Below are 52,154 nucleotides of genomic sequence, written 5' to 3' on the forward strand. Positions count from 1 at the left end.
CCCGCCGCCATGTCCGTGCTCGAGGCCGGCGCGAATCGAGGCCCGCACGCTGGGATCCGCGCCGCGCGCCAGCAGGAGCCGCGTGAACTGCGCCTCGTCCGGCTGCCCCTTGCCGTAGTTCACCCAGAAGTTCCGCTGCGACACGACGGTCGAGAACAGCGCCGTGTAGCCGCCGAAGCCGTCGCCGTCGATCGCCGCGCGTGCGTCCGGATCCATGCCGCGATCGAGCAGCCACCCGGCGACCTCGACCTCGTCGAAGTACGCCGCGACGTGCAGGAGCGTCACGCCCTGCAGCGGCGTCCCCTGCGCCACGTGCGGCTTGCCGGCGCACGCAGGCGCCAGCGGATAGACGTCGGCCTTGTCGAACGTACGCGTGAGGAGATCCGGATCGCGGGCGAGATGCGCGGCGAGCAGGTCGATCCGGCCGCGATGGAGCGCCATGATCGGCGTATCCGGCAGCTCGAAGCCGTGCTCCACGTACATCTCCAGGATGCGATGCTTCGCGGGCGGATTGCGGCTGTCGGTGCCGAGGAGGTGCTCCATCGTGTTGTAGTCGACGCGGCCGTCCGGCTTCACTACCCGCGCGCCGAGCATGAGCAGCGCGGCGGTGCCTTCCACACTCAACGTATACGCCGGCCCCGCCAGCGTCCACCGGTCGAGCGACGGCCTCCCCGCCAGCTCGTAGATCATGCGCACGGTGTCGGCCTTGCCGGCAAGCGCCGCGCGTCCCGCCGCGTGCTCGAGATCCCGGGCGCCAAGGCGGTGAAGCAGGCGGACGATCCGATCGCGCCCGAGATTCGCGGCGTAGCTCATGGGAGGGCCCCAGTTGGTGTCCTTCCCGATCAGCACGTCTTCATGGATCAACGACGCGTCCCGTTCGAGGAGCGCACGGACCGCGTCCACGTCGTCGCGCCAGATGGCATCGGCGAGCTGCACGGCATGAACGAGCCTCGTCCAGCTCGACGCCTGATACGCGCGCGCCAGCACCAGCTGCGCGTCGGCCAGCCTGGCGGACGCGGGATCGACGCCGGAGGGATGGTGCTCGCGGAATTCCGCGATCGCCGCCGGATCGCCGGCGTGCGCGGCTTTCAGGAGATCCTTGGCCTGATGATGGAGCTGATCGGAATCCGGGCGGATCGGCAGGCGGCGGGCGGGCATACGAGCCTCCTTCAACAGCCCGGGGTCCGCTGGCGTCGGGCAAGGAGGTTCGGCGATCGTGTCCGAACGTCGTTCACTGACTCAGGTGGACTCGGTCCTGCCCGCGGACGGGGGGCGCCCTGGAACGCCTACGGGAAGGTAGCACAGAACGGTGCGCGGTGCGCGGTGCGCAGTGCGTCAGTGCGTCAGTGCGCAGTGCGTCAGTGCGGCAATCGGGCAGGTTCGGACAGGTGTGAACGGACCACGATGCCAGAGCCCGAGCGACGAGCCGCTCGTCATGGCCGCGGGGCTCCTGGCGCCAGGTAGCGCTCCCGCACGATCCGGAGATGGTGTTCCACGTGCCCGGCGGCGAGCCAGGCGAGCGCGCGGACGGTGAACGGGTTGCCGCTGGCGATGCCGCGGCCGTCCCACGCAGCCTCCGGCAGGTCATCGAACAGGGACACCGTCGCCGCGCGCACCGAATCCAGCTCGTCGACCAGGCTCCGCCACGTTCGCGCGTCGAAGCGCCCCGCCGCGATCGAGACGTTCTGATCGAAGCTGGGCATCTCGCCGTCGAGACCGCGCGCGAACCACATCGCGCGGGCGGCGAAGACGCGTTCCGTATCCGACAGGTGCCCGACCACTTCACGAAGCGTCCACTTGCCGGCGTCGTACCGGAACCCGGACTGCTCCGGCGCGACGCCGCCGAACAGCTCGCGCATCTCGCCGCGCTGCCGCGTCAGCGTCTGCCGGATGTCCCCCTCGGGCACCACGTCGATGTAGCGGAAGTAGTACTCCGCCGCTTCCGATCGTTGCGGGCGCGCCGTCGTCATCGCGACCATCCGGCTAGTGCTGCGACGTCCCCTTCTTCGGCGGCTTCACGTGCGTGTCGAGCCAGTTCACCATCTCCCAGATCACGTGCCGCCGGCTCTCCCTGGCGATGTAGCCGTGCGATTCGAGCGGGAGCTGGACGTAGCGGACGTTTCCGCCGTTGCCCTTGAGCGCCGCGAACATCCGCTCGGACTGCACCGGGAACGTCCCCTGGTTGTTGTCGTGGGTGCCGTGGATCAGCAGGATCGGCTCCTTGATCTTGTCGGCGAAATGGAACGGCGACATCTGATCGTAGACCTCGGGCGCCTGCCAGTACGTGCGCGGCTCGGCCTGGAACCCGAACGGGGTGAGCGTCCGGTTGTAGGCGCCGCTGCGGGCGATGCCGGCGCGGAACAGATCCGAGTGCGCCAGCAGGTTGCCGGTCATGAACGCGCCGTAGGAGTGCCCGCCGACGCCCATGCGGTCGCGATCGCCGACGCCGAGCTCCTCGAGCTTGTCGATGGCGGCCTTGGCGCTGGCGACGAGCTGCGGCACGTAGCCGTCATTCGGCTCGACGCCGTTCTTCCCCACGATCGGCATCGTTGGATTGTCGAGCACGCCGTAACCGGCGGCGAGCAACAACAGATGGTCCGCGCGGCTGGGACGACGGAACTGATACGGCGATCCGGCGACCTGCGACGCCGCGTCCTCTGACATGAACTCCTGCGGGTACGCCCACAAGAAGAACGGCAGCTTCCCGTCGCGGGCGCGATCGTATCCCGGCGGCAGGTACAGCGTGCCGGAGAGCTTCACCCCGTCCGGACGGGTATAGGTGAGCAGCTCCGCCTTGACCGTCGAGAAGAACGGCGCCGGATCGGGAAGATTCGTCAGGCGGCTCGCCTGCTTCGACGCGATGTCGACGACGTAGTAGTCCGGACGCTCGCTTGCCGATTCCCGCCGGACGATCGCTTTCGCCGCCGACGCATCGAGGAGCGCGACCACCGCTTCGTAATTCGGCGGCGCGGACTGCCAGAGCCGCTCCGTCCTGCCCGTCGCGATCTCCATCCGATCGAGGTACGGGCGATCGCCGTCTTTCTCCTTCGACGCGCCCGGACCGGTGAGGTAGTAGAACCGGCCGTCCGGGCTCGTGATGGGCAGCTGGCGATCGCTTGCGAGATCGTAGCGATACATCAGGCTGCCGGGGGCGTTGATGCGATCCTCGATGTTGTAGTCCCAGAGCGGCCGCGGCGGGCCGCCGTCCGGCAGCGACGGATCGATCACCCAGGTGCGGGCGCGAGTCTTCTGCGAGCTGAAATCGCTGACCAGCGCGACCTGCGGGCTGAGCCACTGGAGGCCGCCGTAGCGCATCTCGGTGTCGAGGAAGGGCTGTGGCTCTCCCGTGAACGGCGCCGGCAGCATCGACACGCGATCGCGCTTCGCCACCAAACGGCGCGGATCTCCGTCGTCCAGCGCCTGGACCATGATCAGGGTCGCCGGTTGATCGGCGCGCCAGGTAATGGTGCGGACGCCGGGCGTGGTGGAGTCGCGCATGCTCGGCTGCGCTTCGACGAGCGGCCGGTCGTAGACGGTCTTCATCAACTCGCCGAAGGTGGTCCACACCTCGGTCCTGACCGGGAAGCTGCCCTGGCCGACCTGATACGAGTAGGGGCGATGCGTCACGCGGGTGAGCAGGTACTTGCCGTCCGGCGACGCCGAGGGCAGCGCGTGCACGCCGGGCTTGCCGATCGGGGTCATCTTGCCGTCCAGCCCGATGCTCACGAGCTGCGAGGTCATGTAGTAGTCGAACAGCGTCTCGTCGTGACGGTCCTTCAAGAGATACGTGTTGGTGCGCGCCGGGACGGCGCGGCCGTAGGATTCCTGCACGATGGGTCCGGCCGGCGCGTCGGATCGCTTCGGCTCGGCGCCGCGCCCTTCGGGAAACAGCAGACAGACGGCCGGCGCGCGTCCGGCCGTCCACGCGCATCCGCCGGCGACGTAGTTCACCCGCGGCGGCGTCAGGCGCTTCGCCGTTCCCGCGTCGACATCGGCGACCCACAGTGCTTCCCCCTCGCGGGTGGTGGCGCTGAACAGGAAGTGCCTGCCGTCTCTGGTCCAGCCGCCGGACGGTTCGAGGCGTCCCGGGATCTGGCCGCCGGGCGCGGTGACGGCGCGGCTCGCGCCGGTGGCGGCGTCGAAGATGTGCAGCGTCATCCGGTCCGGCGTCATGACGAAGTAAGCCAGCCGTTTCGCGTCACGACTCCACTGCGGCGGGGTGAGGCGGGCGCCGTTCGGCACGGGGATCGTGATCTCCGCGCCTCCGTCCACCGGCTTCAGTGACGCGGTCCGCACGCCTTCGAAGTCGATGCGGTGCTGCGGCTGCGAGTAGAAGCGGCGGCCGGCGAGATACATGGTCGGCTCGGCCAGCTCCGCGATGGTCGTCTCGGGCACGTCCGACGTCGTGATCAGCAGCCACTTGCGATCGCTGCTCACGGTCACCACCGGCGGCGCGGGTGAATCGAGAATCTTCGTGATGGCGTCTGGCGGCGTGCGATAGCCGTCCTGCGCGGAGCCCGGCAGTGTGATGAGGGTCGCAGCGATCAGCCCGATGGCGGCGCGGCCGGCGAAGCGAAGCAGGATCATGGGCGTGCTCCTCGGATTAGTTGCGCTAGCATACGCCGACTCGCGGCCGGACGAGCGGCCGCGTGGTGGATGAGTCGGCGGCGCCGCTCTCATTCGACGCGCACGGGAGACCAGCGGACCCCGCGAAGCTTGAGCGGCTGCAGCGCGGCGTACACGCGCGGACGCACGATCAGGCGCCGGCGTGCGAGCCACCGCTTGCCGTGCACCGGCTCTGCCCACGCGCCGGTGCCGAACAGCTCGAACGTCCATGCCGCATCAGGCATCGTGTCGACGGCGGAGCGCGGGTAGGCGGGAATGAACGGATCTTCGGTCGTATTGAACCAGCCGTCGCGGCCGCAACGCGCGCACGGGCGCTCGGCGCCGGCGCGCCCGCGAATCATCCCCCGTGCACTCGCCAGCATCGGCGGCAGCGTCGCCTGAACGACGACCTGGCGCCACGGGATCGGCGCACCGGACGGATCGAGCACCGGGCGCAGCGACATGCCGCGCAACCCTGCCGACGCGATCGCTCCCGCGATCGACTCGTGCAGCAGCAGCTCGTCGGCAATGCCGGCCGCCAGAAAAGACTTCGGCAGCTCGGTCCTGCGCACGCGGAAAGGAGACGTCTGCACGAGCCCGGCGCCGCAGTGGGGGCAGGCGCCGCTGTCGTCGTACGACGTTCCGTCTCGAGGATGTCCGCGTTCGGTTCCGGGCCCGCCGGCCCGCAGAAGCAGAAGCGGCGCCGCCGCCAGTTCTTTCGGCGTCGCGTCCATGTATCGCTGGATCGACGGCGCCTCGAGGCCGTGCGCCGCCGCCGCAAACCTGAGCCGGCGCGCGACCTCCTCGTTGGGCAGTTCGATCCGGTGCAGCAACGCCGACGACGACTGCCCCGCCGCGAGCTTCGCGTACACGTCGAACATTCCCGCGTCGCGGAACATCAGGCGAACGCGCTCGCGCTGGGACGGGACATCGGGCAGGAGGGCGACGATACGTTCCGGCATCAGGCTGAAAGGCGCTGCCTACGACGCGAGGCAGCGGTTCGGCACGTTGTCCAGGGGAGGCCGCGGCCGACCTGCGGCAACAGGCCGAATTGCGCGCAGGCGATTGACGGCGGGCTGTCCCTTGATCGCCGCGCGCGCGTCGAACCCTCGATCCAGGATCGCGCGGATGGCGTCGGCATCGTGGGCCTCGAACGGGCAGCGGATGTCGAATTCGATGCCCCGCATGGCTGCTCCGCCGATGTTACGGCCGCCCGAACTCGACGGCACGCACCTTCAACGCCCCGTCTTCCCTGGTCACCACGACCGTGACGGCTTCACTGTACACGTCGCCGGCGATACTGACGTAGACCCAGCCCGCATCCGCCGGCTGTTTGTCCGGCCAGCTGTCCATCGTGAGGCCGGCTTCGACGGAGCCAATCGCCCCGAACTCGGCGGGCACCATCGACTCGAATGCCGTCCGCATCGCCTCGAGCGTCACGCCGCGCCGGTAGTCACGCGACGTCATCTCATACGCGGCGGCATAGTCGCGGTCCGTCAGCGCCCTCGCGAACCGCAGGGCAACCATCGTGAAATCGTTGTCGGAATCAGCGGCCGCCATCATGATGCCAGGGTCCGGCGCAACGAGGTCGTGTTCACGCGCCGCCGCGCCCCCGGCCGCCGCCGCGGCCGGCGGGCGCCGGCAGCAACGACACCAGCTTGTCGTCGCGAAGCGGAACCGACTGACTCACGGTGTCGAAGACCATCGCCTGCGGGTTCGCCGTGGTGTACGGCTGCCACGCGAGCCCCGGCTGGCTCGGATTTCCCGTCCGCGCGAAGTTGACCCATGCCTGCGCGACCTTGTCCTGCAGCGCCAGCGCGACGGCGCCGCCGCCGGTGGCGGTACGGATCTGCGGCACGGCGAGCGCGTGGAAACAGAACGCGAGCTCCGAGCAATGGAACGCGGTAATGCCGCCGTTGATCGGGTATTCCCACGCGAACAGATAGTTGTAGACCGGCACCTTCGTGCGTTCCAGCTTGCGCGCCAGCAGGTTCTTCGCGCCGGGACGCGAGCCGCCGGCGTAATAGAGAACGTCCTGAACCTTCTTGCGCGGGAACGCCTGCCTGAACTCGGCGACGATGGCGTCCTTCTTGTCGCCATATGCGGCCGCCAGCTGCTCGTCGATCTCCTTCGGCGACCACTCGTTCTTGCGTCCGTCGCCGCGCGTCAGCGTGCCCTGCATCTCGCTGAACACCGAGCCCACGATGAGCGGGATGTCGTCGGCCCAGTCGCAGAACTCGCGCATGACGTACTGATCGTCGGCGATCACTTCCCAGTTGAGCGACGGCCTGCCGACCTCCTGCGCGGCCGAGCGCAAGGCGGCGGCTCCCGCGGCGATGAGCTGAGAATATGGAACGGTCTTCAGCTTGTCGATCTGCTCCCCCGTGAGATTCAGGTGCTTCAGCGTGTGCGCCGCAATCGCCTGCTGCGCCTTGATGCTCGCCGCCGGATCGGTCGTCCGATACGTGTTGTTCCCGCCGCTCTGCGCCGCGACCTTGTGGAACAGACCGCGCGCGTCGGGGGTGTGGAGCATGCGGACCACTTTCCCGCCGCCGCCGGATTGCCCGAAAATCATCACGTTGCCCGGATCGCCGCCAAAGCTCGCGACGTTGTCGCGCACCCACTCCAGTGCCGCCACCAGGTCCGCCGTGCCGGTGTAGCGGGAATTCGCATATTGAGGACCGTACGCCGACAGGTCGAGCGTGCCGAGAATGTTCAGGCGGTGATTGACGCTGACGACCACCACGTCGCCGAACTCGCTGAGGCTGCGGCCGTCGTACGCGTACGACTCCATCGAGGCGCCGTTGGTGAACCCGCCGCCGTGCATCCACACCATCACCGGCTTCTTCACCGCCGGCGTCAGGCTCTGCGTCCACACGTTCAGGTACTGGCAGTGCTCGTTGGCGATGAAGTAGCGATGCGGAAAGACCAGCTCGTCGGCGCTGACGCTGGTCTGCTCCGGGCTGGGGCACACCGGCCCCCACACCTGTGCGTTCTTGATCCCGCTCCACGGCTGAACGGGCCTGGGCGGCCCGAAACGCTCCGCTTCCGCATAGCGGATGCCGAGAAACGACGCCGTCTTCCCTTCCCTGAGACCGCGCAGCGTACCGCCTTTGATCCGGACGGTCGGCGGATTCAGGTTCGGACCTGTCATCGGCGAGGCCGCCGGCGCGGCGGACCCCGCGGCCTTCGGCTTCTCCTGGCCGAGCACGTCGCCGGTGACCCCCGCAACGACGCCGCCAATGACCGCCGTCGTGGTCCCCAGCATCTGCCGTCGGCTCAAGCGGCTCGGGCGCCTCGTGGATGATTCGCTGCTCATGCTGTCCCTCCTGGCTCCATCGGCTGCGGATGCGAACGCCATCCTATACCCTGACGGGCGGCACGTCAGCCGCCGCAGCACGGCGCAACGGCGCGACACGCGCGTAGGTGATGGTGCGCCATAACCATTCGAGCGGGCCGAGACGGAAGCGGGCGAGCCACGCGCGGCTCGCGAGCGCCTCCACGCCGAACAGCAATGCAGTGGCGGCGACGTACAAGTAGGGACGCACCGTGAGCGCCGCGCCGTAGCCGGACGCGAGCGCGTCGAGCACGATTGCCTGCAGCAGGTAATTGGTGAGCGCCAGCCGCCCGGCGTCGCGGAACCATGCGAGGCGCGCCGTCCAGGCCGGACGTGCGTGCACCAGCAGGATCACGCCGCCGATGTAGGTGAAACAGAGCCACTGATCCTGGATGAGACCGAATCCGTAGGCGATCGGCCAGTCCGCGCCGGGAATACCCGTCGACGGCAGACGGCGCAGTACCAGCCACGATACCGCCCACGATCCCGCGCCGAAGATCATCCAGCCGGCTATCAGCCGGACGTGACGACCTGGTTCATCGAGGACGCGGTGCCGGACCGCGAGCAGTCCCAGCGTGAACAGGGCCAGGTTGACCGTCGGCAGCAGATCCCGCCAGCCGAGGGCGAATCCGTTCACGAACAACGCCCATCGCGCGGCGAGCAGCGTCAGGTAGCGATCCTGCGCCGCCGCCGCGGCGGCTGCCTGCATGAGCGCGGCGGTGTGCGCCGGCGCGGCCGCCAATCCGAAAGCGTGCAGCGCCGTCAGTTCGGCGGCCAGCGGTCGGGCGCAGGCGAAGATCGCCGCCGCGACGAGCAGCGCCGGCGTCGGCCACCGGCGGAGGACCAGCAGCGCGACACCCCAGCAGGCGTACTCGAGGAGGATGCCGAATCCGAACCCCACCTCGGCAATCACGCCGAAGAGGGCCAGCGCCGCCATCCGGCGCAGGAAGATCGGCCACACCCGCCGGCCCCGCGCGTCCAGGCGCCGCAGCAGAATCCCGAACCCGGCGCCGAACAGAAACGCGAACGTGCCCCAGGCCTTCTGTTCCAGCAGCACCCAGACGCCCCACGCGATCAGGTCTTCGACGCCGCCGGCGTCCTGCCGCATCCGCTGGTGGAAGTGCACCAGGATCATCGCGCAGAGCGCCAGGCCCCGCAGACAGTCGAGCGAGTGCAGCCGATCGTCCTCCGGCAGGTGCGTCATGGTGGCGGCGTGCGCAGCCTCATGTTACCCGGCGGGGCAGCAGGCGTAATATGGCGCTACAGGGAGGGACCCCGCGGAACACGACAGAAGGAGGACCTCATGCATCCAGGCCGCGCGTTCATGGCTGGAATCGTCGGAGCGTTGGCGATGAGTCTCGTGATGGCTGGCGTCCGGGCGGCCGGCATTCCGCTGCACATCGAGTCGCAGCTGGCGGCCGTGCTCGGAACGAACCTGTGGATCGTGGGCCTGGCGGCGCACCTCCTGATCGGCGGCGCGCTCGGCATCGGCTACGGCCTGGCGTTCGAGCTGGTCCTGCAGCAGTCTGGTGTCGGCCCCGGCGTGATCCTCGGCGCCTACAACACGATCATCGCCGGATTCGTGTGGGCGGCACTCGGCGGGCCCGGACACTTCTGGAGCGCCGTCGGCCCGCAGGGGATCGTCGCGCTGTTCATCGCCCACATGACGTTCGGCGCCGTCGTCGGCGCGGCGTTCAAGGCTGAGGAGCGGCTGCTCGCGTAGACGAGGCGTGCGACGCCGGCGCGCCGGACGCGCCGGCGTTCGTCATCGGCGGGTCTCGCCGGCCGCCGGTACGGCGTACGTCAGTTCCGCAAAGCCGCTGCCCACCTGCCGCGCCGAGAGCAGTCGAAGCGGCGGATTCGTCAATCGCCGCGGGAACAGCGGCTTGCCGCGGCCCAGGGTGACGGACGCGATCTGGACCACGATCTCCGTGAGCAGTCCGGCATCGTGGAACTGCCCCGCCAGGTCGCCGCCTCCCACGACCCAGATGTTCTTCGTGCCGGCGGCCTCGCGCATCTGCGCATGCACGGGACGAACGTCCCCTCGCACCATGCGAACGTCGGCGTGCTCGATCCGGGGCAGCGACCGGCTCGTGAACACCCACGCGGGCTGCGCATACGGCCACGGCGAGCCCATTTCCGCCGCCACCTCGTCGGCATGGCGAAGCATCCACTCGTAGGTGGCCGAACCCATGGCCAGCGCGCCGACGTCGGCGATGAACGACGGATAGCTCGTGTCGGCAGGATCGCCGAGCGGAAACAGCCAGTCCAGTGAGTCGTCTTCCGTCGCGATGAACCCGTCGAGCGTGGCGGCGGTGTAGTACTGCGTCTTCATGAGTGTCTGCCGGCGCGCATGAGATGAGCGGTGTTGATCGGCACCCGTGAAGTCTACACGGCGTCGACTCCCGCGCCGGGCTCAAAACCGCCACACGGCGCGAAGCCCGGCTCCCAGTTCGCGGTACTTGTTGCCGATCCTCGCTGGACCGCCGTACACGACGCGCACTTCGGGCGCGACGCTCAAGCGGGGCGTCACCGCGACCGAGCCGTCGAGACCGAGGAGCAGCCCGCCCCGCCACCGATGAACGGACGAATTCTGGTGATCGCGGGCCACCCGCGACGGATCCACGCCGTCAGGAATGCTGAGAAGGGTGTAGGCGGACGTCTGATCGTAGCGCCGCGCCGTCGCGCCGGCGCTGGCGCCCACCGCGACGCGCGGAGTGATGTCGCCGCCGGCCCGGAACGCGACTGACGCACCGACGCCGGGGGCGTAGCCGAGCGAACGTCTGGCGACGGGCGCCAGCCGTTCGATCTCCTCCCGGGTGGCCGCCGGGCCCGTCGCGTATGAGATGAACCGTCCCTCGTAGCTGCGCTCGATTCGCCGTGCCGCCCTGGTAACGTCGCCCTGAATCGCATAGCGGTTCGACAACCGCAGCGTGGCCGCAGCGCCCGCGGCGACGGTACTTCCCGTCGTTCCGCCTTCGATGAAGACGCGATCCAGACGCACGACAGGTCCGATCTCGAGCCGCGGCGTCTGGCCGGCGGCGCTGGTGACCCCCGCGAGCACGATCAGTCCGGCGAGCAAGGTCGTTTGCATGGTGCCTCCGCTCGGCAAGGCGCAGACGGCGGCAGGAGCGGCTCATCTCGTGCGGGGACGCGGCGCGCGGTCACCGCGCTCGCGAAATCCGGGCGGCAAACAGCGTGAGCGGGACCGATCGACTGTCGGCGCCGGAGCGCGCGGCCAGGGTCAACGCGCTGACGCCGTTCTGAATCGCGCCGGACGGCAGGATGATCTCGCATCCCCGCGGCAGCGGAGTGCAGAGGCCCAGCGGCTGGTCGTCGAGCGCGACCTCGATGCCGCGAATCCCCGGCGCGATCTCGAGCACCAGGCGATGGTCGCGGCCAGGCGCCAGCGGCAGGAACAGCGTCGCCGCATTCTCCGCCCGGCGGACCGGTCCCGCCGGGGTGCGAATCGCGTCGCTCCAGCCGGCGCCAAAGTACGCCTCCGATTCGAAGTTCGCGTTGAGCACCGCCGCTGCCCGACCCGGCGGAAAGAGCGCCCGCATCGGATTGAGCGCGCAGACGCGAATGGCCGATGGCGCGCCTGCTGCGCGAACGCGCGCCCGTACGGCCGGGAGCCGCCGGTCGAGCGCGAGCCGAAACAGCGGCCGGCGATCGCCGGTTCGGGCCACTCTCGTCGTCAGGACGTCACCCTCGGAGCGGTGCGTCACCTCGGTCGTGATCGTCCCGTCGCCGAGCAGGACGGCCGACCGCGCTCGCACGTCGCGGGAACCCGGTGTGACTGTTTCAATGACGATCGAGCCTGGGGCGTGCAGCGTCGCGACCCAGCTTCCGGTGGCGAACACCGGGGTGAGGTCGACCCATGCATCCGGTTTCAGCTCGGCACACGGCGACTCCGCGGTGAGCTCGTATATCGCCCCTTCGTAATCCACCCGTCGCGGCTCGTCCGAACCGAACTCCAGGGCACGGAGGAGCGTTCCATCCGGCGCAAACGCGGCGACGACTGCCCCGGATTCGACGCGGGCGATCGTTCGCTCCGCGAGATCGATCCGCGCTCCGCCCCGCGCGGCCGCGGCGACGAGCGGACCCGCAAGCGGCGGGAGCGGTGCACGCAGCGATTGCGCATCCACGGTCAACGACACCTCGTCGTCCTCACGGCGCCACGCATCCCCCGCGGAATGGACGACCGCCGCGAATGCTTCGAACGCCCGGTCCCGTCCCTGAGGACGCGCCCGTGAATGTCCGATGGCCGACATGTCGACGGGTGACGGGGCGTAGGCGACCGCGCCGACGACGACGCTGCGGCGCGGCAGCGATCGGAGCCACTCGGCGAGCGGCGGCCCTTCGATCGCCGCGCGCGTGAAGGTCAGTCCCTCGGCCGCCAGGAACGTCGCGCCGGTGGCGAGCGCGAACACGCGGCGCCCTTCACGGGCGGCGTTGCGCGCGCTGTCGGCGGAGAAGTCCACCCGCACGATGCCGCGGTCCGGGCCCGCTTCGCCGGTGAGGTGGTAATAACGCCATGCCATGTCCGACCAATAGTCCTCGGCGACGACCGCCGCCCTTTCTGGCAGCTGCCGGAGCACGGTGCGCAGGAACCGGCCGTCAGCGGTGTGCTGGCTTTGATCCGCCGCGTCGTAATTCGCCGCGAGATTCGCCAGCGGCATCAGCGCCGCCAGGCCGAGCACGGCGGCGGCAGCAACGGAGCCGGCGCGGCGAATCGAGCGGACGTATCCCGCGGCCGCGTTCGCACCAACCGCCGCGAATGGCCAGAGCAGGACCATCACCGGCGTGATGAATCCTTTGAGATCGCCGGAAATGTTCACGACCATGGCCAGCATGCCGGCGGCTGCGCCAAGGACGAGCGCGGCGTTGGCGCTGCGCACGATGCCGATCGCGCCGATCGCGAAACCGATCGTGCCGGCGGCGCCGAACTCGCGCGCGATGAGCGCTGACACCGCCGGCAGGTGCTCGGTCAGCAGGACCGCAGGCCCGAACGCGAACCGCTGATCGGCAAAGCGCTCGGCAGTGACGACGCCGAGCAGGTCGCTCGCCGAGGTGGCTCGAACCTCGACGTACGGCGCTTCCTGCCGCGTGCGCGCGACGATCAGCCCGTATTGACCGGCACCGAGCGCCAGCAGCACCGCGCACGCGCCGACGGTGCGAATCGACCAGATCCGGTAGCCGCGCGTGAGCGCGTAGGCGGCGAACGCCGGCACGACCCCGACGATGGTGAGGTGGTTGCCGAGTCCGAACGCGAACGCGCCAAAGGCGGCGACCAGCCAGCCTGACCTGCCGCGCGCCCCCCACGCGAGCAACAGGGTGATGACCAGTCCGGCCATCACGGCCGCGAGGCTGTACACCTCGGCGAACACGGCGCTGCGCCAGAAGCTCGCCCCCGTCGCCAGTCCCATTGCGGCGCACGCCGCCGTCCAACGGGTCGCGCCGAGCTGTCTTGCGATCGCGTACGCGAGAGCGCACGCGATGGCTGCCATCACCGCGGAGAAGAGATTCGCGCGGTAGGCGATCGTGCCGATGGGGATGGCGGTGAAGACGTGCGACAGCAGAACGTAGAGCGGATAGCCGGGCGGGTGCGGAATGCCGAGCACGTAGCCGATGAATTGAAACTTCGGCGTGTCTTCGGGGCCGCCGAAGTCAGGCTGCAGGGTCGCGGCGAACAGCGCCAGACTGCCCGCGGCAACCGCGAGCCCGAGGAGGACGTCGCTCGTCAGCCCGGTCCGGATCGCGCGCCGTGCCGAGGTCAGGGCAGAGCGCGCCTTCACCGCCGCGACCGCGCTACCAGATTCCGTTGGCGTCTTTGATCGCACCGAGCAGGATGGCCTTCCGGACGTCTTCGATGGTCGCCAGGCCGCCGGGGGCGCGGCCTCCCCACTCGAATCGCGTCGCCGCCGGGCTCCACTGGAACAGCGCGACGTGCCACGTGGGCGCGGCGCCGCCGCGCTCGTAGTAGACGAGGCAGTGATGATCGTTCGCGCATCCCGCGACGGCCAGCCGCCGCCGCGGCAGGTTCGGCTTCGCGCGACTGGCAGCGGCTTGAAACTCGGCTCCGGGTTCGGCGATGTCAAGCGACGCGCTGCCGAACAACCGGCGCAGCTCGTCGCGGACACCGAGCGGCAATCCGGTGGTGGAGGTGACAATCGCGAAGCGCTCGCTGGTCAGGTGCGCGCGCAGCGCGGGCCCGGGCAGCATCGCGCCAGGGGCGTTCTGCGTGCCCGCGATCAGCGCCGACCACAGGCTCAGCCAGACTGCGCAGAGCCCCAATGCCGGCGCGTCCGTCACTTCGCCAGCGGATCCGGCCGCAACTGGAACTTCACCACCTTGCTGGTGGTCCCCTTGCCGGTCTCCATGTGGAACGGCGCGCGGGTGCTGACGGTGGACCAGATGCCGCGCCCTTTCCATCCTCCGGACGGTTCGTCGATGCGGCCGTCCACCCATTTCGTGTAGTAGCCGAGCGGATAGGGCACGCGCATGACGACCCACTTGCCGTCTTTCAGCGCAAGCAGCGCCTCCGCACCGTTGCCGGTGTTGATCGGCGTGTTGGCGCCGAGGCCCGAGACGTCGAACTGATCGACCCACGTGTAGTAGCTGGCGCCGGCGCTGCCTGGATCGGTCACGCCTTTGAGCTGCGGCAACGGCTCCGTGTAGAGCGCCCAGCCCTCGGGACAATGCCGCCCGGTCGCGGCCGGACCGTTGAGCGGTCCCTTGCACTTGCGCCGATCGAAGCTCGCGAGATGCCCGCTCGCGAGCGCCGCCCAGTAGACGCCGTTTCGATCGACGTCGCCGCCGCGCGGCGAGAACGCGGGATTCTTCGGATCGTCGAACGGCGGCTCGAACACCTCCGCGAGCGCCGTTTCGGGCGGATTCGCGCCTGGAACGAGCCTCACCACCGCACCGGGCATCCCCAGGCTGGTGCCCCAGATCGAGCCGTCCGGCGCCGGCGCGACGGCGTAGAGCCCGCCGCCGTAGCGCGTGTCCTTCGCCGGATCGCGCGGCTGGTTCGGCTCGACGTAGGCGTCGCGCCTGCCATTGCCGTTCGTATCGAGAATCAGCGCGGTCCACCCCTGCGACTTCGCTTCGTCGTGCGTCTCGTCGAACAGACGCGTGTTGAGCCAGCCGACCACCGGACCGCCGCCGCTCGTCCACAGCGTGTCGTTGGCGTCTTCCGCGAACATCAGATGATGCGTGCTGAAGCAGGTGCTGATGTGCGTGAGCTGCTTCGTGGCCGGATCGTAGACCGCGAGATGACGCGATGCGTTGTTGACCGGGAACAGTTTCGCCGACGGATGATCCGAGCCGGCCTTGCAGAAATCCGGATTGGCCGGCGGCCGGACCGCAGACGTGATCCACACGCGTCCCTTGCCGTCGAACATCGGGTTGTGCACGTTGTTGCGGCTCGTCCAGATCGGTTCGCTGCCCCAGTAGGGCGAGGGGGCCGCCATGTCCGCGGACGTCGGGCGCGTCGCCGGGTCGCGCACGGTGAGCGGCACGCGCGCGGCGGCGTTGCGCGCGGGATCGAGCACGGGCAGGTAGTCGGCGCTGAGCTCCAGCGCGCCGTAGATCAAGCCGTTGGCATTGAGCCGCGGGTTGCGCCGATCCGTCGACACCTCGTCGTGCAGGTAGGCCTTCGGATCCGCCCAGTCCCACTCGGTAATGACGACGTTGCGCTCGAGGCCTTGCGGCCGGGACGGCGCCGGCGGAAGTTCTCCCTTGCCGATCCGGTCCGACCAGTCGGCGAACATGGTCAAGGCGCGTTCCATGCCCAGCGAGGTCATGCCCTGCATCATGTTGGCGCCCGCCTGCCCCGACAGGATCCGCCGCTGCCACCCGTCGGCCGACGACGTCGCGTGCAGCGCGGCCGGAATCTCGCGCGTCGCCTTCGTGCCCAGCGCGTGACACGCCCAGCAGGTTCCCGACTTGAGCGTTCTCAGGAAGTCCGCCTGCGTCTTCATGCCGGGGGCGATGCCGTTCGCGCCGGTGCCGGGGAACTCGTTCTTGCCGGGCACCTGCATCAGCGAGAACCAGTGCCCGGCCGGGTAGTACTGAGCGGCGGCCCGCGCATCCGGCGCGGGGATCGCCGTGAGATTGACGCGCGCGCCCGGCGCGCTCTTGACGTGCGCGGAGTCGACGAGCCCGTACCCGCGCACCCAGACGTCGTAGTTCGCCTTGGGCAGGTCCGGCAGCACGTAGCGGCCCCGGTCGTCGGTGACGACGATGCGGACGAATCGCGTCGGCAGATCCGCCGTCTCGGCAATCACCCAGACGCCCGCTTCCGGACCCGTGCGGCTCGTCACCACCCCGCCGATGTCGTCGGCATCGATGGCCACGGCGGCGTTCGCCCCCGGCGCCGCGCCGCGCTGCGCGAGGCCGCTTGCGCTCCCGATGACGACGGCGAGCGCTGTCAAGCCGAACGGTACAGCGAGCTTCATGGTAACGCCTCCTCGACGGCCGCAGCCGTGTGGAACGACAGTATAGGCGTGCGGGTCGCCAGGGTCATCCGCCGCCGCACTCGCGATGGCTGAGGCATGCTTTCTGCTTCGTCGTCCAGCGCTCTCCCCCAGCGCCCGATCGTCACCGGCTCCCGCGCCTCCTTCGTGAACAGTTTGGAACGCACCGTTACCAAACTGCAGTCACGTCGCGCTTCATCGCCGCAGGAGTGCCACATGCGCACACTCGACCCGGGTCGCCGACGAATCCTTCTGAGCGCGGTCTTCGTGCTGCTCTTCGCCGTTGAAGCGCGCGCCGGATCCACCTCGCTCCTGCTGACCGGCGATCCGGGAGATTACATCACCGGCGGCCGCACCATGTACTTCACCGCGGCGGACGGGGCGTTCACGGCATACAGGAATTACGACAACGGCGTCAGCATCGGGTTCAACACGCCGAACTTCGGTCATTGGTGGTACCTGAACTTCGCCGCCGCCGGCGATCAGTACCTGACGCCCGGGGTTTATGCCAACGCGATCCGATGGCCATTTCAGTTGTCGACGCCCGGCCTCTCGATCTACGGCGACGGGCGCGGCTGCAACGTCCTGAGCGGCAGTTTCGAGGTCAAGGAAGTCGTATACGGGCCCGGCGCACCGGGCACGGCAGGCAGCGTGCTCGCCTTCCGCGCGACCTTCGAGCAGCACTGCGAGGGGTGGGCCGCCGCCGCGCGTGGGGAAATCCGCTACAACGCGACGGTCGCGATCGACATGACCGCGCCGAGCACGATGAGCGTGCTCGAACGGCAGCCGGTGGCCTTCACCGTCCGCGCCGCCGATACGGACGGGCGCCACGTGGCGCTGAGCGCAGCCGGCGTTCCGCAAGGCGCGCTGTTCGTGGACAACGGCGACAATACCGGGACGTTCTCGTGGCTGCCGCTCGAGGGTCAGGCCGGCACCTACCTGCTGACCTTCCGCGGCGACAACGGCGCCGGCCAGGTCGAGACGATCTACACGGCGCTCGACGTGATCGCCGTGCCGCCGCTGAACGACGACTTCAGCTCGCCGATCGTCATCGAGCAGTTCCCGTACACGAACGTGCAGACAACGGCGAAGGCCACCTCGTCGTACGACGATCCCTTCTGCGCCGGCTCCACGCACACGGTGTGGTACGCGTTCACGCCGTCGAACGACATGCGGGTCGAGTTCAATACCTTTGGCAGCGACTACGACACGACGCTCGCCGTCTACACCGGCCGGCGCGGCGCGCTGTCCCAGGTCGCGTGCAACGACAACGCCGGGGGCGCGCAATCGCGCGTGCGCTTCGACGCGCAGGCTGGCGTGACCTACTGGATCATGGCCGGCGGGTATTACTGGGCGTCGAGCGGACGGCTGCAGCTGAACCTGCTCCAGGCGCCGCCACCGCTGACGATCGCCCTGGCGCTCACCGAATCCGGCGGGGTCGATCCGACGACCGGTCAAGCCGTCGTAGGCGGCAGCATCACCTGCTCGCGTCCGCTGCTCGTCTCGATCTCAGGACAGCTGAAACAGGATCATGCGCAGTCCTCGCTCACCGGCCGTTTCGCGCTCGTCGTGGCGTGCGACGGTACGACCGACTGGACCGCGGCTGTCGTGACATCTCCGGGGGTGTTCCAGGGGCGCGCCGCTGACCTGTTCGTCGCCGGCCGTGCGCATGTGACCGCAACCGCCGAGGCGCTCGACGAGGACACGGGAGAGAAGGTGCAGAGCAATGCCGCCGTCCGTGTCGTGCTGCGCGGCGGCGTGAGGTAAACCGTCGGCCGAGCGGGGTCGACCCGCTCGGCCGCGTACGATCATCGCTCGCGCCGGACCTCGATCCGCCGGATGACCTGATTGCCGGGGAGCAGCCGTCCGGACCCCGTCAGCCGATCGCCGTTCACGACGAGACGCCAGACGGTCTTCACCGCCGGACTGGAGAACTCCGCCTTCCAGCACGCTTCGCCGGCGTCGTAGGCGAGCTCCAGCTCACCCATGGGTTCGCGCTTGCCCGCGACGATCTTGTCGGCCTTCCACCGAACCGAGCCGCCCCGGGACCCGGCGGTGAACTCGTAGACGACCGTTTCGTCGCGGCAGGCCGGGGCCGCGACGCGATCCGTACACGTGGACGTCCCGCGCCACGTGCCAATCAGCTGGGCCGGAGCCGGAGCGTCGACTGCGGCGCCCTGGGCAGCCGCGATAACCATGACGAGTCCAATCAGCGATGCGGTCATGTGGTTGCCTCCTCAGTTGGCCGCGCCCGTTTGAATCCACCCGCGGCGCCGCGCCCGCCACCACCCGAGATAGCGGCGCGCGCCGAGATGGGTGAGCACCAGAGCGCCGAGGCCGCAGACCAGGCCGATGAGAATTACCCAGTTGCCGCCTGCGGGCGTGCCCTCCGCGGGGAACAGGATCCCGAGGCTGGTCGGAAGACTCTCCGGACCGTTCACGCGCCAGAAGCCGACGTTATTGGGGAAGATCGGTTTCAGGATCGCGATCGCCAGAAACGCCGCGCCGGTCAGGTACCCGACCATCAGGGCGAGCACCGCCAGGAACCCCGCGACCGACGTCAACGCGACCTGCCAGATCGCGCGCACCATCGGGATCACCCCTCCGGTGACGACCGCCTCGTCGACGACGCGCTCGGTGGAGTAGGCCTGCGCCACGCGCAGCGGCGGCCCGACTTCGGCGAGGATCTGCTCGAGCGCGCCGCGCTCGTCCGCGCCGGCGGGCACCGCGGCGATCCGCTCGCGCAGGTGCGACTCGATTTCGCGCCGCGCGTCTTCGACCACGGCGCGCGGCAGCGCCAGCGCCAGCGATCGCTCGAGCACGTAGAGATATCCGCGGAGCCGTGACTCGCCCGTCTCAGTGAGAACCACGCCCATTCCTCTCTGCTTCGGCAATCAGCCGTTCGATCTTGCCTCCGAGCGCACGCCACTCGCCGATCATCTCCGCCAGCCGCTTCGCTCCCATGCGCGTCAGCCGGTAGTACTTGCGCGCGTGCGGCGCCTCCCCTTCCACCCACTCGGCGGCGAGCAGCCCCTCGCGCGTGAGCCGGCCGAGGATCGGATAGATGGTGCCTTCGGTCACCACCAGGTCGGTGAAGGCTTCCAGGTGCTGGATGATCGACAGGCCGTAGCGGGGCCCCGGTGAAACGGTGAGGAGAATGGCGAGGTCGAGGCTCCCGCGCCGAAGCTGTTCGTGCCAGGTGTCGAGCGGCATACCTTGTGTCACAAGGCTTTGACGCGGCCGGAGAGCGAAAGTTCCGAGAGCGTCACGGCTGCATAGGGAGTACGTGACCTACGCGCCGGGCGCCCGGTATCCGATCCTGCCGGCTTTCCGCATCGCCTCCATCGTCTCGTCCACCGTCAGCAGCACGGTCGTGTCGAAGGCGCTGAGCGCACCGCCGCCGCTGATCGCCAGGGCCACCGCCGCCATCGACACATTGTCGGGAGCCTCCCACAGGTTGTACCCGTCGTGCGTCCCGAAGGCGTACCAGAACCCGTGCAGCTTTCCGCCGACCGACTCGATGTACGACTCAGCCGCCTTCCGGCGGTCCTCCGGGTGAGCGATCAGCCGCGCCCACGTGGCGGGCGTGTAGCTGAATTTCGTGAGATACAGCGGCATCGTCTCTCCTTGTTGCGGCACGCGCGGTTTCAGCCGTCACCCTGCTGTTCTTCCCAGGAGGATGCGTTCCACCCTGCCCGACAGCGTCCGGTCGCCCAGCGACACGAACAGCTCCCCTTCGGCGACCGAGAGCGCGAACGACATCCGGCGCTCCAGCGCGTCCGCCAGGCCGCGGATCAGGCCGCGGTCGATCGCGCGCAGCTCGAGCTCCGCGGCGCGGTGGATCCTCGCCCCCTCGAGCGACCCGAGCCACTGTCCGTGCTCCTTGTGGATGTAGACGACGACGCGCGCCGCCGCCTTCGAGGCGCGATGCAGCCGCTCGACCGAAGGGGTGCCGACGTCAATCCAGGTCTGCAGGGCGCCCGTCAGATCGCGGACGGCCATCGGCGGATCGTCGGCGTCGGACAGTCCGCGCGAGAACGCGATGCCGTCCGTGTGCTCGAGACAATACGCCAGCACTCTCGCGACGAGAAACGTGTCGGACTCCGACGGGTGGCGGGCGACGCGCAGGTCGAGGTGTTCGTAGACGCCGCGATCGGCGTCGGCGAGATCGATGTCGAACGTGAAGACCGAGGACGAGAGCGCCATCAGGGCCGGCCGCACGGCGCCCGCCGCCCGGCGTTCACTTCGGTTCGCGCTTCACCTGCTCCACCAGCGCCGAAAGGGCCTCCCGCGCGATGCCCCTGGTCGTGAACACCTTGACGTGCCGGACGTACTTGCCGCTGCCGGCGAGCAGCCGGTGCGGATCCTTCAGCGTCGATCCGGCGTAGAAGCCGAACTGGACGTGGTCCGGTTCGGCATGAATGTAGACCTTGGGCGCGCCGGCCAGCGTCCAGCAGCCCTGTCCCCATTTGACGGCGGGCGTGAACTCGGGAGCCGCCTTCCTGACGAGTCCGGCGAGCGCGTTGATCAGCCGCTGATTGCTGGCCGACTGGTCGCTCTTCCACTCGGCGAACGAGCCGTAGGCCTTCATCTTTTCCGGTTTCATGTCCCTCGGTGGCGCATCGACGGCCTGCGAGTCCGCCGTCGACCGCGGCACGGTTCAGCGCCAAATCGACGCCAGCACGTTCGGTGTGCCGCGGCACAGGCGAATCGCTTTGCTCAGCTCGTACTGGCACAATGCGCGGTCGTGCTCGCACGGCCGGCCCGTGACGTGCTTCTCCAGCACCGGCAACGCGCGCGCGTCCGCCAGTTGTCCCAGAGCCCAGACCGCGCGATTACGCGCCTGCAGCGTGTGGGCCGGTGATTCCACGTACGCCATCAAGGCCGTAACGGGGTCCCCTGGCCGTTCGGCCAGCGCGGCTTCGCTGGCGGCGTGAACCGCCGACTCGATGACCCACGTCGTGCCCACGGCGAATGCGGCGATCAGGACGAGCCCGATCAGAGACCCACGGGTGATGAGGCGCAGCCATCGGCGCGCGTTCCACGGTGTTCTGGCGCGAAGGGGAGTCGACATGTGTCCCTCACAGTTCGAGGCGAGGCGGGCGGCCCGGTACGGCGTCGCCGCCGTCGCTCATGATGGCACCGGTCGCCGCCGGCTGCAAACGCTCGCCCGGCCCGACGACGTACCGGTTGATGGCCCACTGGAGGTAGAAGATCGAGAAGAAGAACGTCATCAGTCCGGACAGCTGCACGCGCTCGACGAGCAGGGTCCCTTCGGATGTATCCGGCGCTGCGTGATCTTCGATGATGTCCTTGATCTTGAAGGCCTGCATGAGCATCAGAATCCCGATTCCGAGCCGGAAGAGCATCTCGAACCCGACACCAGCCTGGCCGATCACGTCTTCCGCCGGCGCGTCGCCTGCCGCGAAGGCGAGGACGAACTGGAAGACGTAGAACGCCGCCAGGAGCAGCAGCGGCCAGAGCGCGAGCTTCCTTGGAGAATTCAGACGATTCAAGCCCGGGCGGCGCCGGAACCACCAGACCAGATAGTAGATGCCGAACGTGACAATCGTGAACGCGATCATCACCAGGACACTGCGGCGCTTGAGACCGTGCGAGTCAGGAAGAGGATCGGCGACGTTCGCCTTCGGCGGTGCGTACGGACCAGGCTCCATTGCGCCTCCCAAAGCCGACAGTGCGGCCCATCCGAGCCGCGAGCGTATGCGTTCGCGCCTTGTATGGCCGAAAGGAAGTCCGATGTCAACCAACAAGACGCGCGCGGCGGCCAATGCGAAAGGAAGGTGGACGATGTCGAAGTTGATCGGTCTGCTCGCGGGTGTCCTGATCGCGACGGCTCCGGCTGTGGCGCGCGCGCAGAGCGGCGTCCCGGAGCCGCAGCGGGCGCGCGACGCGCACACGGGCACGGCCACGTCCTTTTCGGAGCTGGCGAAACTCCTCGAACCCGGGGCTGTCATCCGCGTCACGGACGCGAGCGGCCGCCGCACCACCGGCAGACTCGGTCAGTTGTCCGCCTCGTCCCTGGAGCTTCTGGGGACCCGCGGGGCCGGCACCGGCGGCAGCGGAACCGGCCAGGCGCGAATCTTCCCGGAAGCGGATGTCCGATCGATCGAAGTCAGGAGGCGGGACTCGCTGGTGAACGGCACGCTGATCGGGCTCGTCGCGGGTGGAGTGGGCGGCGCAGTCGGCGGAGCCGCCGTCTGCGGCAGCTACAGCTGCAACGCGGCGCGCGTGGCCGCCGCCTCCGGCGCGCTGTTCGGCGGGATCGGTGCGGGCGTGGGAGTGCTCACCGACCTGGCAATCACGGGCCGCACCCGCGTCTACGCGTCCGGCCAGCGCTCGCCGGATGTTCGGGTCGCTCCGGTGCTGTCCATGGGGGGCGCCGGCGCCATCGTCTCGCTGCGATTCTGAAGCGCCCGGACCGCCGTGCCGGGCTGGTTTGCGTGCCACCCTGCGCCGTAGTAACGTCGCGCACAACGCGGCAGGGGAGAAGACCATGAGCACACGCCAGCGCCGGATCACGCGTCGCGAGTTCGTCGGCACGACTCTGGCGGCCGGAGTTTTCGCGGGCGCTCCTGCACTGCTGCGGGGCCGCGGTCTCAACGACAAGCTGGACATCGCCTTCATCGCCTGTGGCGGCCGCGCCACTGCCAGCCTCAACGAGCTCACCATCGCCCCGGACCGCCCGCCGCAAGGCCCCGGCGCCGCGCCGGCGGCACCACATCCCGACGAGAACGTCGTCGTCCTCTGCGACGTGAACCAGCACGCCCTCGACGCCGCGGCAACACGGTATCCGCGGGCGAGGAGGTTCACGGATTTGCGAAAGGTCTTCGACAGGCCGAACGCCTTCGACGCCGTCGTGGTCTCGACCGCCGAGCACACCCACGCGTTCGCGACGTACCTGGCGCTGATCCATGGCAAGCACGTGTACTGCGAGAAGCCGCTCACCTACAACATCTGGGAAGCGCGGCTGATTCGCGAGCTCGCGGCGAAATATCCGAGGCTGTCGACGCAGATGGGGAACCAGGGGCATGCGTCGCCGATGCGGCGCCGGATCAAGGAGATCCTGAACACCGGCGTCATCGGGCCGGTGCGCGAGGTGCACGTCTGGGCCGAGCGGGCGTGGGGCCTGCAGGACGCGGCCTCCGCCGAGAAGTTCGACAAGCCGCACGGGTTCTACAACGGCGTGCAGATCGTCGATCGCTTCAAGGAGACGATGCCGATCCCGCCGCACCATCACTGGGATCTGTGGCTGGGTCCCGCGCCGGCGCGGCCGTTCCACGAGACCTACTTCCCGGGGCCGCGATGGTACCGCTGGTGGGACGTCGGCAACGGGACGATGAGCGATCTCGGCAGCCATGACAATGACGTCCCCTATACGGTGCTCGACATCAGGCAGCCGCTGACGATCGAAGCCTCCTCGCCGAACGGGCCCGCGCACAGGGAACTGGCGCCCGCGACGATGACGGTGGTCTACGAGTTTCCCGCGTCGCCGTCGGGCGCGCCGCCGGTGAAGCTGGTCTGGCACCAGGGGAACAGCAAGCCGCCGGGCTGGGTGCCGGAATGGGGCGGACGCTCGCAGCTGTTCATCGGCGACAACGGAATGCTGCTCGGCAACGGAAAGCTGCTGCCGGAGGAGAAATTCAAGGACTTCGAGACGCCGCCCGAAACGCTGCCGCGCTCGCCGGGTCACTGGATCGAGTGGGTGAACTACGCGAAGGGCGCCGGTCCGGTCCCGGGCTCCAACTTCCAGTATTCCGGCTGGACCACCGAAGCGAACCATCTCGGGAACGTCGCGTACCGGACGGGCAAGAAGATCGAGTGGGACTACAGGAACCTCCGGGCCAGCAACGCTCCCGAGGCGGCGCCGTTCATCAAGCGGCCGGAGTACCGCAAGGGCTGGAACGGCATCCTGAGACGCACATGACCCGCCGCGAATTCGTCACGCGAGCGCTCGCCGCGTCCGCGATGATGCCCGCGATCGCGCGGGCACACACCACCAACCCGATCCCGGTGCGCGTCGGCATGACCGACTGGAACCTCGGCCAGCGCGGCGACATCACGAAGATCGCGCTGGCGCGCGAGATTGGCCTCGACGGCATCCAGGTCAGCGTGCAGTACCCGACCGACGGGAAGACGCCAACGCTGCGCGATGCGAAGACGCAGGCGGATTTCAAGCGCGCGGCGCTCGACAACGGCATTCAGATCTGCTCGCTCGCCATCGGCAACCCGGGGAAGGCACGGCTGCCGATGCACACCAATCCCGCCTTCGCCATCCTGCTCGTCGAGGCGGTCGAGATCGCCCACAATCTCGGCACCAACAACATCCTGCTGCCGATCCTCGGGGACAGCCACATCGACGTGACGAATCAGGCACAGGTCGAGGGATTCGTCGTGATGATGAAGGAGGTCGCACGCTACGCCGAGAAGTACGGCGTGGTCGTGGCGCTCGAGGACTGGATCTCGGCCGAGGACAACATCAGGATCGTGGATGCGATCGGATCCGAGTATGTCGGCGTCTACTACGACTGCCACAACATCGTGCCGCGCGTGAAGGACATCTACGCCGAGCCGAAGCTGCTCGGGAAGCGCATCCACCAGATTCACGTGAAGAATGCCAACATGCTGCTGTCCGAGCCTGGCGGCCGGGTCGACTGGCCGCGGATGGCGCAGGAGTTCCACGACATCGGCTACCGCGGGTGGTACGTCCTCGAAACCGGTTCGCCCTCGAAGGACATCGTCGCCGACACGCGCGCCAACATCGAATACGTGAAGAAGACGTTCCGCATGCCGGCGAGTCCCGCGTGATCGGGATCCTGCGGCTGGCGGCACTGACGGCTGTCGTGAGCGCCCTGGCGGGCGCGGCGGCGAGTCACACGGACGGCCGCGAGCAGCCGCGCGGCGCCGCGCCCAGGCCGCCGAACGTCGTCATCGTGTTCGCCGACGACCTTGGCTACGCCGACATCAACAGCTTCAGTCCGGCTGATCGAAAGACCCGTCCGCGGACGCCGAACCTCGATCGCATGGCGGCCGAAGGGACGCGACTCACGAGCTTCTACGTCGCGCAGGCCGTGTGTTCGGCATCGCGCGCGGCTCTCCTCACCGGTGCCTACTCGAACCGGGTCGGCATCACCGGCGCGCTCAATCACACCGCGGCGCACGGAATCAATGCCGAAGAGCTCACCATTGCCGAGATCCTGAAGCAGCGCGGGTATGCAACGGCGATCTTCGGCAAATGGCATCTGGGGCACGAACCGCCGTTCCTGCCGGGGCGTCATGGCTTCGACGAGTACCTGGGACTGCCGTACTCGAACGACATGTGGCCGCGGCACCCGCAGCAGAAGAACTTCTATCCCGAACTGCCGCTGATCGAAGACGATCGGGTCGTCAGGCTCGATCCGGACCAGTCGGAGCTCACGACGTTGTTCACCCGCCGGGCGGTTCGATTCATCCAGCGCCACAAGGAGACGCCGTTCTTTCTCTACCTGGCGCATCCGATGCCGCACGTGCCGCTCTTCGTCTCCGGCAAGCACCGGGGACGGAGCGGTCACGGGTTGTACGGCGACGTCATCACCGAGATCGACTGGTCCGTCGGTCAGGTGCTCGATGCGATCGAGGATGCGAAGCTCGATCGGCAGACGCTCGTCATCTTCACGTCCGACAATGGTCCGTGGCTGTCGTATGGCGATCATGCCGGTTCAGCGGCGCCCTTCCGTGAAGGCAAGGGCACGACGTTCGAGGGCGGCGTGCGGGTGCCGTTCGTCGCGCGCTGGCCCGGCCGAGTAGCGAAAGGCCAGGTGCGGGATCAGCCGGCCATGACGATCGACCTGCTGCCGACGATCGCGGCGCTCGCGGGGGCGCATGCGCCAGCCGATCGCATCATCGACGGACGCGATATCTGGCCGATCCTGGCGAACCACCGCGACGCCGCCTCACCTCACGACGCGCTGTACTTCTACTGGGGCACGGAGCTGCACGCCGTCAGGAGCGGGCGTTGGAAGCTGCACCTGCCGCACCCGTATCAGTCGCTCGCGGCGGCCGGCGCGGGCGGCCTGCCGGGGCGCTACGTGAGAAAGGACCTGGAGCTGTCGCTGTTCGATCTCGAGCAGGATGCCGGCGAGACCACGAATGTCGCCGCCAGTCAGCCGGAGGTCGTCAGCCGCCTGATGGCGTATGCCGAGCGGGCGCGCGACGACCTCGGCGACTCGCTCACCAAACGCACGGGAAGGAACGTCAGGCCGCCCGGGCGCCTTCGGTAACCGCCGCGCCAGACGACGGGCACGCGGCCAACGGTCGCATCACTGCGGCACGGCCGCGACCACACCGGAGCCGTCCGCGGCATTGACGACGATCGGATCCTCCACAATCTCGGCCCTGATCTCCCCGTTCCTCAACTCGGCGTGTCTGACGTGCTCTGCCACGATGCTGTAAAGCCGATGGTGATGGTGGTAGCGCGTCACCAGGAACACTGGAAGCGCGCCGGCCGCGATCAGCACATGAATCCACCACACGCCGGCGAAGCCGAGGTTCTGGCGCGCGGTAACGACGCGATCCGCCAGGCCGGGGGCAAACGCGAACACGCCAGACGGCAGCGCGAGGACGAGCGCGAGCAGCGGCATGAGGACCACCAGCCCTCGCGCGGCTTTGGAGGTGTTCAGCCAGAACTTGATCTCCTGGTCCCACAGTCTCGTCGGTTTCACGAGACGCTCGCAGTAGCGATACAGCGTCGACCGGCCGCCTGCCGTGATTTTGTTCTTCGCCGCCGCGTCGCGATAGTCCGTCACGCGCGCCTGCCCGAAGATGGCGCGCGCCGCCTCGTCCCGCAGTCGATCCAGTTCCGTCTGGAAGCGCGCAATCGGCGCCAGCGTGTTGCGGCTGCGCTCCGGGCCGAACAGCGAATCGTACAAAGGTCCGTCCAGCCGGCCGCCGAGGCGGTAGACGCCCCAGCACGCCCCGAGAATCACCACGCTATCCAGGATGGCGTCGACCTCGCCGAACGCCCGCCCGTAGAGCGTGGAGACGGCAATCATGAGCCAGGCGAACCCCGGCAGCTTCTTCAGCTCGTCCGTGAGTGCCTTGAGGAGTTGGTCCATGGTCTCCCCCTATGCGATGTGCGAGGCAGTATAGGGATCGCGCCGCGCCATCGCAAAGCTGGTGACGCGACTACCGGCTCGAAGCCGTGCCCCCGGCGAACTCCCTGTAAAGCTCCGCGAGCCTCGCTGGGGACAGCCCGGGGTGGATGACGAGGCGGTAGCGGAAGCGGACGTGTTGCCCTCGCTCGACCGTCAGGCTCCCGTCCTGCGTCTTGTCGTTGAGAAAGTCGCTCACCCCGAACGGATTGATCGAGTGAAGCCCGTAGCCGCGTGAGTGCCAGTAGGTGGGATGCCGGGGATTGCCCGGATGATCCATCATCACCACGCCGACCCGTTCTCCGTCGATGGCTCCGGAATAGTCGACCCATTCCGACCGCTTGCCCCAGACGCCGGCTTCCCCCTCGCCGCCCTGCGCGTTCCGCAGCCTGCCGGTTCTCGCAGGCTCGCCCGGCTTCGGCTTCGCCGGCGGCTCCTCGAGCACGGTCGCCATGCGCATCGCGAAGCTGCCTTCCTTGGTGTCGCGAAAGACAACCGTATCGATCGCCGCGAAATCGAAATCGAAGTCGATGATGCGCAGCTCGGGGTGCGCGTAGAAGGTCGTCCGCCGCGTTTCCTTCATCAGCGGGGCGCCGTCGGGTTTCAGCCAGGTCAGCACGACGTCGGCCGAGCCCGACGATTTGCCGCTCTTCACCGCCGCCACCTTGTCGAGCACGATCCGGCCGAAGTTGCTGCTGTCGGGCGGCTGCGGATTCGCGACGTTCTGAACCGCCCAATAGTTGTAGCCGTTCACGTTGCCGTGTCCGTAGAAGAGGCCGGCATGGTGCGGATGATCGGTCGTCTCACCGGGCAGCTGCCCGGCGGGAAAGGAGCGGTTGACGATCTTCCCGGAGGCGGAACGCAGGGGATGGAGATACGGCCGGTTCAGATGCTCGCCGCCGACGTGGAAGACCGTGAACGGCTTGCCATCGATCGCGACGGCGATCTGGTCCGGCTTCTGTGTGAGCGTCACCTGCGCCGACGCCTGGTGGGCGGTGCCGAGCACGAGAACGATGAAGAGTGACGTCGCGTTGCGCATGCTGTCCTCCTGCCGCCGGGGTACGCGCCGGCCTTTGTCTCAGGCTCTACGTGCCGCAGAAGGTGCGGTAATGCCGCCCGTCCTTCCCCGGCTGGGTGAACATCGGCAGGTCGCGATCATAATCGTACGGCCTGGCGAGCACATCGAGCAGCCGTTCCATCACGCCATGGTCGTGTTCGCCGACGGCCGCGGCCAGCGCCTCTTCGACCAGATGGTTGCGCGGAATGAACGCCGGGTTGTTCCGCTGCATCAGGGCTTCACTCGCCGCGGCCGCCTGCGGTTGGCGCGACCGGCGGCGTTCGAGGCGGGCATACCACGCGGCGAAGCCGGCATCTTCCGACGCCAGAGCCGCCGCGGTCGCCGCGCGGCTGATCGAGCGAAACACGTTGGTGAAGTCGGCTTCCTGCCGCCGCATCCACGCGAGCAGGTCCTCCACCAGGACGCTGTCCTCCGGGTCGGGAGCGAACAGACCCAGTTTCGATCGCATTCCGTCGAGCCAGTACTGCTCGTAGAGCTCCGGAAAGCGGTCGAGCGACGCCGTCGCGCGCTCGACGGCGCTCTCGGTCGCCGCGTCGAACAACGGCAGCATGGCCTCGGCGAGGCGGGTCAGGTTCCAGTGTGCGATTGCCGGCTGGTTGCCGTACGCGTACCGGCCCGCGTGATCGATCGAACTGAACACCGTGCCGGGATCGTACGCGTCCATGAAGGCGCAGGGCCCGTAGTCGATCGTCTCTCCCGAGAGCGCCATGTTGTCGGTGTTCATCACGCCGTGGATGAAGCCGACGAGCTGCCATCGAGCGATCAGGCGTGCCTGCGCATCGACGACGGCGTCGAACAGCGCCAGATGCGGTTCCGCGGCCTCGGCGAGCTGTGGGTAGTGGCGCGCGCGCGTGTAGTCCGACAGCGCTCGCAGTGCATCGTGATCGCGGTGCGCGGCCGCCCGCTGCATCGTCCCGACGCGGATGTGGCTCGCCGCCACGCGGGTCAGGATTGCCCCCTCGAGCGGCGCGTCGCGGAAGACAGCCTCTCCGGTGGCAACGACGGCCAGGCTGCGGGTCGTGGGAATCCCGAGTGCGTCCATCGCTTCGCTGACGATGAACTCGCGCAGCATCGGGCCGAGCGCGGCACGGCCGTCCCCGCCGCGCGAATACGGTGTCCGTCCCGAACCCTTCAACTGGATGTCGCGCCGATGGCCCGACGGGGCAATCTGCTCGCCGAGCAGGATCGCGCGTCCATCGCCCAGCCCCGTGAAATGGCCGAACTGATGCCCGGCATAGGCCTGCGCGATCGGCCGCGCCCCGTCGGGCAGCGTGTTGCCCGCGAAGGTCGCGGCGCCGGCGGGACTGTCGAGCGCCGCGCGATCGAGACCGAGCGCCTCCGCCAACGCACCGTTGAATATGACCAGCCGCGGCGCCGCGACCGGTGTCGGACGCACGTCGGAGAAGAAGAGCTGCGGCAGCGCCGCGTACGAGTGTTCGAGGCGCCACCCGGCCATCTGCCCATGATAGCGGTGGAGCGTTCGCGCGGTCACTGTCAGCCCGTGGTCCCGATCGTCTCGCTGCCGTGCTCCGTCGGGTCTGGTCGAAGGATCACTTCGCGGCGGCGCCCGACTTCGGAACGCGGTGAAACGCCTTGTGAATGATCTTCCACTCGCCGCCGAGCTTGGCCGTGTGCACCCACATCATCCGTCCCTCGTCGACGAACATTCCCTCGAGCGGCTCGCCGCTCCCGGTTGCGCGGGCCTTGAAGTAGTGGTCGGCGATCGCCGTGCGGACCGCTGCGTCTTCTACGGATTTCTGCTGAGCGGAGGCGGCCGGTCGTTGCCCGCGCCGCGGAGCCAGACGGCAATCATGCCCATCATCCGCCTCGTCAGCGCCGCCGGTAGACGTCCCGCCAGGCGGTTCCCTCGGGCAGCGTGTGGCCGACGAGGCCGCCTGCCATGATCGGCCCGCCGAAATACAACATCGCCTCTTCGTGGCAGCTGTCGCGCGTCCGTCCACACCGGCGGAGCCAGATCGACGCGCCGATCGCGCCGCCGATCGCCATCCCGATCGACTCGCGGCGCTTCCGGAGCGTCCCCTGCCTGACGGAGAGCCGGACGACGTCGGCGCGGTTCACGCGCTGATCGGCCCCGTCGACGGCGACGACGAGGCGCCGATCGTCGGCGGCGCGAAACACGCCGTGCACCGAACGTCCGTTGGCCAGAATCAGCCGCACCTCCGCGCCGGGGAGCAGCGCTCGAGTGGCTTCAGACCATGCGGCCGTGTCCGCGTCCGCTTGATTCGGGGTCGTGCTCGTGGGCCCGGCCGGATCAATGTCGCCGGCGTGGCGCGCCACCGCCGCGGCGATCGGTCCCGAGCCGCTTCCGGCAGGCTGTGCGTACGCAGCCCCCGCGAACGCGAACCCACATACGGCGGCGTACCAGGCAGGCACCCGTACCATCACAGCCCGAGAGGCGCAGCCGGGCGTCGCAGAGGCTCACCGGTCCCCCGATCTGCGTCTCGCGCAGCCGGGTGCTCATCTCCTGGGTATGATGCGCGAGACGGGTGATTCGTGACGCCGCGCTCGCCCGACGCGCGGCATCCGTGCCCCGCCGCCCCGATCGTCAGACCGCTTCGTCGGTGACGTCCACCATGACCCGCCAGACGGCGAGCCATCGCGCGGCTTCCCGCGTGAAGACCCACACGTCTCTGCCGGTGGAGCGGAAACGCTGCCCCTGCCGCTCGTAGATCATGCTGAAGAGGACGCTCGCGACCGCGGTCCGGCCGATCACGTCGATATGGGGCTCGTCCAGGTCGAAGGCGTGAACCTTTGCGCTGGCGCAGAAGTCGGTGAAGCCGTCGATCATCTGCTGGCGGCCCTGCAGGGAGCCGGCGAACCCGGGAAGCACCATCACGATGTCCGGGTGAAACAGCTCGGTGAGATCGCGCGGACGCCCTTCCAGCCATGCGTCGTTGATCTGTCGCAGCAGCTGCGCCGCTTCTGCCCTGGCTGACTGGTACGACTGGCTCCCTGGTGGTGTCGGGTCCGGCATCGCCCACCTCGCGTGAATACTGCCTCGATGGTAGCGCGGCGCGCGCCCTCACTCGCCGAATTGGCGGAGATGATGATCGACTATCAGCCTCCGGGCTGAATGCGCAGAATCGCGAACGATAAACGTCGCAGACGACATCGCTCTCATGATGTTCCGCTCTGTGCGCTGCTCAGCGCTGTCCGGAAACCAGGACGACTTCTGCGGGAAGCTCGCAGCCGTCGGCGCTGAAGTACCGGGCAGCGTTCTTGCGCACATCCTCTTTGAAGCGCAACAACTCATCCCCCGGCATCCGGCGCAGCTTGTCGCGCAGGCTGTCCGACATCTCGGTGCGAATCTCGAAAAACTGATCGAACGTCAGCGGCGCTTCGATGCGGAATGGGTACGAGCACTCGCGGACATCCTGCGCGCCGGCCTCGATCAGGATGGCCTTCAGCTTCCCTGGCGCCGCGAAGCGAAACGCGCCCGGTGCATCCGGGGCGCCGGGTGGTCCCGGGACGTAGCGGTTCAGAACGTCGGTCAACACGTGATGGTACGGATTCGCCGCGTACGGGCCCCAGACGCAGTAGGCGACGCGGCCGCCCGGTTTCAGCACACGCAGGGCTTCGCGCACTCCGGCGAGCGGGTTGCTGAAGAACATGATCCCGAAGCAGCAGATCACGGCGTCGAAGAAACTCATCTCGAACGGCAACTGTTCGCCGCGGCATTGCTGGAATCGCACGTTGGCGACGCCCCGCCGGGCAGCCGCGCGCCGCCCGCTCTCGACCATTTCGGGAACGAGATCGGTGGACCACACCGTCGCATTCGGGCCGAGTTCCTCGGCGAGGTCGAGCGATGCCTCGCCCGGCCCTGCCGCAACCTCGAGCACGTCGTAACGAATTGAAGGCGGAGCCTCCGGAATCGCCGCTTCGCGATTCAACCGGGCCATGACGCTGCCGGCAAGCATTCGCCGCGCCTCGCGGTGCTTGTCCCACGCCTGCGCCGACTCACGCCAATTGGACAGCACCCGGCTGCTGTCGTCGCTGGAGGTCATTGGATCTTCAGCCCCTCATCAGGCGGCTGCGTCGCGGTCGTCTGCCGGATGTCTGTCGTCGACCGACGACGCACACGGAGCTGTCGATCAGCGCCACGGGTCGCGTCTGGTTCAGCGCAGGCCGCCGCGTCCGCCGCGTCCCGCCGCCGGGTCCGGCGCGCGCGTCCGCATCGCCCGGGGGTCGAGCGTCTGCGCGATCTGATCGCGCGCATCGACCAGGTGGCGCCGCGAGACTTCGTCGGCCACGAGCGGCAGCGCCTTCCGGATTTCCGCGTCGAGCGCGCGCAGCTCGCCGCGGAACAGCGCGCGCACCTCGTCGCTCGGCGCCGTGGTCCCGTTCAGGCGCGTATCGATCGTGTCGAGATACGACCGGTGGAGGTTGCGTCGATAGATGCCGATCGGCGTCGCCGGCTTCGCCAGCTCCGACCACACGCCCTTGCGAAGGTCGCTGAGGAACTGAAGCGGCGGGTAAGCGACGGAACCGTCGAGCGCCTCCTGCTCCACCATCCGATCCAGCCGCGCCGCCTGCAGCAGGTTGCTCAACACTGAGTTCTGCGCCGTGCGCACGCGCTCGACGACGCCCGACGCCTGGATGCGGCGAAGGACGTCCGGCTGGATCATGAAGCCCGGCGTCGTGAAGGCGTTCTCCAGCAGGAACTTCAGCGCCTCCGACTGCCTGGCCCGCGGCACCGTCGTGAAGCGCACCCCCTGCTGCCCGATGTGCTTCTGCTGCGAGTTGAAGGCGCCGATGACGCGGACGACGTGGTTCATCTCCAACTGCCACTGCGACACCATGCGTCCGTAGACTTCCTCGAGCTCGGTCCACGGATCGCCGACCTTGGTGCTCGTCGCGGTGAACAGCATTTCCGAGACGCGTCCCAGGTTCTTCAGCCCCAGCGTCGTCGCGCGCACGGCGTCGATGTCGCCGACCGCCTCGGTCTGGTCGCCGGGGTCGCTGCCCTCCGCGCCCTCGGTCGAGAAGCGGAGGTACGGCTTGTCGTCCTGTTCGCGGGCCCACTTGTCGAGCGTGGGCCGCTCCTGGTCCGGCGTGCGGGCTTCGGGAATCGGCTTGTAACCCCACATCGTGGCCCACTTGTCGTAGGGGCCAATCTTTGGAATCAGGTCCGCGGGGTCGATCTTGTCTTCAGGCTGCGCGACGTAGTTGAACCGCGAGTAGTCCATCAGCGTCGGCGTGTGCCCCATTTCCTTCACCCATTTCGGGTCGCGGATCTGCTCGATGGTGTAGGCGGAGCTCGCCTTCATGTTGTGCTGGAAGCCGAGCGTGTGGCCGACTTCGTGCGCCACCACGTAGCGCATCAGCTCGCCCATCAGATCGTCGGGCAGCGGCAGCTTCCGGGCGCGCGGATCGAGCGGCCCGGCCTGCACGAAGTACCAGTTCTTCGCCAGGTTCTGAACGTTGTGGTAGAACTGGATGTCTGCCTCGAGGATCTCGCCGGTGCGCGGGTCGTGCACGTGCGGGCCCGAGGCATTCTCCGTCGTCGACGGCAGCCAGCGGATCACCGAGTAGCGCGCGTCTTCGGCGCTCCACTCGGGATCGTTCTTCGGCGCCTCGGCCGCGACGATCGCCTTCCGGAAGCCGGCCGCCTCGAAGGCCACCTGCCAGTCTTCGATTCCCTTCTTGATGAACGGCACCCACTTGGGCGGCGTCGCCGGATCGACGTAATACACGATCGGCCGCACCGGCTCCGAGACCGCCGCGTTCGTGTCTTTCTTCTCGAGGCGATACCGCGTGATGTAGCGCTTGGCCACCGAGCGGTGATCCTCGGCGCCGTAGTCGGTGAACCCCTGCGTGAAGTAGCCGACGCGCTCGTCGAACAAGCGACCCATCATCCGGTTCTCGGGCAGCTTGACCATGCTGTGGTGAGTGAGGACCGTCCCGCTGGATCCCCGCATGCCGCGCCCAGGGAGCTCGCCGCGTCCCCGCCCCTCGCCGGCGCCCCCCGCCGCCTCGTTGGCGGTGAAGGTCTGCGTCACCTCGACGTTGACGTTCTCGGGGAACGACACCGTCCGCTCGATGAACGAACGGGTGGGATCCATGCCGCGGCCGCCGATCCGCCCGCGCACGGAGATCTCCGGAACGTCGGTCAGGAACAGCGGCGTCACGTCGATCACGGGATCGCCCGACGGGCTGTAGGCCGCGACGTTGAAGGCTCGAATGATCGTCGGATAGTTCGCGTCGTCCACCGCCTGATAGATCGGGTTCGATTGATCGGCGACGAGGCTGTAATCGATGCTGAGCAGCAGCACGCGATCGCCCTTGGTCACCCAGCGGACGACGCGGCTGCCGGCGGCCTGACCGCCATAGCCGGCGCCAATCGTCGTCTTCTTGATCTGGGTGTTCCAGAGAAAGTCCTTTCCGAGCTGCGCCTTGGGGATCTCGTAGTAGAGCGTCTCCCCGACCCGATGCACCTTGACGATGCCGTCGTCGGTCCTCGCCGCGGCGGTGATCACCTGCGCGTACGGCCGCGGGGCCGGCGGCGCCTGCTGCCCCCCGCGTCCGCCACGGCCCCCTGTCTGCTCCGGTTCCTGCTGCTGGGGGGTCTGGGGCGTCTGGGAGACGGCGCGGACGATGTCGCCGCCGGCGGAGAGGGTGAGGACGGAGACGCTGGCGACTGCCAGCATCCAGGTGCGCAACACGGGGGTGCGGAACATCGACTGCGAGCTCCTTCTTGAGATCGACTAAGGGACGGAGGTCGGCATTATACCGGGTGGCGTCGGCAAGGTCAGCGATCGGTACTTCTCCGGAGAAAGGCCACCAGATCCACCACCTCGCTATCCCCGAGCGCATCGAACAGTCCCGGCGGCATCATCGAGACCGCGGTCGCCTCCCGGGACTGCACTTCGGACTTGCTGACCACCACTTGATCCCGGCCGGCAACCCGCAACGTGATTTGCCGGTCAGTCTCCGACGTGACAGTCCCCGTGTAGGTGCGGCCGTCACGCGTCCTGACCACCACCATCTTGTAGGCGTCCGACACTTCTGCGTTCGGCTCCAGCACGTTGAGCAGCAGGTAGTTCAGATTCGTCCGGTTCGACCCGGTGAGATCGGGACCGACCGTGCCGCCGTCGCCGAACATCTTGTGACACGGTGCACAAATCCGCTGGAACACGCCGCGGCCGTTCTGGAGGTTGGCGCGGCTCATTGCCGTTTCGTTGAGGAGACCCCGGTATCTCGCGTACGACCGTTCCTCGGCGCTGCGCTCGATGGGCCCGTAGACCTCCGTGAAGGCTGGCCCCACTACCCTGACCAGCTGACGGGCGACGTGTACCGGGACATCGGTGGTCGGCACCTGCTTCTTCGCCATCGCCTCGGTCAGGATTTGACCATATCGTTGACGCGACGACAGCGTCTGCACGACCTCCGGTCGTTCGCCAGCGCTGAATGACGCGTATCGCTCGATCAGCAGCCTTCCCAGCGACTCGTCGTCGAACGCCGCGATCGCACGAATGGCGTCGAGGCGCAGGACCGGATCGTCCAACGCGGCCGGCAACGCCGGGACGAGCTGCGGCCGGCGCTGCGCCGTCAGAACCTGCAGCGCGCGCCTGCGCTCGTCGGGCGCAGCGTTCTTACGCTGGATCGCGGCGAGGTGGCGGAGCGCCGACGCCGTATCGCCGAAGTGATCGGCGATCTGCTGGGCCACTCGGGCGATCGTCGCATCCGATCGCCTCAAACGCGGATAGAGCGCTGCCCATGATGCCGACGCCGTCAGATCGACGCGGCCTTCGAGCCCGTCCCGCATGCCCTGCAGCAGGCTGATCCGAGTTGGCGGCGCATTCCCGATGGCCGCGACCAGCGCATCGAGCGCGCTCGCGTCGACAGCTCGCCTGGCAATGAACTGCGCGAGGAGCGGGATTCGACTCGATGACGCGTAATCCAGCGCAACCTCCGGGTTCGCCGCGACGAGCGGCTCCACGCCGAGCCACGTCATTTTCGGCAGGTTGTGATCGCCGGCGTCCTCCGCGTGCATCATGAGTTCGGACGCGATCGGCCAGCGGTGTTGGGAGTCGAGGCGCTGAAGCGCCGCGGCCAGATACAGGCGCACCACCGGCGAACGGTCGTTGCGTGCCATCAGCCGGAACTTCTCGACGGCGGCAGCGGGCGGCGAGCGATCCTCGCAGAGCAGCTGAATCGCCCAGGCCCGAACGTACTCCTCGGGATGTTGCAGCAGCTGCGTGAGCGTCTCGGGGGTCCAACCGCCGGAGACGTGAAGCGACCACATGGCGCGCAGTCGGATATCCGTGCTGGCGCTCGACGCGAACAGGTCCCGGAGCTGCGCGTGCGTGTCGGATTTCAGCAGGCCTTTCGCCGCTCGATTCTGGAGAATGACGCGCGCGCGCCGAGCATGCCAGTCGCTGCTGCTGGTTTGCAGTGCGACGAGCTGGCGATCGGCCATCTGCCGCAGGTCCGAATAGCGGCCTTCCCATGCCCTGGCCAGTGAGGTCGTGGGCGCGATCCGGTAGATGCGCCCGGTGTTCTTGTGCAGCACGTCGTTGCCGCAGATGTCGCCATCATGCCAGTCGAGCACGTAGAGCGCGCCCTCCGGACCGATCTCGAGGCTGAAGCCGATCCACTGCGCGCTGTTCGCCATCAGGAAGTCGTGACCATGCCGCGCCGTAAAGCCGGAACCCTTGCGCTCGAGGACGTCAGACAGCACGGCGTGTTCGTGCATGTTGGCCATGAAGATCCGCCCGCGCTGGGACTCGGGAAACGCGTCCGACTGATACACGCGCGCTCCGCCGTGCGCGGACCGGTGGCGATGGTCGGCGATCGTCTTGATGTCGTCGTAGACGTAGGGATTGAAATGCTGGCCTCCCTGCCGGTGGAAGATGCCGCCGGGAATGACGTGCCAGAGGTGCGGAATCACGCACGCGGTGATGAAGAGCTGACCTTTGGCATCGTAGTCGACGCCCCACGGGTTGCTGAACCCGTGGGCCACGACCTCGAACCGGTCTTTCGTCGGATGATACCGCCACACTCCGCCGTCCATCTCGATGCCCTCGCCGGACAGGAGATCGGCGGGAAAGCGTTCGTTGGCTTTGTAGATGCGCCCCTTGCCCTGCGGCTTCCTGATCTTCGACGGCGTGGCGAAACCCTGCAGCCCGTAGAGCCATCCGTCCGGACCCCATTGCAGGCTGTTGATGGTTTCGTGACGATCGAGGATGCCCCACCCGGTGAGGCGAACCTCGATATCGGCCATGTCGGCTCGATCGTCGTCATCGCGATCCGGCACGAACAACAGGTTCGGCGGCGCCCCGAGAAACAGACCGTCGAAACCGACGGCGATGGCGGCGGGAAACGGAATCCCTTCGAGAAACACCTTGCGGCTGTCGGCCACGCCGTCGCGATCCGTGTCCTCGAGGATCAGGATGCGGCTGTCGCCGGCATTCGAGAATCCCTGCGCCCGTGTTTCATAGTCCCGGTTCTCCGCTATCCACAGGCGGCCGCGATCGTCCCAGCAGAATGCCATCGGTTGGGTCAGCATCGGTTCGGCGGCCCACGCGTGGACCTTGAAGCCGTCGATGGTCGTCATCTGCGCCGCGGCCTGCTCGGCCGTCAGAAACGCCTCCTGCCTGCCTTGGGCGCGCGCGATGCTCCAGAGCGCGGAGGTCGAGTAGGTCGACCTGTTGCCGCTGTATTCGGTCCAGTCGTTCGTCAGCTCCACATCGTTCAGGGTGCCGGTATAGATCACGAAACGATGGCGGATGACCTCCGTCTGTCCCTTGGCAATCGCCCAGTCGCCGGTGCGCGCTCGCGCGGACCCCACGCCGAACTGCTCATCCACACGCCACGCCTGTGGATAGCCGCCATTGTCCGGATAGTCGAAGATCGCCACGTGGGCCAGGTCGCGACGGCCCTCGACCCGCAGACCGACGTCGATCCACATCGCGCGCTGGCCTTCCGCGCGTTGGTCGCGTTGCCGCGCGGCGTTGACCACTTCGCCCGCCATGCCCTGCCGCCATGGCATCCGGAGAAACAGCCCTCCATAGTCGTACTTGCCGATGGTGACGTCGGTGTGTGCCGTGCCTCGCCAGACCAGATCGAGTTCGAAGCGGCCGTCGCGTTCGCGCATCGACCAGCGCTGTGTCTCCGTGAGCATGCCGGTGCCGTCTGCATCGAGCAGGTCGTAGACGGTCTCCCAACGCACTTCGTCACCACTCGCCACGACTATCGCGGCCGACGCGCGCCGCCAGTGGTCACCTGTCGGGTTGTGGAAGTAGTCACGGCCGTTCAACCGGGTAAATCCCCAATACAGGCCGGTTTGATGTTTGTGGTGTCCGGGACTGTCCTCGGTCAGCACGCCCTGACCGTCGGGCGCCATGATGGGGTGCAGGTAAGGCCGAAAATCCGGTCTGGCATTCTGCGTGACAATCGGGGACCTGTTCCCAGCCCGATAGACGGAGATCGTACCCGCCGCTTCGTCCTGCTGGACGAGGAGGCCTTTCGCCGGAGCCGGCGCTGCGGATCCGTCGCTCCTCGACACCTGCACCGGAGCACACCGGAGGCCCAGGGCGGCCATGGCCGCGACAAGCACGAGCGCCAGCGATGTCTTCAAGTCGCGCATGACGAGGAACCTCCTAGACTCGCAGCGAGCAGCGGAACCCGCGGGCGGCGTAATAGGAGTCGGCGCCGTTGTGATACACGAACACGGTGTCGTAGCGGCGGTCGCAGAACAACCCGCCGCCGAGATTGCGAATCTTCTCGGGCGTCTGCACCCAGCTGGACGTCGTCGTGTCGAACTCGCCAAGCTCCTGAAGGCGCCGGTACTCGTCGACGGTCAGCAGCGTCGCCCCCATGGCGCCGGCCATCGTCACCGCGTCGCTCTTCGGCTTGTGCTCCTTGCGCGCGACGAGCGCACGGCGGTCGTAACAGACGCTGCGCCGTCCTTTCGGACTCTGCGCGGAACAGTCCATGAAGATGAACTCGCCCGTCGTCCTGTCGATCCCGACGACATCCGGTTCGCCGCCGGACTGTTCCATGGCGTCGAGCGACTGGAGTCCGGCGGCGTTCGATTCCAGCCTCGCCCGCACCGCGGACCATTCGAGATCTGCGTGACGCTGCATGTGCGCGGCAAACCGCGCCTCGAGGATCTGCAGGAGGCGATCGCGCTCCTTGCCGGTGAGCTCTTTGACCTTGGGCGCACTCGACGACGGGCTCATGGACGACTCACCTGCCAGCCGTCGCTTGCGCGATCGTCGACTGCGCCGACACCCAGTGCCCGGCGCCACCCCATCCGGCGTATACATCCCGCGTGTACATCGCGGTTGGCCGCAGAGGTCGTGCGCCTCGTGCGAATCGCCGTTTCGCCGAGAACGTGTTCCGGACCGATTGCCGGGGCAACGATCAGCATGCACGTGACTCGCATTTACCCTCCCGGACACGCATGGTCAGCCTGGCTCCTGCCGACGGACGCATGGGCGTGAAACGCGGCACGGGAGCACGGTAGCACAGCCGTCCGTTCGGCCGCCGGATCAGTCGCGCAGTTCGTCACGGGATGCCTGGCCGCGAGTCCGTGATCACACTCTCGTCGCGCATGCTCCTGCTCGTGCTCGCGCTGATGCTTGCGATCGGCAACCGTTTCCTGTACACAGAGGCGATGAAAGCCAAGCTGCTGATGATGACCTTCGTGATGCTCGGGGCGCTCGTCGCCGCTGGAACGGCGACTGAGGCGGCGCAGAGCAAGGCCGATGAGAAGGCGGTCACGGACACCCTGGAGTTGATGGCCAGGGCGACCATCGCCAAGGACGTGGCGACGCTGGAAAAGATATATGGCGACGAGGTCACCTATTCACACTCGAGCGCCGCGACGCAGACCAAGAGTCAGGTGCTTGCCGACATCAACGGGCCCAACGTCGCTGAGTTCATGAAGTTCAGCGAGACGACGATACGTCTCTACGGCAATGTCGCGGTGGTCAAGGGGATCGTCGACTTTCGCACTGGACCTCCCGGAGCACTGCTGGACAACCATCTGAACATCCTGTGGGTGCTCGTGCGTCGTGCGCCTGGCCCGCACGGCTGGCAGATCGTTGCGCGTCAGCCGACGAGGATCGGGCCGTCGACAGGCACGCCCGTCAACAAGTAAAGGAGCGTGGCCACCGTCGCCAGAAGTCTCATCTCGACCTTATAATCGCCGCGGCCGCCGGGGTGCAAAACGCTGCTTACTGCTGCCGAGCGGCCGGGTCGGTGTAGTTCACCATCCAGTTGATCCCGAACCGGTCCGTCAGGCTGCCAAAGTAGTCCCCCCAGAACTGATCCGCGATCGGCATCGTGACGGTGCCGCCCTGCCCCAGCGCGTTGAAGACGCGGTCGGCTTCAGCCCGGCTGTCCGGGTGGAGCGAGATCGAAATGTTGTTCCCCGCGACGTGCTGCGGGCCCATCCCCGGCATGGTGTCGCTCGCCATGATCATCTGGCCGTCCGGCAGGGCGAGGCCGACGTGCATCACCAGGTTCTTCTGCTCGGGCGTGAGCTGGAAACCCTCCTGCTGCGGCATCGCGCCGAACCGGTAGAACTCGGTCAGCTTTCCGCCGAGGACTCGTTCATAGAAGCGGAACGCCTCCTCTGTCTGGCCGACGAAATTCAGGTACGGATGGATCTTCATGTTCGACCTCCTGGAGAGTAGGACCAGCGCGAACGAATGCGCGAGGATGCGGTCGTCCCGAACGACGAACGTGTCGGTGCCGTCATGCGCGCATCATATGCGTCACAACCCGGGCTGCGCCATCGGTGGCTGCCGGATGTCTGCCGCTGGCGCGCTCAGCGCCGTGAGCGGGCGGCCCGCCACGCCGCATACGTCTTCGGGCAGTCCATCCGTTTCAGTGCGTGCCACGCACGGATCGCCGCCTCCCTGGTCGCGTTCCGCTCCCGGCGAAGGAAATCCGCCACGAAGTTGATGTAGCGGACGTGCGGCACACGCTCGTGCTCCGCGGCGGGCGCGCTCAAGCGGACGTACTCGCGCACGAGATCGCGATACGTGATTCGGCGGCCGCGCGCGAGCTGCGCTTCGCGCCACCGGTTCAGACGATACCGGGCGCCGGAACGCCGCCGGTAGGCGGGCGACATCCTGGCCGCCTCCCGTTCGAGAAACGCCTTGGTGCGCGGTTCATTCGTATAGCGGACGACGGGCGCGTCGAGGTGCAGGCCGAGGTCGACGTCACGCGGGGCCGCCGCCGCGGCTGGCACGGCGGCGTCCGGCAGCCGTCGCGTACGGAGGAAATGACGAACGAGCCGTTCGAGCTGGTCCTTGCGGAGTCGGCTCCCCTCGATGCCAAGAGTACGAGCGAATCGCTTCAGATCGGCGGCGTACCAGTAGCCGTTGTCGAATTCGGCGACTGTCATGGACGCCGACAGTTGGCTGCGTTCGTCCTGCTGCGTCACCATCGCCGAAGGCACGGTCGCGCCAACAACTCACATGTCATTTCGGTCCGGATCGAGAATGCCGCGGACACCCATCCTGCTACTCGTTCTTCTTCTCGCGGGTCCCGGTGATGTCGAACTCCTGCTTCTGCCCTCCGAATTCCGCGGAGCCCTTCCCCGAGAGCTTGTCGCCGTCAATGGTCAGCACGTAGTCGATGGGGATTTCGTTGTCCATGAACTTCCGGACGACGGAGAACGTCAGCTTCCCATCCTTGAACTGCGGATTCTTGATCTTCTCGTCCTTCTGGTCAGGCCAGTTCATCGTCCCTTCGACCTTGTCCCCGCTTTTCGTGATCGTCAGGTCGGCCGTGCGGTTCTGGTCGCCGATCGTGTACTGGCACTTCCACGTGCCGACCGGATCCGCCGCCTGCGCACCCGCCATCCCGCACAACCCGAGTATCAGCGCCGCCGTGACGATCGTCTTCATGTTGCCTCCAAGAAGTAATGGACCGAAGGTGTCCGACGCTCAGCCCGCGAGCAGCAGGCCGGTTGCCGCGCACGACAGCAGCACGCCGATTGCGAGTGTCACTCGTGGCACGGTGCGATGCAAGCCTGGATGCTGTCGGTTCATCAGGAACGTTTGAAGAACTGCACCGCTCGCTCGTGCTTTTCCGCGGCGGCTCTGGAGGTAAACGTGCCGAGATTCCGGCGGCGGCCCGTCTTCGGATCCTTCTTGCGCGAATAGAGGCGGTACTTGCCGGACGCGAGCTTGCGAATCATCCTTATCAGCGTATCGCGGCGGCGCCACTGGTCCGATGCAGATAGCGGTGGCCGAAGAACGCGACGAGGGTGAGAACGACCAGCGAAGGGATGAGGACCTGCTCTCCAGGAAACAGGAATCTCGCCGGGAACAGGAGCAGGCCGATCGCCGCCAGAAAGACGGGTGCCGCGAAGCGAGAACGCCGCCACGTGAGAACAGCAGTGACAACGTAGGCACAGCCCCACGTCAGGGCGACGAGTGCCATGAGTGGCGATGTGGCGGATGTCCGTGGCCACGCCGCCCAAGCGGCGGCGAACCCAGCCAGCCCAGCCACGAGAAAAACAGCGGCGAGCAGATTCGTTGCAGCGGTCCTGAACATCTCTTCACTCCTTGTACCCGCTGGCCCGTTGGACGGTCGGTGCATTCAACCGCGACCAACGCGGTCCCGACCGAGTCCACTCGCCCGGGGAACGAGTGTTTGCGCAGCATTCTCGCCTGTTCCGGCACGAGTTGTCACGCCGCTTGTGAGGAAGACTGCCTGGAGTTGAAGTTCTTGTCGCCCACAGACGGGGCCTGTCAGGTGGCCGCGTCACAGCACACGTCGCGGAACTCGGTCCGGACCGAGTTCACCCGGGCGCAAGATCCTCGCCTGTTCCGGGACGAGACGCGCGTCCGGACAAAACAAGGGCGGCAGCGCCGAAGCACTGCCGCCCAATCTGCAATCCGACACTCCGTCGATCGCCAATCACCCAATCGACAACCGTCGATCGGCAATCGCCAATCGCCAATCGCCAATCTGCAATTGCCCGCGACTACTCGATCTCGTCGCGGGTAAAGGCCTCCTCGGGCTCGACGAAGTATTCCATCTCCCGTTCCAGCTCCAGCTCCTCCGGCGACGGCGGGCGGGCGGCGGTGGCGGCTCCCGCCTTCGTGATCACCGCTCGTTCTCTTCACCTGGAAGCTCTTGTTAGCCCGTTGATGCCTCGAAAGACTCACCGATGACCGATTCAATCACCTGTCGGTGCTTCTGAAGATCGTCAGGCGTAAGCCGAATCCGATAGCGTCCCCACCGCTCGTCATAGTCCATCACGTCGAGGCCAGCGCTCTCGAGCTGTTGCTGCATTGCGTCCGATCGCTCCAGCCGTGGTTCAAAACGAATAAACGTCTTTGCAGGCCGAAAGACGACGAAGTTGTTTGGCTCCCCGTTCTTGGCGAGTCCGATATAAAACTTGTTGTATTTCAGCTCCAGTCCAGGTTCGAACTTCCTAATGAGTTGCAGCAGTGCGTCCGCCATTGCGACAGTTCTTTGCGAGCCGCGAGTCTCCCAGTAGTTCCGGTCCGTTACCTCGTGCGTTTCCTCGTCTTCCTCGACGAGTCCAAAATTCAGCTGATCGACGACTCGTGTAAAGACCAAACCGATGGAATCACCGTTCCTAAATGCGCTCAGCTGAAGAGCGATTAACGGGATCTGCCCATTAAACAAGGTAATGACATTCAGGAATCGAGCGGTTATCTCTTCCGCGACTATCACTGCCGAATGTTCGTACTGTGGATATCTCTTTCGTTCAATATCCCAGTACTCGATTGTGCGAATGATGTGAGACTCGTCCGTCGCGCCTAACTGAATCTCGACCTCGAATCGCCTATTTGTCTCGACTGCCTGGAGGAGGAGATCTAGGCGTCCTGCTCGCGGTTGAATTCGTTCCTTATCCTTCAGAATCACATCGCCGAGTCCGAGCAGCGATGGGTCGTCAGCAATTCGGTCTTGTACCCATCGTTCTGTGTATTGTGAGTTATTCCTCAAAGGAACTCTTTCGAACTTCACGTAGGCCATGGGTGTCCTATGTAACGGAGTGCCCCTCGACCGGCATCACCGAATCCCTCTTAAGCCAACTGACGGAGCCGACCATCCGTACTTGGAGAATAGGCTCGCGCACGCAACCGCTAGCATCGTCTTGCCATGGCGCATCTGAAACGCCTTGTGAGTTGGAAGTGCGCGGATCCTAGCACAACCGTTACCGAGCCGCGTCAGTGTTTATGCTACATGCCCCGGGTGAAGTCTCTCGCGCAACCAGATCGATGCAGCCGACCTTCGTCGAGATTCCGGCAGTGCGCTCAGACGACCGCCCATGAGTAGTCACGAACGAAGGGCGCGAAATCTCGCCTAAGCTTGCCTGGCGACGCGGCGAGTGCAAACAAAAAGGGCGGCGACTCCGAAGAATCGCCGCCCCAAATCCTTCCGCCCGAAGCGGAAGCCACGCGTCAATCAACGATCCGTCGATCGCCAATCACCAATCGACAATTGTCGATCGGCAATCTGCAATCGCCAATCGCCAATTACTCGATCTCGTCGCGCGTGAACGCCTCCTCCGGCTCGACGAAGTATTCCATCTCCCGTTCCAGCTCCAGCTCCTCCGGCGACGGCGGCGGCGGCGGTGGCGGCTCGTCCGCCGGGATCCGCACGTTCCGGTAGAACTCGAAGCCCGTCCCGGCCGGGATCAGCCGGCCCATCGTCACGTTCTCCTTCAGGCCGCGGAGGTGATCCACCTTGCCCGAGATCGACGCTTCGGTGAGCACCCGCGTCGTTTCCTGGAACGACGCCGCCGAGATGAACGAGTCGGTCGAGAGCGACGCCTTGGTGATCCCGAGCAGCAGCGGCCGGCCCTGCGCCGGACGTCCGCCCGCCGCGATCACCCGCTCGTTCTCTTCCATGAACCGGAAGCGATCGACCTGCTCCTCGATCAGGAACTCGGTGTCGCCGACATCCTCGATCTTCACCCACCGCATCATCTGGCGGACGATGACCTCGATGTGCTTGTCGTTGATGTTGACGCCCTGCAGGCGGTAGACCTCCTGGATTTCGTTCACCAGGTAGGAGTGCAGCGCCTTCTCACCGAGCACCGAGAGGATGTCGTGCGGGTTGCTCGGCCCGTCCATCAGCGGCTCGCCGGCGCGGACGCGGTCCCCTTCCTGGACGTTGACGTGCACGCCGCGCGGCAGCGAGTACTCGCGCGGCTCGCCGCCGCCCTCGTCGGGAACGATGATGATCTTGCGCAGACCCTTGACGATGCCGCCGTGGCGGACGACGCCGTCGATCTCGGAGATGACCGCGGTCTCGCGCGGCTTCCGCGCCTCGAACAGCTCGACGACGCGCGGCAGACCGCCGGTGATGTCCTTGGTCTTGGTCGACTCGCGCGGGATCTTCGCCAGCACCTGCCCGGCGTGGACGGTGTCGCCGTCCTCCACCATCAGGTGGGCGTGCGACGGCATGTGGTACTTGCGCGTCACCTTCCCGCCCTTGTCGCGGATCTCCATCGTCGGCTGCTTCTTCTCGTCCGGGCTGTCGACGACGATCTTCCGCGACAGGCCGGTGACTTCGTCCACTTCCTCGTGGAAGGTGACGTCCGAGATGAGGTCCTTGTACTTCACCGTGCCCGCTTCCTCGGTGAGGATCGAGAACGTGTACGGGTCCCACTCGACGAGAATCTGCCCCTGCTCGACCGACTGGCTGTCGCGCACCTTGAGGCGCGCGCCGTAGACGATCGGATAGCGCTCGCGATCGCGTCCCTTGTTGTCCTGGACGACGATCGATCCGGTGCGGTTCATGACGACGAGCTCGCCCTTGGCGTCCGCCGCGCCGCCCTGCGGCCTGGTCTCGACGACCTGCAGCCCCTGGTAGCGGACGACGCCGGCGTGCTTGGCGTCGAGCGTCGACTGCTCGCTGACCCGCGACGCCGTGCCGCCGATGTGGAACGTGCGCATCGTCAGCTGCGTGCCGGGCTCGCCGATCGACTGCGCGGCGATGACCCCGACCGCCAGGCCGAGCTCGACCAGCTTGCCGGTCGCCAGGTCGCGGCCGTAGCACTTGGCGCAGCAGCCGCGGCGGCTGGCGCAGGTGAGCACCGAGCGGATGCGCACCTTCTCGATGCCCGCTTCCTGGATCGCCGTCGCCTTCTCTTCGTCGAGCTCCTCGTTGGTGTTGACGATGACCTCGCCGGTGAACGGGTCGACGATCTTCTCGAGCGTGACCCGGCCGATGATGCGCTCGCGCAGCGGCTCGATGATCTCCCCCGACTCGACGATCGCCCGCGCGTCGATGCCGTCCATCGTCCCGCAATCGAGCTCGTGGATGATGACGTCCTGCGCCACGTCGACCAGACGGCGGGTGAGGTAGCCCGAGTCGGCGGTCTTGAGCGCGGTGTCGGCGAGGCCCTTGCGCGCGCCGTGGGTCGAGATGAAGTACTGGAGCACCGTCAGCCCCTCACGGAAGTTCGAGGTGATCGGCGTCTCGATGATCTCGCCCGACGGCTTGGCCATCAGACCGCGCATCCCCGCCAGCTGGCGGATCTGCTGCTTCGAGCCTCGCGCGCCCGAGTCGGCCATGATGTAGACGGGGTTGAAATTGCGCCCCGACTGGTCGAGCTCCTCCATCTCGCCGAACATCGCGTCGGCGATCTTCTCGGTGACTTCCGACCACACGGCGATGACCTTGTTGTAGCGCTCGCCGTTGGTGATCGCCCCTTCGAGATACTGCCCTTCGACCTTGATCACCTCGTCGCGGGCCGATTCGACCAGCGCCGGCTTCTGCGACGGGATGACCAGGTCGTCGATGCCGATCGACAGCCCCGAGCGCGTCGCGTAGGTGAAGCCGAGCGTCTTGAGCGAGTCGAGCATCTCGACGGTCTTCTCGAGGCCGTAGCGCAGGTAGCAGTACTGCACCAGCTGCTGCAGCCCCTTCTTCTTCAGCAGGCCGTTGACGAACGGCATCCCCTTGGGCAGCGCGCTGTTGAGGATGACGCGGCCGACGGTGGTGTTGATCACCTTGTTGCGGACGTCCTGCACTTCGGCGTACTGGACCCCCTGGTCGTCGCGCGCCACGGTGAGATCGATCAGCTCGCCGCTGATCCGCACGCGGATCGGCGTCAGCGTCTCGAGCTCGCCCGCTTCCAGCGCCAGCACCACGTCCTCGAAGTTGCCGAAGGCGCGCCCTTCGCCCTTGGCGCCGGGCTTCGACTTGGTCAGGTAGTAGCAGCCGAGCACGACGTCCTGCGACGGGATCGCGATCGGCTGGCCGCTGGCCGGGGACAGGATGTTGTTCGAGGACATCATCAGCACCGATGCCTCGATCTGCGCTTCCGGCGCCAGCGGGATGTGCACCGCCATCTGGTCGCCGTCGAAGTCGGCGTTGAAGGCGGTGCAGACGAGCGGATGGATGCGGATCGCCTTGCCCTCGACCAGCACCGGCTCGAACGCCTGGATGCCGAGACGATGCAGCGTCGGCGCGCGGTTCAGCAGCACGGGATGCTCGCGGATGACCTCCTCGAGGATGTCCCACACCTCCGGCCGCTGCTGCTCGACCATCTCCTTCGCCTGCTTGATGGTGGCGACGAGCCCGCGCTCCTCGAGCTTGTTGTAGATGAACGGCTTGAACAGCTCGAGCGCCATCTTCTTCGGCAGCCCGCACTGGTGCAGCTTCAGCTCGGGCCCGACGACGATGACCGAGCGCCCCGAGTAGTCGACGCGCTTGCCGAGCAGGTTCTGGCGGAAGCGCCCCTGCTTGCCCTTGAGCGTGTCGCTCAGCGACTTGAGCGGCCGGTTGTTGGCGCCGCGCAGCACGCGGCCGCGGCGGCCGTTGTCGAACAGCGCGTCCACCGCCTCCTGCAGCATCCGCTTCTCGTTGCGGATGATGACGTCGGGCGCCTTGAGCTCCATCAGCTTCTTCAACCGGTTGTTGCGGTTGATGACGCGGCGGTAGAGATCGTTCAGGTCCGAGGTCGCGAACCGCCCGCCGTCGAGCGGAACGAGCGGGCGCAGCTCCGGCGGAATCACCGGGATGACGTCGAGGATCATCCACTCCGGCTTGTTGGTGGACTTGCGGAACGAGTCGACCACCTTCAGCCGCTTGGCGAACTTCAGCTTCTTCTGCACCGAGCTCTCGGCGCGCATCTTGTCGCGCAGCTCCGTCGCCATGCGCTCGACGTTGACGCGCTTGAGCAGCTCCTTGATCGCCTCGGCGCCCATCTGGGCGCGGAACTTCTGGCCGTAGTCCTCGCGCGCCTTGCGGTACTGATCCTCGTTCAGCAGCTGGTTCGGCTTGAGATCGGTGTCGCCCGGCTCGATGACGACGTAGGCCTCGAAGTAGAGGATGCGCTCGAGATCGCGCAGCGAGATGTCGAGCAGGTGCCCGATGCGGCTGGGCAGCCCCTTGAAGAACCACACGTGGCTGACCGGCGTGGCCAGGGTGATGTGGCCGAGACGCTCGCGGCGCACCTTGGCCTGGGTGACTTCAACGCCGCACTTGTCGCAGATGACGCCGCGGTGCTTCATCCGCTTGTACTTGCCGCACAGGCACTCCCAGTCGGTGACCGGGCCGAAGATCTTCGCGCAGAAGAGCCCGTCGCGCTCCGGCTTGAAGGTGCGGTAGTTGATGGTCTCCGGCTTGGTCACCTCGCCGTGCGACCAGGACAGAATCTTGTCCGGGGAGGCAAGGCTGATCCGGATGGCATCGAAGTCCGTCGTCAGCGATCCGCGGGTATCGAATGATGGTCTCATGTAGTTTTAGCTCTCCGCCAGAACGGGGACGCCTTCGTCCGTGGCCGGAACTTCCGGTTCCACCAGCTTCTTCTTGGTCTTCATCAGCTCGACGTCCAGACACAGCGCCTGGAGCTCGCGGATGAGGACGTTGAACGACTCCGGCAGCCCGGGCTGGAACGACGCGTCGCCCTTGACGATCGCCTCGTAGATCTTGGCGCGGCCGGTCACGTCGTCGGACTTCGCGGTCAGCAGCTCCTGGAGGATGTGCGCCGCGCCATAGGCCTCGAGCGCCCAGACCTCCATTTCGCCGAAGCGCTGGCCGCCGAACTGCGCCTTGCCGCCCAGCGGCTGCTGGGTGATCAGCGAGTACGGACCGATCGAGCGCGCGTGGATCTTGTCGTCGACCAGGTGCGACAGCTTCAGCATGTAGATGTAGCCGACGGTGACGTCCTGCTCGAACTCCATGCCGGTCATGCCGTCGTAGAGCCGCGTCTTGCCGCTCTTGGGCAGCCCCGCCTGCTCCAGCCAGTCCTTGATCTCGCTCTCGCGCGCGCCGTCGAACACCGGCGTCGCGAAGTAGAGGCCGAGCGCGTGCGCCGCCCAGCCGAGATGGGTCTCGAGGATCTGGCCGACGTTCATCCGCGACGGCACGCCGAGCGGGTTGAGGACGATCTCCACCGGGCTGCCGTCGGGCAGGTACGGCATGTCCTCTTCCGGCAGGATGCGCGCGATGACCCCCTTGTTGCCGTGGCGGCCGGCCATCTTGTCGCCGACCGACAGCTTGCGCTTCATCGCGACGTAGACCTTGACCAGCTTGATGACGCCGGGAGGCAGCTCGTCGCCGCGGCGGACCTTCTCTTTCTTCTCCTCGAACTGGTTGCGGATCACTTCGACCTGGCGCTCGGTGCGCTCCTCCAGCTCGCGGAGGTCTTCCTCGAGCCGCGGATCGTCGGCGTTCACCTTCAGCCGCACGATGGCTTCGTAGGGCAGGCTCTGCAGCACCTCCGCGGTCAGCGGCGTGCCCTTCTTCAGCAGCCGCTCGCGGCCGTGCTCGTCGTAGAGATCGGCGCGCGATTCCTGCCCCTGCAGCATCGCGATCACGCGCTTCTTCACTTCGTCGTGAAGGATGCGGATCTCGTCCTGCAGGTTCTTCTCCATCATCTCCAGCTCGTCGTTCTCGATCGCCTTGGCGCGGTCGTCCTTCTCGATGCCCTTGCGCGAGAAGATCTTGACGCCGACGATGATCCCTTCGATGCCCGGGGGGCAGACGAGCGAGGCGTCGCGCACGTCGCCGGCCTTCTCGCCGAAGATCGCGCGGAGCAGCTTCTCTTCCGGCGTCAGCTGGGTCTCCCCCTTCGGCGTGACCTTGCCGACCAGGATGTCGCCGGGCTTGACCGAGGCGCCGATCCGGATGATGCCGCTCTCGTCGAGATCGGCGAGATAGCCCTCGCCGACGTTCGGGATGTCGCGGGTGATTTCCTCCGGACCGAGCTTGGTGTCGCGCGCCTCGATCTCGAACTCTTCGATGTGGATCGACGTGTAGGCGTCGTCCTTCACCATGCGCTCGGAGATGAGGATCGCGTCCTCGAAGTTGTAGCCGCGCCACGGCATGAACGCGACCAGCACGTTGCGCCCGAGCGCCAGCTCGCCCAGCTCCGTGCACGGACCGTCGGCGAGGATCTGCCCCTTGTGGACCTTCTGGCCCACCCGGACGATCGGCTTCTGGTTGATGCAGGTGTTCTGGTTCGACCGCTTGAACTTGGTCATCGGGTAGATGTCGGCGCCCATTTCGCGCGACATCGATTCCGACTCCCCTTCGACGCGGACGACGATGCGCTGCGAGTCGACGTAGTCGACGGTGCCCGAGCGGCGCGCCACGATGCAGGCGCCCGAGTCGCGCGCGGTGATGTACTCCATGCCGGTGCCGACGTAGGGCGCCCGGGCGCGGAGCAGCGGCACCGCCTGGCGCTGCATGTTCGATCCCATCAGCGCGCGGTTGGCGTCGTCGTTCTCGAGGAACGGCACCAGCGACGCGGCGACCGAGACGAGCTGCTTCGGCGAGACGTCGATGAAGTCGACCTTGTCGCGGGTCGGCAGGATGAAGTTGCCGGCCTGGCGCGCGTTGACGCGCTCCTGGACGAAGCGTCCCCGCTCGTCGACCTGCGCGTTGGCCTGCGCGATGATGTACTGGTCCTCTTCCCACGCCGAGAGGTAGTAGGAGTAGGGCTCGTACTCGAGGCCGCGGCGGCGGCGGCCGCCGGTGCCGGTCTCGCCGGCCTTGTCCTTGTCGGCGCCGACGTCGCTCGCCTCGACGATGTCGCCGACCTTGTACTTGGTGTTGCCGCCGGCGTTGGTGATGATCACGTAGTCGACGACGCGGCCGTCCTTGACCTTGCGGTAGGGGGACTCGATGAAGCCGAACTCGTTGATCCGGGCGTAGCACGACAGCGACGAGATCAGGCCGATGTTCGGGCCTTCCGGCGTCTCGATCGGGCAGATCCGCCCGTAGTGCGTCGGGTGGACGTCGCGGACCTCGAACCCGGCGCGCTCGCGCGACAGACCGCCGGGGCCGAGCGCGGAGAGCCGCCGCTTGTGGGTCACTTCCGACAGCGGGTTGGTCTGGTCCATGAACTGCGACAGCTGCGACGACCCGAAGAACTCGCGAATCGCCGCCATGACCGGCTTGGCGTTGATCAGGTCGTGCGGCATGGCGGTCGCCATTTCCTGGTAGACCGACATCTTTTCCTTGATGGCGCGCTCCATGCGGACCAGGCCGATGCGGAACTGGTTCTCGAGCAGCTCGCCGACCGACCG

At 67.3% G+C, this 52,154-nt stretch carries 45 protein-coding genes and 1 pseudogene (1 of these 46 cut by a window edge); 7 read left to right on the plus strand and 39 right to left on the minus strand.

From position 1 onward, the window contains the following. From VFK57_10325 to VFK57_10360, 8 genes are all read right to left on the minus strand, one after another. A protein-coding gene (locus VFK57_10325) for a hypothetical protein (protein HET7696093.1) crosses the window boundary here: on the minus strand, positions 1–1,158 show its 5' portion. Its footprint begins 117 nt before the window's first position; the window shows 1,158 of its 1,275 coding nt (coding positions 1–1,158); it begins with the start codon at positions 1,156–1,158; its stop codon lies beyond the left edge, outside the window. A 275-nt stretch (positions 1,159–1,433) separates the two neighbouring features. Further along, positions 1,434–1,970 (minus strand): DinB family protein, encoded by a 537-nt coding sequence (locus tag VFK57_10330; protein ID HET7696094.1) that lies wholly within the window; start codon positions 1,968–1,970, stop codon positions 1,434–1,436. 13 nt (positions 1,971–1,983) lie between these two features. After that, the gene (locus VFK57_10335) at positions 1,984–4,587 is read right to left on the minus strand and encodes a prolyl oligopeptidase family serine peptidase (protein HET7696095.1); all 2,604 of its coding nucleotides are present in this window, start codon (positions 4,585–4,587) and stop codon (positions 1,984–1,986) included. Positions 4,588–4,676: 89 nt separating this feature from the next. Beyond that, positions 4,677–5,567, minus strand: coding sequence for a hypothetical protein (locus VFK57_10340; protein HET7696096.1), 891 nt, complete (start codon positions 5,565–5,567; stop codon positions 4,677–4,679). An 18-nt stretch (positions 5,568–5,585) separates the two neighbouring features. After that, positions 5,586–5,792, minus strand: coding sequence for a hypothetical protein (locus VFK57_10345; protein HET7696097.1), 207 nt, complete (start codon positions 5,790–5,792; stop codon positions 5,586–5,588). 16 nt (positions 5,793–5,808) lie between these two features. Beyond that, positions 5,809–6,165, minus strand: a complete 357-nt coding sequence (locus tag VFK57_10350; protein HET7696098.1) for a hypothetical protein — start codon at positions 6,163–6,165, stop codon at positions 5,809–5,811. A 34-nt stretch (positions 6,166–6,199) separates the two neighbouring features. Next, positions 6,200–7,888, minus strand: coding sequence for a carboxylesterase family protein (locus tag VFK57_10355; protein ID HET7696099.1), 1,689 nt, complete (start codon positions 7,886–7,888; stop codon positions 6,200–6,202). A gap of 79 nt (positions 7,889–7,967) precedes the next feature. Further along, the gene (locus VFK57_10360; protein ID HET7696100.1) at positions 7,968–9,146 is read right to left on the minus strand and encodes a DUF418 domain-containing protein; all 1,179 of its coding nucleotides are present in this window, start codon (positions 9,144–9,146) and stop codon (positions 7,968–7,970) included. Positions 9,147–9,305: 159 nt separating this feature from the next. On the opposite strand from VFK57_10360, the gene VFK57_10365 reads away from it, so the two are divergent. Beyond that, entirely contained in the window at positions 9,306–9,665 is a 360-nt protein-coding gene (locus tag VFK57_10365) for a hypothetical protein (GenBank protein ID HET7696101.1), read from the plus strand. A gap of 42 nt (positions 9,666–9,707) precedes the next feature. On the opposite strand, the gene VFK57_10370 is transcribed toward VFK57_10365, so the two are convergent. From VFK57_10370 to VFK57_10390, 5 genes are all read right to left on the minus strand, one after another. Beyond that, positions 9,708–10,277 carry a dihydrofolate reductase family protein gene (locus VFK57_10370; GenBank protein HET7696102.1) on the minus strand — a complete coding sequence of 190 codons (570 nt, stop codon included), beginning with the start codon at positions 10,275–10,277 and terminating at the stop codon, positions 9,708–9,710. Between the two features lie 81 nt (positions 10,278–10,358). Beyond that, positions 10,359–11,036, minus strand: coding sequence for a hypothetical protein (locus VFK57_10375; protein HET7696103.1), 678 nt, complete (start codon positions 11,034–11,036; stop codon positions 10,359–10,361). A 70-nt stretch (positions 11,037–11,106) separates the two neighbouring features. After that, positions 11,107–13,740: a DUF2723 domain-containing protein gene (locus VFK57_10380; protein ID HET7696104.1), complete on the minus strand. Its 2,634-nt coding sequence runs from the start codon at positions 13,738–13,740 to the stop codon at positions 11,107–11,109. 13 nt (positions 13,741–13,753) lie between these two features. Beyond that, positions 13,754–14,257 carry a hypothetical protein gene (locus tag VFK57_10385; protein HET7696105.1) on the minus strand — a complete coding sequence of 168 codons (504 nt, stop codon included), beginning with the start codon at positions 14,255–14,257 and terminating at the stop codon, positions 13,754–13,756. Then, complete coding sequence (locus VFK57_10390) at positions 14,254–16,404, minus strand: carboxypeptidase-like regulatory domain-containing protein (protein HET7696106.1); 2,151 nt, start codon at positions 16,402–16,404, stop codon at positions 14,254–14,256. The genes VFK57_10385 and VFK57_10390 overlap by 4 nt, the downstream gene beginning before the upstream one ends. Positions 16,405–16,638: 234 nt before the next feature. Between VFK57_10390 and VFK57_10395 the strand changes: the two genes are divergently transcribed. Beyond that, positions 16,639–18,189, plus strand: coding sequence for a putative Ig domain-containing protein (locus VFK57_10395; GenBank protein ID HET7696107.1), 1,551 nt, complete (start codon positions 16,639–16,641; stop codon positions 18,187–18,189). 41 nt (positions 18,190–18,230) lie between these two features. On the opposite strand, the gene VFK57_10400 is transcribed toward VFK57_10395, so the two are convergent. From VFK57_10400 to VFK57_10435, 8 genes are all read right to left on the minus strand, one after another. After that, on the minus strand, positions 18,231–18,647 hold the full coding sequence (locus VFK57_10400) for a hypothetical protein (GenBank protein HET7696108.1): 417 nt from the start codon (positions 18,645–18,647) through the stop codon (positions 18,231–18,233). Between the two features lie 12 nt (positions 18,648–18,659). Continuing rightward, a complete protein-coding gene (locus VFK57_10405; GenBank protein ID HET7696109.1) occupies positions 18,660–19,292 on the minus strand; it encodes a hypothetical protein in 633 nt (210 codons plus the stop codon). After that, the gene (locus VFK57_10410) at positions 19,279–19,635 is read right to left on the minus strand and encodes a PadR family transcriptional regulator (GenBank protein ID HET7696110.1); all 357 of its coding nucleotides are present in this window, start codon (positions 19,633–19,635) and stop codon (positions 19,279–19,281) included. The genes VFK57_10405 and VFK57_10410 overlap by 14 nt, the downstream gene beginning before the upstream one ends. Before the next feature lie 78 nt (positions 19,636–19,713). Next, positions 19,714–20,040 (minus strand): GYD domain-containing protein, encoded by a 327-nt coding sequence (locus tag VFK57_10415; protein HET7696111.1) that lies wholly within the window; start codon positions 20,038–20,040, stop codon positions 19,714–19,716. A 36-nt stretch (positions 20,041–20,076) separates the two neighbouring features. After that, on the minus strand, positions 20,077–20,643 hold the full coding sequence (locus tag VFK57_10420; protein ID HET7696112.1) for a YaeQ family protein: 567 nt from the start codon (positions 20,641–20,643) through the stop codon (positions 20,077–20,079). A 19-nt stretch (positions 20,644–20,662) separates the two neighbouring features. Continuing rightward, positions 20,663–21,028 (minus strand): DUF1801 domain-containing protein, encoded by a 366-nt coding sequence (locus tag VFK57_10425; protein ID HET7696113.1) that lies wholly within the window; start codon positions 21,026–21,028, stop codon positions 20,663–20,665. A 54-nt stretch (positions 21,029–21,082) separates the two neighbouring features. Continuing rightward, complete coding sequence (locus VFK57_10430) at positions 21,083–21,496, minus strand: hypothetical protein (GenBank protein ID HET7696114.1); 414 nt, start codon at positions 21,494–21,496, stop codon at positions 21,083–21,085. A gap of 7 nt (positions 21,497–21,503) precedes the next feature. Next, a complete protein-coding gene (locus tag VFK57_10435) occupies positions 21,504–22,211 on the minus strand; it encodes a DUF4234 domain-containing protein (GenBank protein ID HET7696115.1) in 708 nt (235 codons plus the stop codon). Positions 22,212–22,230: 19 nt separating this feature from the next. Here VFK57_10435 and VFK57_10440 point away from each other — a divergent pair, with 19 nt between their 5' ends. The 4 genes from VFK57_10440 (at position 22,231) to VFK57_10455 (ending at position 26,699) form a co-directional block, all read left to right on the plus strand. Further along, a complete protein-coding gene (locus VFK57_10440; protein ID HET7696116.1) occupies positions 22,231–22,851 on the plus strand; it encodes a hypothetical protein in 621 nt (206 codons plus the stop codon). 85 nt (positions 22,852–22,936) lie between these two features. Then, positions 22,937–24,367, plus strand: a complete 1,431-nt coding sequence (locus VFK57_10445) for a Gfo/Idh/MocA family oxidoreductase (GenBank protein ID HET7696117.1) — start codon at positions 22,937–22,939, stop codon at positions 24,365–24,367. Next, entirely contained in the window at positions 24,364–25,248 is an 885-nt protein-coding gene (locus tag VFK57_10450; protein HET7696118.1) for a sugar phosphate isomerase/epimerase family protein, read from the plus strand. The genes VFK57_10445 and VFK57_10450 overlap by 4 nt, the downstream gene beginning before the upstream one ends. After that, positions 25,245–26,699, plus strand: coding sequence for a sulfatase (locus VFK57_10455; protein HET7696119.1), 1,455 nt, complete (start codon positions 25,245–25,247; stop codon positions 26,697–26,699). The genes VFK57_10450 and VFK57_10455 overlap by 4 nt, the downstream gene beginning before the upstream one ends. A 39-nt stretch (positions 26,700–26,738) precedes the next feature. Here VFK57_10455 and VFK57_10460 read toward each other — a convergent pair whose 3' ends face one another. The 9 genes from VFK57_10460 to VFK57_10500 all read right to left on the minus strand — a co-directional run bounded on the left by VFK57_10460 (position 26,739) and on the right by VFK57_10500 (position 39,851). Then, positions 26,739–27,533 carry a hypothetical protein gene (locus tag VFK57_10460; protein HET7696120.1) on the minus strand — a complete coding sequence of 265 codons (795 nt, stop codon included), beginning with the start codon at positions 27,531–27,533 and terminating at the stop codon, positions 26,739–26,741. A 70-nt stretch (positions 27,534–27,603) separates the two neighbouring features. Next, positions 27,604–28,608 carry a PmoA family protein gene (locus VFK57_10465; GenBank protein HET7696121.1) on the minus strand — a complete coding sequence of 335 codons (1,005 nt, stop codon included), beginning with the start codon at positions 28,606–28,608 and terminating at the stop codon, positions 27,604–27,606. 46 nt (positions 28,609–28,654) lie between these two features. Then, positions 28,655–30,103, minus strand: a complete 1,449-nt coding sequence (locus VFK57_10470) for a YdiU family protein (GenBank protein HET7696122.1) — start codon at positions 30,101–30,103, stop codon at positions 28,655–28,657. A 374-nt stretch (positions 30,104–30,477) separates the two neighbouring features. After that, positions 30,478–30,825: a hypothetical protein gene (locus VFK57_10475; GenBank protein HET7696123.1), complete on the minus strand. Its 348-nt coding sequence runs from the start codon at positions 30,823–30,825 to the stop codon at positions 30,478–30,480. Positions 30,826–31,213: 388 nt separating this feature from the next. Further along, the gene (locus tag VFK57_10480) at positions 31,214–31,642 is read right to left on the minus strand and encodes a nuclear transport factor 2 family protein (protein HET7696124.1); all 429 of its coding nucleotides are present in this window, start codon (positions 31,640–31,642) and stop codon (positions 31,214–31,216) included. A 169-nt stretch (positions 31,643–31,811) separates the two neighbouring features. Beyond that, positions 31,812–32,672, minus strand: a complete 861-nt coding sequence (locus VFK57_10485) for a class I SAM-dependent methyltransferase (GenBank protein HET7696125.1) — start codon at positions 32,670–32,672, stop codon at positions 31,812–31,814. 111 nt (positions 32,673–32,783) lie between these two features. Beyond that, positions 32,784–35,345: a zinc-dependent metalloprotease gene (locus VFK57_10490; GenBank protein HET7696126.1), complete on the minus strand. Its 2,562-nt coding sequence runs from the start codon at positions 35,343–35,345 to the stop codon at positions 32,784–32,786. A 71-nt stretch (positions 35,346–35,416) separates the two neighbouring features. Next, on the minus strand, positions 35,417–39,256 hold the full coding sequence (locus VFK57_10495; GenBank protein HET7696127.1) for a PVC-type heme-binding CxxCH protein: 3,840 nt from the start codon (positions 39,254–39,256) through the stop codon (positions 35,417–35,419). A gap of 13 nt (positions 39,257–39,269) precedes the next feature. Beyond that, positions 39,270–39,851 (minus strand): DUF4256 domain-containing protein, encoded by a 582-nt coding sequence (locus VFK57_10500; protein HET7696128.1) that lies wholly within the window; start codon positions 39,849–39,851, stop codon positions 39,270–39,272. Positions 39,852–40,225: 374 nt separating this feature from the next. Between VFK57_10500 and VFK57_10505 the strand changes: the two genes are divergently transcribed. Continuing rightward, a complete protein-coding gene (locus VFK57_10505; GenBank protein HET7696129.1) occupies positions 40,226–40,774 on the plus strand; it encodes a nuclear transport factor 2 family protein in 549 nt (182 codons plus the stop codon). A 76-nt stretch (positions 40,775–40,850) separates the two neighbouring features. Here the strand turns inward: VFK57_10505 and VFK57_10510 are convergent, their stop codons facing one another. The 9 genes and pseudogenes from VFK57_10510 to rpoB all read right to left on the minus strand — a co-directional run bounded on the left by VFK57_10510 (position 40,851) and on the right by rpoB (position 52,154). Next, positions 40,851–41,291 carry a VOC family protein gene (locus VFK57_10510; GenBank protein HET7696130.1) on the minus strand — a complete coding sequence of 147 codons (441 nt, stop codon included), beginning with the start codon at positions 41,289–41,291 and terminating at the stop codon, positions 40,851–40,853. A 155-nt stretch (positions 41,292–41,446) separates the two neighbouring features. Next, on the minus strand, positions 41,447–42,028 hold the full coding sequence (locus VFK57_10515; GenBank protein HET7696131.1) for a hypothetical protein: 582 nt from the start codon (positions 42,026–42,028) through the stop codon (positions 41,447–41,449). A gap of 118 nt (positions 42,029–42,146) precedes the next feature. After that, positions 42,147–42,533, minus strand: coding sequence for a hypothetical protein (locus tag VFK57_10520; protein HET7696132.1), 387 nt, complete (start codon positions 42,531–42,533; stop codon positions 42,147–42,149). Positions 42,534–42,676: 143 nt separating this feature from the next. Then, entirely contained in the window at positions 42,677–42,826 is a 150-nt protein-coding gene (locus tag VFK57_10525; GenBank protein ID HET7696133.1) for a hypothetical protein, read from the minus strand. 5 nt (positions 42,827–42,831) lie between these two features. Then, positions 42,832–43,185, minus strand: a complete 354-nt coding sequence (locus VFK57_10530) for a hypothetical protein (GenBank protein ID HET7696134.1) — start codon at positions 43,183–43,185, stop codon at positions 42,832–42,834. Between the two features lie 433 nt (positions 43,186–43,618). Then, a complete protein-coding gene (locus VFK57_10535) occupies positions 43,619–43,744 on the minus strand; it encodes a hypothetical protein (GenBank protein ID HET7696135.1) in 126 nt (41 codons plus the stop codon). 29 nt (positions 43,745–43,773) lie between these two features. Beyond that, positions 43,774–44,640: a hypothetical protein gene (locus VFK57_10540; protein HET7696136.1), complete on the minus strand. Its 867-nt coding sequence runs from the start codon at positions 44,638–44,640 to the stop codon at positions 43,774–43,776. 503 nt (positions 44,641–45,143) lie between these two features. Beyond that, entirely contained in the window at positions 45,144–49,358 is a 4,215-nt protein-coding gene (rpoC, locus tag VFK57_10545) for a DNA-directed RNA polymerase subunit beta' (protein ID HET7696137.1), read from the minus strand. A 69-nt stretch (positions 49,359–49,427) separates the two neighbouring features. Next, a pseudogene (gene rpoB / locus VFK57_10550) lies at positions 49,428–52,154 on the minus strand (DNA-directed RNA polymerase subunit beta).

This window comes from Vicinamibacterales bacterium (assembly GCA_035699745.1).
GTDB lineage: Bacteria > Acidobacteriota > Vicinamibacteria > Vicinamibacterales > 2-12-FULL-66-21 > JAICSD01.

Coding starts and splice junctions, on each gene's coding strand:
- VFK57_10540 (HET7696136.1), bottom strand. CDS start 44,640: ATGGCCTACGTGAAGTTCGAAAGAGTTCCTTTGAGGAATAACTCACAA.
- VFK57_10390 (HET7696106.1), bottom strand. CDS start 16,404: ATGAAGCTCGCTGTACCGTTCGGCTTGACAGCGCTCGCCGTCGTCATC.
- VFK57_10485 (HET7696125.1), bottom strand. CDS start 32,672: ATGACCTCCAGCGACGACAGCAGCCGGGTGCTGTCCAATTGGCGTGAG.
- VFK57_10400 (HET7696108.1), bottom strand. CDS start 18,647: ATGACCGCATCGCTGATTGGACTCGTCATGGTTATCGCGGCTGCCCAG.
- VFK57_10460 (HET7696120.1), bottom strand. CDS start 27,533: ATGGACCAACTCCTCAAGGCACTCACGGACGAGCTGAAGAAGCTGCCG.
- VFK57_10440 (HET7696116.1), top strand. CDS start 22,231: ATGTCGAAGTTGATCGGTCTGCTCGCGGGTGTCCTGATCGCGACGGCT.
- VFK57_10415 (HET7696111.1), bottom strand. CDS start 20,040: ATGCCGCTGTATCTCACGAAATTCAGCTACACGCCCGCCACGTGGGCG.
- VFK57_10445 (HET7696117.1), top strand. CDS start 22,937: ATGAGCACACGCCAGCGCCGGATCACGCGTCGCGAGTTCGTCGGCACG.
- VFK57_10410 (HET7696110.1), bottom strand. CDS start 19,635: ATGCCGCTCGACACCTGGCACGAACAGCTTCGGCGCGGGAGCCTCGAC.
- VFK57_10525 (HET7696133.1), bottom strand. CDS start 42,826: ATGATTCGCAAGCTCGCGTCCGGCAAGTACCGCCTCTATTCGCGCAAG.
- VFK57_10505 (HET7696129.1), top strand. CDS start 40,226: ATGCTCCTGCTCGTGCTCGCGCTGATGCTTGCGATCGGCAACCGTTTC.
- VFK57_10340 (HET7696096.1), bottom strand. CDS start 5,567: ATGCCGGAACGTATCGTCGCCCTCCTGCCCGATGTCCCGTCCCAGCGC.
- VFK57_10515 (HET7696131.1), bottom strand. CDS start 42,028: ATGACAGTCGCCGAATTCGACAACGGCTACTGGTACGCCGCCGATCTG.
- VFK57_10465 (HET7696121.1), bottom strand. CDS start 28,608: ATGCGCAACGCGACGTCACTCTTCATCGTTCTCGTGCTCGGCACCGCC.
- VFK57_10480 (HET7696124.1), bottom strand. CDS start 31,642: ATGCCGGACCCGACACCACCAGGGAGCCAGTCGTACCAGTCAGCCAGG.
- VFK57_10425 (HET7696113.1), bottom strand. CDS start 21,028: ATGAAACCGGAAAAGATGAAGGCCTACGGCTCGTTCGCCGAGTGGAAG.
- VFK57_10370 (HET7696102.1), bottom strand. CDS start 10,277: ATGAAGACGCAGTACTACACCGCCGCCACGCTCGACGGGTTCATCGCG.
- rpoC (HET7696137.1), bottom strand. CDS start 49,358: ATGAGACCATCATTCGATACCCGCGGATCGCTGACGACGGACTTCGAT.
- VFK57_10345 (HET7696097.1), bottom strand. CDS start 5,792: ATGCGGGGCATCGAATTCGACATCCGCTGCCCGTTCGAGGCCCACGAT.
- VFK57_10450 (HET7696118.1), top strand. CDS start 24,364: ATGACCCGCCGCGAATTCGTCACGCGAGCGCTCGCCGCGTCCGCGATG.
- VFK57_10335 (HET7696095.1), bottom strand. CDS start 4,587: ATGATCCTGCTTCGCTTCGCCGGCCGCGCCGCCATCGGGCTGATCGCT.
- VFK57_10395 (HET7696107.1), top strand. CDS start 16,639: ATGCGCACACTCGACCCGGGTCGCCGACGAATCCTTCTGAGCGCGGTC.
- VFK57_10470 (HET7696122.1), bottom strand. CDS start 30,103: ATGGCCGGGTGGCGCCTCGAACACTCGTACGCGGCGCTGCCGCAGCTC.
- VFK57_10530 (HET7696134.1), bottom strand. CDS start 43,185: ATGTTCAGGACCGCTGCAACGAATCTGCTCGCCGCTGTTTTTCTCGTG.
- VFK57_10495 (HET7696127.1), bottom strand. CDS start 39,256: ATGCGCGACTTGAAGACATCGCTGGCGCTCGTGCTTGTCGCGGCCATG.
- VFK57_10490 (HET7696126.1), bottom strand. CDS start 35,345: ATGTTCCGCACCCCCGTGTTGCGCACCTGGATGCTGGCAGTCGCCAGC.
- VFK57_10350 (HET7696098.1), bottom strand. CDS start 6,165: ATGGCGGCCGCTGATTCCGACAACGATTTCACGATGGTTGCCCTGCGG.
- VFK57_10365 (HET7696101.1), top strand. CDS start 9,306: ATGGCTGGCGTCCGGGCGGCCGGCATTCCGCTGCACATCGAGTCGCAG.
- VFK57_10330 (HET7696094.1), bottom strand. CDS start 1,970: ATGACGACGGCGCGCCCGCAACGATCGGAAGCGGCGGAGTACTACTTC.
- VFK57_10510 (HET7696130.1), bottom strand. CDS start 41,291: ATGAAGATCCATCCGTACCTGAATTTCGTCGGCCAGACAGAGGAGGCG.
- VFK57_10375 (HET7696103.1), bottom strand. CDS start 11,036: ATGCAAACGACCTTGCTCGCCGGACTGATCGTGCTCGCGGGGGTCACC.
- VFK57_10360 (HET7696100.1), bottom strand. CDS start 9,146: ATGACGCACCTGCCGGAGGACGATCGGCTGCACTCGCTCGACTGTCTG.
- VFK57_10500 (HET7696128.1), bottom strand. CDS start 39,851: ATGAGCCCGTCGTCGAGTGCGCCCAAGGTCAAAGAGCTCACCGGCAAG.
- VFK57_10520 (HET7696132.1), bottom strand. CDS start 42,533: ATGAAGACGATCGTCACGGCGGCGCTGATACTCGGGTTGTGCGGGATG.
- VFK57_10430 (HET7696114.1), bottom strand. CDS start 21,496: ATGTCGACTCCCCTTCGCGCCAGAACACCGTGGAACGCGCGCCGATGG.